Origin of the sequence: Arthrobacter sp. efr-133-TYG-120 (assembly GCF_030209785.1) — a bacterium.
Classification (GTDB): domain Bacteria; phylum Actinomycetota; class Actinomycetes; order Actinomycetales; family Micrococcaceae; genus Arthrobacter.
The window spans coordinates 1-57,129 of sequence record NZ_JARVRI010000001.1 but is presented as its reverse complement, the minus strand read 5'-3'; the positions used below and the strand labels follow the sequence as shown (position 1 = coordinate 57,129).

The window sequence follows — 57,129 nt, the reverse complement described above, 5'->3', positions numbered from 1 at the left end:
TACGAGGCCTACTCGGAAGTCACACCACTTCAGGTGTTCGACGACGATGAAGAAGATGACGACGAGGACAACAATGAACTCCTCGACGAAGACGAGCTGGAGATCCTCGACCAGTAAGCCCGATCAGTAATGCCCGAGTTTCAGTTGAGTCAGATCGCTGAAACGTCTTCCAGTGCCCTCGAAATTTCGGCGGGAAGAGGCGAAAGCTGCGCATCGAGCAGTTCCTTGAGCTGGACCGCATTGCGTGCGCCCACTATGGCGGTGGATACCCCAGGGCGCGAGAGCAGCCAGCTCAGGGAAACATCGACGGCGGACCGTCCCAAGCCGCGCGCAGCCATGGCTGCCGCTTCGACGATCCGTGCTCCCCGCGCATCGAGGTACTTCTCGACGTAGCCGCTGAGGCGGCCTTCAGCCGCCCGTGATTCGGACGGAATCTGTCCGCGGTATTTGCCGCTGAGCACTCCGCGGCCCAGGGGCCCCCACGCCATGAGGCCGAGGCCGGCGTCCTCGATGGCGGGCACCAGTTCGTCTTCGGGCTTCCTGTGCAGGAGCGAGTATTCGGATTGGTTGGCCACCAGGGTGAATCCCGCGATCGCCGCAGCCTTGGCGGTCTGCCAGCCGTTGTAGTTGGAGATGCCGACGTACCGTGCGCGGCCCGAGCGCAACGCGAGGTCCAGCGCGGAAAGGGTTTCCTCGAGCGGTACGTTTCCGTCCCAAGCGTGCGCGAACCAGATGTCCACGTAGTCGGTTCCCAAGCGGGCGAGGCTGGCGTCGAGAGCGGACAGCATGGATCCGCGGGACGCATCGACGCTGCGCCGGCCGTCCGACGTCGAGACGCCCGCTTTCGTGGAGAGGACAACCTCCGAACGCGCCACAACGTCCCCCAGCATGGAACCCAGCAGGGCTTCGGCCCGTCCACCGGCGTAGGAAGCGGCGGTATCGATCATGCTGCCGCCGGCAGCGATGAACGTATGGAGCAGTTCCCGTGCATCCTGTTCGTCCGTTTCTTCCGCCCAGGACATAGTGCCCAGGGAAAGGGTGGACACCCGAAACCCGCTGTTGCCGACGTAACGCTGCTGCATAGCTGATAGCTTACGGGGAGATCGGGTAGATCATGACGTAGGGTCTATTCACGTGAACTGGATAGAAGCAGCCTTCCTTGGCCTCGTGCAGGGCCTGACAGAATTCCTTCCGATTTCTTCAAGCGCACACCTGCGAATTGTCGGCTCGTTCCTGCCCAATGCGGCGGATCCCGGAGCTGCTTTCACGGCCATTACCCAGCTAGGCACCGAGACGGCCGTCATCGTTTTCTTTTGGCGCGACATCGTCAGGATTGTCGGCGCCTGGCTCGGATCGCTGCGGGGCAAGGTTTCCAGGGACGATCCCGACGCGCGGATGGGCTGGTTGGTCATCCTCGGCAGCGTGCCTATCATCGTGCTCGGCCTGCTCTTCCAGGACCAGATCGAATCCGTCCTGCGCAGCCTGTGGATCGTCGCCACGATGCTCATCGTCTTTGGCATGATCCTCGCGGTGGCCGACGCCGTGGGCAAGCAGGAACGCGAGCTGAGCCAATTGACCTTCAAGCACGGCATCCTTTACGGGCTGGCCCAGGCCATGGCTCTCATCCCGGGCGTCTCCCGCTCCGGCGGAACCATCACGGCCGGCCTCTTGATGGGGTACACGCGTGAAGCCGCCGCACGGTATTCGTTCCTGCTTGCCATACCCGCTGTCTTCGGCAGCGGCCTGTACCAGCTGTACAAGGTGGTCTCGAAGGAAGGAATCACCGGACCCTTCGGCCTTCCGGAAACAGCCTTGGCCACCGTCATCGCCTTCGTGGTGGGCTTCATCATCATTGGCTGGTTCCTGAAATTCATTTCCACCCACAGCTACCGTGCCTTTGTGTGGTACCGCATTCTCCTGGGACTAGCCCTCTATGTATTGCTCGGTTTCAATGTCATCAGCGCCTAGCACTATGGTTGAGGCTGTGAAATCGTGGATCTCCCGCCCTGTGCCTGAACTACCCGGCAGCATGCCCCCGTTGAGGCTGTTCGACACCGCCCTCGGGTCCCTCGTGGAGGTCGAGCCACGTGCGGAGCAATCCATGTACGTCTGCGGCATCACGCCGTACGACGCCACCCACATGGGCCACGCCGCCAGCTACGTCGCCTTCGACCTGCTCAACCGGGCATGGCGGGACAGCGGCCAGCGCGTTGCGTACGTCCAGAACGTCACCGACGTCGACGATCCGCTCCTGGAGCGGGCCACCGCCACCGGCGTTGACTGGCGGGAGTTGGCGGCGAGCCAGATTGAGCTTTTCCAGACCGACATGGACGCCCTCAATGTGCTGGCCCCGAATTACTACATCGGAGCCGTCGAAGCGATCCCGATGATCGTTCCGGCTATCGAGAAATTGATCGCGGACGAGCTCGCCTACCGTGTGCACGGCACGGGTGGCGAACCCGACGGCGACGTCTACTACGACGTCGAGGCAGCCGGCAAGGCGTCGGATAGCCCGGACGCGTGGACCCTCGGGGACATTTCGGGGCTCGGCGAAGTGGAAATGCTCGAGCTTTTCGCCGAGCGCGGCGGCGATCCCGGCCGCTCCGGCAAGCGGAATCCCCTTGATCCCCTGCTATGGCGCGTTGCCCGCGACGGCGAGCCGAGCTGGCCGGGCGCAAGCCTCGGTGACGGACGTCCCGGCTGGCACATCGAATGTACGGTCATCGCGCAGAAGTACCTGCCGGAACCGTTCACCGTGCAGGGCGGCGGATCTGACCTCGTTTTCCCGCATCACGAAATGGGCGCCGGACACGCGTATTCGCTAAGCGGCATTCCCCTGGCACGCCACTACGCCCATGCTGGAATGGTGGGCCTGGACGGTGAAAAGATGAGCAAGTCCAAGGGCAACCTGGTGCTGGTGTCCAAGCTCCGTGCAGCAGGCGAAGAGCCCGCCGCAATCCGCCTGGCGATCCTGGCCAACCACTACCGCTCGGATTGGTCCTGGACCGATGAAGGCTTCGCCCAGGCCAAGGAACGCCTCAACACGTGGCGGGCCGCCCGGGACATCGCTCCCGAGGGAACAGCGGCGGAATTGCTGACGCGGATGCGTGCCGAGCTGGCCAACGACCTGAATGCTCCCGGCGCGGTCGCCGCCGTCGATGCCTGGGCCGCGGCGGCTCTCAGTAATCCGTCCACCGCTAATCCGAGTGCACTGGATTCCGCCCTGGTGAGCGACGCGATCAACGGATTGCTCGGCGTCGAGCTTTAAGCAACGCGGGGTCACTTACGGCCCATAATGTCCCCTTGGACGGGCCGTAAGTGACCCCGCGTTGGGTTAGGGCTTGTCCTTGCCCCTGCGCTTGAGATAGCGCTCGAACTCGCGGGCGATGGATTCGCCACTGGCCTCCGGCAGGTCGGCCGTGTCCTTGGCCTCCTCGAGCTGCCGCACGTAGGCGGCGATTTCGGGGTCTTCGGTGGCCAGTTCGTCCACGCCCCGCTCCCAGGCCTCGGATTCCTCGTTGAGGGCGTGGGTGTCCAGCGGCACCTGGAGCAGGTCCTCGATCCTGTTCAAGATGGCCAGTTGCGCCTTGGGGGAGGGCGGTTGGGCGACATAGTGCGGCACGGCCGCCCACAGCGACACCGTGGGCAAGCCCGCGAGCAGCGCGAATTCCGCCAGCACGCCCACAATGCCTACCGGACCCTCGTACTGCGAAGCCTCCAGGTTCAACCGCTGCCGCAATCCGCTGTCGTCCGAGGTGGTGCTCACGGGGATTGGGCGGCTGTGCGGGACATCGGCCAGAAGGGCGCCGATCAACACCACATAGTCGACCTTGAGCGTTTCAGCGTGGACCAGAAGCTCGGCCGTGTAGGCACGCCAGCGGTAGGACGGCTCGGTGCCGAGTACGAACACCACATCGACGTTGCTGTCCGGGACGCTGGCCTTGTACAAGCGCGTGGAAGGCCACTTCACTTTGCGCGTCCCGGCGGCCGTGCGTCGCACAGTCGGCCTGGTGAACTGGAAGTCGTAATAGTCGTCGGCATCAACGGATGCCACTTTCTTTCCTTGCCACAACTTGTTCAAGTAGTGCAGGGAATCGCTGGCCGCCTCACCGGCGTCGTTCCAACCTTCGAAAGCCGCGAGCATCACGGTGATGCGCTGACCTTCGGCTACAGGCTGGAGAAGGCGCTCAGGCTCCGGTGAAGTGGCCTGTCCGTCAGGGGCTCCGTCCAAACTGTTCATTCACTCACCCTACGTCCAACACCGCCACCGATGCATGGCGTGCGGGGACCGGCGTGGCCATACTTCGCCCCGGGCGTAGAGCGGCAATCGCCCTGCCTCCTTCCACGTAGACTTTAGGCATGCTTGCTTCAGCCACCCAGCCCTTTGTAAAAGCCGAGCTCAAAGCCGCGCTATGGGACATGGATGGCACCCTGGTGGACACCGAGCCGTATTGGATTGCCGCAGAGCGCACCCTCGTGGAGTCCTACGGAGGCGCCTGGAGCCATGAACAAGCCATGCAGCTCGTAGGGCAATCGCTCATGCACTCGGCCGGCATTCTCCAAAAGGCTGGAGTGAACCTGGAGAAGCGGGAGATCGTTGACTCCTTGAGCGCCCAGGTCATCGACCGCCTCCGCGTCGAGGTGCCGTGGCGGCCCGGTGCCAAGGAGCTGCTGGACGAGCTGTATCAATCGGGCGTCCGGTGCGCCCTCGTGACGATGTCCGAAGGCCCGATGGTGCGGGAGGTCGTCGCCAACCTCCCCAAGCCCTACTTCGAGTTCCTCATCACGGGGGACACCGTCAGCCAAGGAAAACCCCACCCCGAGGCGTACCTCGCCGCCGTCGAGCGGCTCCGGGACACGGATCCTGCGCTGACCGTGGATCACTGCGTCGCTCTAGAGGATTCCGTGCCGGGCGTTGCGTCCGCGATCGCCTCGGGGGTGGTCACGGTGGGAATTCCGCACCAAATGGCTTTGCCCGAGGATGCCCGCCGGGCAACCTGGGACACCCTCCAGGGACGGAGGGTCTCCGACCTTGAGGCGCTTGTCTCCGCCCGCGCTTCCGCCACCATGCCCGCTGCGGCATTCCTTGGACAGGCAAACTAAGTGAGCACTCCCCGGAACGGTGGCCACAGCACACGCAGCAGAAGGAAGGACGGGATTCCACTCGGCCGCATCGCGGGAATCCCCGTGTACCTTGCGTACTCCTGGTTCATCATCGCCGCGTTCACGGTGATCGTCTTCGGCCCGGCGCTGCTCATCCGAGACCACAGGTTGGGTATCGCCGCGTACTTCGTTGCCTTTGCTTACGCGCTGCTCCTTGCGTTCTCGGTCCTTGTCCACGAACTCGCCCATGCCTTGAGCGCCAAGGCCTTCAACTGGCCCACCGAGAAGATCGTGTTGAATCTCTGGGGCGGGCACACGCAATTCGAAAGCTTCATCGCGTCCCCGGGCCGTTCGGTGGTTGTCGCCTTGGCGGGGCCCGCCGCGAACTTTGTCCTTGCGGGGGCCACATGGCTGCTGCGAGCGGCAAATGACTTCACTGGGGTAGCGGACACGCTGACGAACATCCTCATGGCCGCCAATGTGCTCATCGGCATCTTCAATGTGCTCCCGGGTCTTCCCCTTGACGGAGGTCGCCTGGTGGAGTCCGCGGTATGGAAAGCCACGGGTAGCCAGGAAAAGGGAACGGTGGCGGCTGGCTGGGCGGGGCGGGTGATCGTGATCGTCTTGATCGTGTGGTTTATCGTGCTGCCCTTGCTGAGCGGAAATACCCCGGATCTCAGCTACACGCTCATCACCGTCCTTGTCTGCAGCTTCCTTTGGATGGGCGCCTCGGGCGCGATCAAGCAAGCGACGCTCCGTGGACGCCTCCCCTCGGTGAGTGCCGCCGCCTTGGCTGAACCCGCCGTCGGAATTCCGAACTCGGCCACGGTCGCCGAAGTCCTGCGCGTGGCACCGTACGGCACGCCCGCCGTCGTGATCTGCGGACCGGATGGCCGGCCACAGGGCCTCGTCGATCCGCATGCCGCCGCAGCCGTGCCGCCCTCCGAGGTATCCACGACCTTCGTGACCGCGGTTTCCACCCCGCTCGCCGACGGTGCCTACGTGCCCTGGACGTCCAGCGGCCAGGAACTGATCCAGTATTTGGCGCAGCTCAGCGGCGCTGAATACGCGGTCGTGGACGAACGCGGCACGGTCATGGGCCTGCTGCGTCAGCAGGCGGTAGTGACGGCCATTACAGGTAAAGTAGCCCGACGGAGCGGACGCCCGTAGGACCTTCCCGGTAGAGTTACCTGCCGGTCGTGAAATAACCCGGCCGGCAGTGTGCATCACTAAGCAGTAACTGCGGCAACAAATGACGGCCCAGCCGTACAGGAGCGAGGAAACACCCATGAGCAGCGAAACCGCCGCCAACTACACGGCCACCGGCGCCGCCGACACCGCCATTCAGCCGACTGGTGCGGCCCGGCGCCGAGGGCCCTTCCGTGTGGGCGAACGGGTTCAACTCACGGACGAACGCGGCCGGATGAACACCATCACCCTGGAGGAAGGCGGCGCTTTCCATACGCACCGCGGCTTCCTGAACCACGACGAAATCATCGGCCAGGTTGACGGTTCAGTGGTGGCCAACAACATCGGCCAGCAGTACCAGACCCTCCGTCCCTTGCTCTCGGACTTCGTGTTGTCCATGCCCCGCGGTGCCGCAGTGGTGTACCCCAAGGATGCCGGCCAGATCGTCACCATGGCCGATATCTTCCCGGGGGCCCGCGTTGTGGAGGCCGGCGTTGGTTCCGGCGCCCTTTCGATCTCCCTGCTTCGAGCAGTCGGCGACAACGGGTACCTCCACTCCTTCGAGCGTCGCGAAGAATTCGCCGACATTGCCCGCGGCAACGTGGAAACCATTTTCGGCGGTCCGCACCCGGCCTGGAAGATCTCGCTCGGCGACTTCCAGGAGGAAGTCGTCCGCTCCGAAGGGCCCGGATCCGTGGACCGCGTGGTGCTGGACATGCTCGCTCCGTGGGAATGCCTCGACGCCGTAGCCACCGTTTTGGCCCCGGGCGGCGTATGGATCAACTACGTGGCCACCGTGACCCAGCTCTCCCGTACCGCTGAAGCGATCCGCGCCGACGGCCGTTTCACGGAACCGGACGCCTGGGAGTCCATGGTGCGCGGCTGGCACCTTGAGGGCCTCGCGGTCCGTCCCGACCACCGCATGGTGGCCCACACCGGCTTCCTTTTGGTGACGCGTCGCCTCGCCGACGGCGTGACCGGGATCTCCGTCAAACGGCGACCGTCCAAGACCGAGTTCAGCGAAGAGGACCTGAATGCCTGGACTCCGGGGGCGGTAGGAGAGCGTGCGGTTTCCGACAAGAAACTGCGCCGGGCCGCGCGGGATGCGATTGCCGGCACCAACGTCAAGGACGACCCCACACCCGCTCCCTAGGGAAAGATCACAAACTGGTCCGCATTCCGGATGTCACAGGTTACCCAACGCTTTTGAGGGCTAAGGTCTATTTATAGAAAGCGGGAAGGAGCTGATGCTTCGTGGATACGTCGAACAATGACTTCGGGCGAACAACGCCGGAGGAGCCATCGAACAAGGCTGTGACTGAAGGAAAAGCGGGACACGGGGGTGGGGCAATCCAACCGGTGGACGACTCCGCGGAACTCACTGTCGCGGAACGCCAGATAAACATCCTTCGAGACAAACTGCGCCATATCGACCGTCAGCTTGCCGCCGCCACCCAGAACAACACCAAGCTCGTGACCATGCTGGAGACGGCTAAGGCCGAAATACTGCGACTCAAAGGCGCCCTCGAGCAGGACGGCCAACCGCCGTACAGCTTCGGGACCATCCTGCAGATCAATCCAAGGCGCCAGCCGACGGCAGGCAGCACCGGCCAGGCGGCCACCGAGGAATCGGTCGACATCTTCAATGCCGGCCGCAAGATGCGCGTGGGCGTCAGCCCGCTCGTTAACATCAACCAGCTGGCCGTTGGGCAGGAAGTCCTCCTCAATGAGGCCCTCCTCGTGGTGACAGGCCTGGGCTACGAACGGGCAGGCGAACTTGTCACGCTCAAGGAAATGCTGGGCACGGACCGCGCCCTCGTCGTGGGCAGGGCCGATGAAGAGCGGGTAGTCAGGCTCTCAGGCGCATTGCAGAAGGTGCACCTGCGCGTCGGCGATGCTTTGTCGCTCGATTCCCGCACGGGCTACGCACTGGAGAAGGTGCCCCGGGCAGAGGTCGAAAACCTGGTCCTCGAGGAAGTCCCGGATATTACGTACGAGGACATCGGCGGCCTGGGCCCGCAAATCGAACAGATCCGCGACGCGGTGGAACTGCCGTTCCTGCACCCGGACCTGTACCGCGAACACGGTCTCAAAGCCCCGAAGGGCATCCTGCTTTACGGTCCTCCGGGTTGCGGCAAGACGCTGATCGCGAAGGCCGTTGCCAACTCGCTCGCCGCCCGCGCCTCCGAACGGGCCGGCAACGTAGACCTGAAGAGCTATTTCCTGAACATCAAGGGGCCTGAACTCCTTGACAAATACGTCGGTGAAACAGAGCGGCACATCCGCCTGATCTTTGCGCGTGCCCGGGAGAAAGCCTCCGATGGCAGCCCCGTGGTGGTGTTCTTCGACGAAATGGACTCGCTGTTCCGCACCCGCGGCACCGGGGTGTCCTCCGACGTCGAAACAACCATCGTCCCGCAGCTCCTGAGCGAGATCGACGGCGTCGAACGCCTGGACAACGTCATCGTGATCGGTGCCTCGAACCGTGAAGACATGATCGATCCGGCTATTCTTCGTCCAGGGCGGCTTGACGTGAAGGTCAAGATCCAGCGGCCCGACGCCGAGGCGGCCGCCGACATTTTCGCCAAGTACATCACCACCGACCTTCCATTCCACGCGACGGATCTGGCAGAGCACGGCGGCGACGTCCAGGCCACGGTCGACGCCATTATCCAGCGCACCGTTGAAGCCATGTATTCGACGGAGAAGTCCAACGAGTATCTCGAAGTCACCTACGCCAACGGCGATACCGAGATGCTCTACTTCAAGGACTTCAACTCCGGCGCGGTTGTCCAGAACGTCGTGGACCGGGCCAAGAAGTACGCCATCAAGGACCTCCTGCTAACCCAGCAGAAAGGCCTGCGGATCGACCACTTCCTGCGCGCCGTCGTCGACGAATTCCGCGAACACGAGGACATGCCCAACACCACCAACCCGGACGACTGGGCACGCATCTCGGGCAAGAAGGGCGAACGCATCACCTACATCCGCACCATCGTCCAGGGCAAGGCCGGCCAGGAGCCCGGGAAGTCGATCGAAACGACTCCCAACACCGGCCAGTACCTGTGACGGCCCGGCCGGAAGGCCTGCCTTCGGACAAGCTTCCCGTGGGCGGGGCCATGCGGGTCATGGGTTCGGAAACTGAATACGGTATCCATGCGCCCTCCGCTCCGGGGGCGAACGCCACGATGATGTCCGCGCGGATCATCCAGGCCTACGCCAACCTCACGCGACAGCGGGCGGCCGGCGGGGCCGAGACCCGCTGGGACTATACGGACGAAGAGCCCCTGCATGACGCACGCGGTTGGACGGTGGAGCGCAGTGCCGCCGACCCCAGCCAGCTGACGGACAGGCCCCCCGTGCTCGACGCCGAGGCAGTCGCCTTGGCGTACGGGCGCCAGGAGCTCGAAGCCGACGGCGGCGACGAGTCAGGCTCGTTGCTGATGAACATGGTCCTCGGCAACGGGGCGCGCCTGTACGTGGACCATGCCCATCCGGAATATTCGAGTCCGGAGGTCACGAATCCCCGGGACATCGTCGCGTGGGACGCGGCCGGCGACCTCGTCGCCCTGGCCACGGTTCGGAAGGTCGCCGCGGATCCGGATCTGCCGGCCATCAACCTGTACAAGAACAACACCGACAACAAATCTGTGTCCTACGGTTCCCACGAAAACTACCTCATGCCACGGTCGGTACCTTTCGGGGACATCGTCCGCGGCCTGACGCCTTTCTTCGTCACGCGCCAGGTCATCTGTGGTGCCGGACGGCTCGGCAAGGGCCAGGACGGTTCAACCGCCGGATTCCAGATCAGTCAGCGTGCGGATTTCTTTGAGGCCGAGGTGGGACTGGAAACCACCATCAGGCGCCCGATCATCAATACCCGGGATGAACCGCACGCGACGGCGGACAAATACCGGCGCCTGCATGTCATCATCGGCGACGCCAACCTGAGCCAGGTGTCGAACTACTTGAAGTTCGGCACCACGGCTTTGGTCCTGAGCCTCATCGAAGCCGGCCAAGCTCCGAAGATCGAGGTGCATGAGCCGGTGGCCGGCCTCCAGGCAATCAGCCACGACACCTCCCTGACTGCCACGGTCAGGCTCCTTGACGGACGGCGCGTCACAGCGCTCGATATCCAGTGGATGTACTACGAGGCAGCGGCCAAACTTGGACAGGAAACCGGGGTTTCTGACTCCTTCAGCGGAGACGGCCACACCCGGGATGTCCTGGAACGGTGGGAGTCGACGCTGGGGCTCTTGGGGACCAACCCCGCCGGTGCCGCGTCATCGGTCGAATGGCTCGCCAAAATGTCCTTGCTGGATGGTTATCGGAACCGTGACGGCCTGGAATGGAACGATGCCCGCCTGGGCCTCGTCGATTTGCAATGGTCCGACGTGAGGCCGGAAAAGGGCCTCTATTACCGGATGCTTTCCCGCGACCGCATGCAGACAATCGTGGACGAAGCCACCATCAGCCGCGCTGTCGTCGAACCGCCGCCGGACACGCGCGCGTTTTTCCGCGGGAAGTGTGTTTCCAGCTTCGGCAAGGACGTGGTCGGTGCCAGTTGGGATTCGGTCATCTTCGACGTTCCCGGCATTGGAAAACTGCAGCGCGTGCCCACCCGGGAACCCCTCCGCGGCACGGAAGCACTCACCGGACAACTGTTTCGGAAACACGACACGGCGGGCGCATTCCTCCGTGAATTGCTCGGCCTGGACCCGGCCCCGCCTGCCTGAACAAGCAGCCGGCTAAAGGGCGTCAAACGGGCCCTTAAAACCGCAGCGTGGCGGCCCGCCCCGTGGCAGTATGGCATTACAGGAAGTCCCCGTTGCCGGGGATGGACAGAATGGAGAAGGAAATGGCAGCTCAGGAGCAGCAGCAACCGCAGTCGCGGGACGTCGAGGTAGAGACCGACGCCCCCGAGGCGCCGCCCGCAGCGCCGGAGGCCCAGGCCTCGGTAGCGACGCAGGGCGTGGACGATCTCCTCGACGAAATCGATGGCGTGCTTGAATCGAACGCCGAAGAGTTCGTCAGGGCATTTGTGCAAAAGGGCGGCCAATAGCCAGCCGCCAGCTAAGCCAAGGGCCCGGCCGGCGCGAGGCCGCCGGGCATCGGATGTCAGAGTCGAAGGAGCGCAGCAATGCAGGATCCATCAACCGGCCACCTGGCCACCCAAGCAACGTCTTCGTTCATAGAGCATCTGCAACGCTCCAGGCCTGAACTCCTCCCCTTTAATCAAGCGCTGCCTGCGGGACAGATTCCCCCCGTGCCCCATGCCACAACGATCGTCGCCCTCAGTTACCCCGGTGGCGTCCTGATGGCGGGGGACCGGCGTGCCACGATGGGCAATGTGATCGCCAGCAGGCACATCGAGAAGGTCTTCCCGGCCGACGAATACTCCGTCCTGGGAATTGCCGGGACCGCGGGGCTGGCCATCGACATCACGCGGTTGTTCCAAGTGGAACTGGAACACTACGAAAAGATCGAGGGCACTCTGCTGAGCCTGGACGGCAAAGCCAACAGGCTTGGCGCCATGATCCGGGGAAACCTGCCGATGGCCATGCAAGGCCTCGCGGTGATCCCGCTCTTCGCGGGCTTCGACCAGGCAGCCGGCGTGGGACGGCTTTTCTCCTACGATGTCACCGGGGGACGGTACGAGGAATTGGAGCACCATTCGGTCGGCTCGGGTTCGGTCTTCGCACGCGGCGCCCTGAAGAAGCTGTGGCGGCCGAACCTCACCGAAGACGAGGCTGTCGCCGTCGCGGTTGAGGCCCTCTATGACGCTGCCGACGACGACTCCGCCACGGGCGGTCCGGACCCGGTCCGGCAGCTCTGGCCGGTGGTCTACACCGTCAACCGCGCCGGTGCCCGACGGGTGCCGGAACGGGAGTTGGCGGCGATCGCTGGATCTATTGTTGAATCGCGCGCAGTTGCCGGACGGGAGGCCTGAGATGACCCAGCAGTTTTATGTTTCGCCCGAACAACTGATGAAGGACCGTGCGGACTTCGCGCGGAAGGGTATCGCCCGCGGCCGGTCCGTCGTCGTGATCAGTTGCGCTGACGGCATCGCGCTGGTGGCTGAAAACCCTTCGCCGTCGCTCCACAAGATCGGTGAGATCTACGACAAGATCGCGTTCGCAGCCGTGGGGAAGTACAACGAGTTTGAGAGTCTTCGGCAAGCCGGTGTCCGCTACGCCGACGTCCGCGGCTATTCATACGATCGCGAGGACGTCACCGCACGCGGTCTGGCCAGCGTCTACGCGCAGAGCCTTGGCGCCGTCTTCACTGCGGAACAAAAACCTTTCGAAGTCGAGCTGGCGGTGGCAGAGGTCGGGCACACGCAGGCCGAGGACCACCTCTATCGGCTGACTTTCGACGGCTCGATTGCCGACGAGAACGGTTTTGTGGTGATGGGCGGCTTGGCCGAGCAAGTTGCCGAGACGGTGGGCCGCGGTTGGAAGGCTGACCTCAGCCTGGCCGGGGCGCTTCGATTGGCCGTCAAGGCGCTGGCCACGGACAAGGAAGTGGACGCGCTTCCCGGGACGGCAGTCGAAGCCGCGGTGTTGGACCGGAGTCCGGAAAGCGGGCGCGGATCCCGGAGGGCATTCCGGCGGCTCAGGGCTGACGAAATCACGCAACTGCTGGCAGGGGAGGCCTGAGATGGACAAGAGGATATTCGGGATCGAAACGGAGTTCGGTATTTCGTACTCGAGCCCCGACTCACGGCCGTTGGCTCCCGAGGAAGTGGCCAGGTACCTCTTTCGCAAAGTAGTGAGCTGGGGACGCTCCTCAAACGTCTTCCTCACGAATGGCTCGCGCCTGTACTTGGATGTCGGCTCGCACCCGGAGTACGCCACCGCGGAATGCGACGACCTCGCGCAGCTGATCGCCCACGACAGGGCGGGGGAGCTCATCCTCGATGACCTCGTTGATGAAGCACAGGCCCGGCTTGCGGCGGAGGGATTCAACGGAACGGTCTACCTGTTCAAGAACAACACCGATTCCGCCGGCAATTCCTACGGCAGCCACGAAAACTACCTGATTCCGCGGCGGGGCGAGTTCTCGCGGCTCGCGGAGATCCTCATTCCCTTCCTCGTCACGCGTCAGCTGATCGCAGGTGCGGGCAAGGTCCTGAAGACGCCCCACGGGGCCACGTTCGCGTTCTCCCAGCGTGCCGACCACATTTGGGAAGGCGTGTCTTCGGCGACGACGAGATCCCGCCCCATCATCAACACCCGTGACGAGCCGCACGCCGATGCCGAGTTCTTCCGTCGTCTGCACGTGATCGTCGGCGATTCCAACATGTCCGAGACCACCGCGCTCTTGAAGGTGGGAACGGTGGATCTGCTCCTGCGCATGATTGAGGCCGGAGTGATCATGCGGGACATGCGGATGGAGAACCCCATCCGAAGCATCCGGGAAATCTCCCATGATCTCAGCGGTAAGGCTTTGGTTCGCCTGGCCAACGGCAGGCAACTGACGGCCCTGGACATCCAGCGGGAGTACCTTGCAAAGGTCACCGCTTTTGTCGCATCGAATGGAGCCCACAATCCGCACGTGCCGCTCATCCTGGATCTTTGGGAGCGGACGCTGGACGCGATCGATAGCGGCGATACCAGCGGAATAGACACGGAAGTGGACTGGGCCATCAAGAAGAAGCTGATGGATGGGTACATGCGCCGCCATGGAATCGGCCTGGACTCCCCGCGGATCGCGCAATTGGACCTGACGTATCACGACATCTCACGCAAGCGCGGGCTCTTCTTCCTGCTCCAGTCCCGCGGCGCGGCGCGGCGTCTGGTTGCCGACACGGACATCAAGGATGCAGTGGATGCGCCGCCGCAGACCACCCGGGCAAAACTCCGCGGCGACTTCGTCCGGCGCGCCCAGGAACTCGGCCGTGACTACACCGTGGATTGGGTCCATCTGAAGTTGAACGACCGCGCGCACCAGACGATTTTGTGCAAGGATCCCTTCCGCAGCGTCGACGAAAGAGTAGATGCCCTCCTGGACTCGATGAGCTGACTCCCAGCTTCACCCGCTACTCTGGAGGTTGGCCTTTTAACAGGCCTCTACGCGCATGGCCGAGCCTGGCCCGTCCATGCCCTCCTTTTGCCCCGACGAAAGTTCAATTTGTGCGACGTCTACTAGCAATTCTTATCCCCGGCCTCTTGCTGATGACCGCATGCGGCGGAAGCCCGGCACCAACAGCAACCCCGGAGCCCACCAGTCAGTCCGCCGGCGAAGTCGCCAAGCTGGATTCCCTTAAGGTCTCCGACAATGGAGACAAGAAGGCACCCGGCCTGGAATTCAACAAGCCGGTGGACGTAACGCAGCCGACCATCAAAATGGTCAGCGACGGCACCGGCGACAAGGTGAAGGCCGGACAGGTGGCGCAGATCACCTACATTGCCGTCGACGGCAAGGACGGCAAGACCCTCGAAGACACTTTCCCGACAGGGTCCCAGCCCGTCGAACTGAACGACCAGCTCAAGACCGGCAGCGCTGTGCTCTACAACGCTCTGGTCGGTGCGAAGGTCGGCGCCGACATCGCTTTCGCCGTCCCGGGAACTCCTGCTTCGGCTGAAGCAGCGGCAACGTCATCCCAGCTGGTGGTCTTCAAGGTCACCGGCGTCAAGGACGCTGTCAAGCCCCTGGACAAGCCCGAGGGCGATACCGTTAACCCGCCCGCCGGCCTCCCCACGGTCAAGGTCGACGACAAGGGAATTCCGCAGATTTCCGTTGACGGCGCGAAGGCGCCGTCGGCCCTCGTCGCCCAGGACCTCATCAAGGGCAAGGGCGCGGTCGTCAAGGAAACGGACACCCTGACGGTCAACTACGTCGGCGTCACCTTGGCTGATGGCAAGAAGTTCGACTCCAGCTACGACAAGGGCCAAACCGCCAGCTTCGCGCTCAACGGCGTCATCAAGGGCTGGACGCAAGGCCTTGCCGGCAAGACGGTCGGCTCCCGCGTCCTCTTGGTCATTCCCAAGAGCCTCGCGTATGGCGACGGCGCCGCGGCCCAGGGCCAGCCCACAGGCGACCTCGTCTTCGTCGTGGACATCCTGGGCGCCCAGTAAGCATCCGCAAACCTCCATAACACCGTCCCTATCAAATTGAGGAGTACCCATGTCATTTGGTCAGCGCGATTACGACCGCACTAAGCCGGAGATCGACTTCCCGGAGGGCGACGTCCCGACGGAACTCGTTATCAAGGACATCATCGTTGGTGACGGCGCCGAGGCTCAGGCCGGCGACACCGTCTCCACCCACTACGTTGGCGTTGCTTGGTCCACCGGCGAGGAATTCGACGCGTCCTGGGGCCGCGGCGCACCGCTGGACTTCCGCGTGGGAGTCGGCCAGGTCATCCAGGGGTGGGACCAAGGCCTGCTTGGCATGAAGGTCGGCGGCCGCCGTCGCCTTGAAATCCCGTCCGAGCTTGCCTACGGCTCCCGTGGAGCGGGCGGGGCCATCAAGCCCAACGAAGCCCTCATCTTCGTGGTGGACCTCGTAGCAGTCCGCTAGGTTTCGCAGCATGGGAAGGCGCGTCTGCAGCCGGAGAAATCCGGCTGCAGACGCGCCTTCCGCCTTTGCCGGAGGAATTTAGTAACGTAGCAGGCGTGTCCGCATCACGTACCGAACGACTCCTGAACCTGCTGATCGCCCTTCTGAACACGAAATACGGGCTGTCACGGGCCGTTCTCAGGCAGCAGGTCTATCACGATTCCGGCGAGAGCGACGTCGCGTTCGGACGCATGTTTGAGCGGGACAAGGCGGAGCTGAAGCGGTTTGGCTTCGACATCGAAACGCTCCTTGACCACGGTTTCGGCTCGGACGATCCCGCTTCGACCCGATACCGGATCGGCAAGGAGTCCAATCGATTGCCGTACGTGCACCTGACGCCGGCCGAGGGCACGGTTTTGCTTCTGGCCGCGCAGCTGTGGGAACGCGCGGCGCTTGGCTCTGCCGCCGCAAGCGCGCTACGTAAGCTGCAGGCTTCCGGCGACCTTGCCGACGTCGAACTCCCCGCCGGAGTCCAGCCGCGCATCAAGCCCGCCGGCCAGGCTTTTGACGACATCATCGTGGCCATGAACGGCCGGCACCCTGTGAGTTTTGGCTACCGTGCCGCGAGTACCGGCAAAGACGAAAGCCGGATGGTAGAGCCCTGGGGCCTCGGGAGCCGGTTCGGCCAGTGGTACCTGGTGGGCTACGACAGGGGCCGGAAAGCGAAACGGTTTTTCAGGCTGTCCCGGATGACGAGCGATGTTCACGTTGAGACGGCGTATCACTGCGAAATCCCCCCAGGGTTTGATACCCGTGCCGAACTGGACGGCCTCAATGAACTTCCCTTGCAGGAGGCCCAGCTCGACGTCGCCGAAGGCCGTCTGCTGGGTCTTCGCAAGCGCGCGGTGGGTGTCGGCGGAGCCGGAGGCGTCAGTGGCTCCCGGATGGGAAGGGACCGCCTCTCCGTGCCGTACCGGGACAGCGAACTGCTCGCCGAAGAACTGGCCTCCTACGGTCCCCACGTGCTCGTGGAGGGACCTCCCGAGCTGCGCGACGCCGTGATCCGTCGCCTTGAGGCTGCCGCCGCGTTCGCCTCGAGCCCCGCCGTCGAGGTCCGCTTCGAAGACGCCGGACCGGCACCGCGGGCGCGTAAGCGGACCTCGGAAGACCAGCTCAACCGCATGCTCCAGCTGGTCCCCTTCCTTGTCCATAACCAGGGCCTGCCCATCCAGGAAGTGGCGGACCGTTTCGGTGTCACCCGCGAGGAACTAGTCGAGGACCTGAAGATCCTGATTTGCTCCGGCCGCCCCGAAGGCTATCCGGATGACTTGTTCGATATCGATTGGGAAAACGAGCACGTCTACATCCGCGAGCACCTCGACCTCAACCGGCCCATCGGCTTCAGTGTTGACGAGGCTTCCGCCCTGCTGACGGGCTTGGCGACCCTGGGCGGGCTTCCCGCCCAGGCCGGAATGTCGGAGGACGAGCAAAGCGGAGCCCTGCAGTCAGTAACACTGAAGCTCACCGGCGCGGCAGGGGAGGCCGGCCGTTTGGCGGCGGCAGTCGCCGGCCCGCCCGTCGCCCCGGCCGACGCCGGGGCGTTCGACACCATCACCCGCGCGATCCAGGCGGGCCGCCAATTGCGGCTTCGCTACCTGTCGCAGCAGCACGACTCCGTGTCCGAACGGGACGTCGACCCTTTCCGGCTTTATTCCTTGGACAACACCTGGTACTTCGAGGCGTACTGCCACAGCAAAGCCGGGCTGCGGAACTTCCGCCTGGACCGCATCGAGGAGATCGAGCCCAACGGCCGTTCCGTTTCCAAGAGCGCAAGCACCGAGGAGGGCGTCCCGGTGAAGCTGTACACACCGAACGACGACGACGTGGTGGTCGTGCTCCAGCTGACCCGGCAAGGCGCGGGGCTGGCGGATGACTATTATGCGGAACGGACGGCCGTGCTTCCCGACGGCGGCTTGCTTGCCGAGGTCCGGTTCGGAAATGCGGACTGGTTGCCGATGTTTGTCGCACAGCACGGCGGTGCGGCCCGCATACTGGCGCCAGAGGGGCTTGCCGACGCCTCGGTCGCCTGGCTGGCTGCCGCACTTGCGCAGTACAAGCAATGAAGGCTGGTTAGACTACTCAGATGCCTTGGTGGTCCTGGATCCTTTTATGGCTCGCGCTGATCGCGGTGTCGCTGCTTTGCTACGTCCTGTTGGGCGTCCGGCTTTTCCGGAAGTTCATGGCCACGGTGCGTGAATTGAGTGCCGCAGGGGAGCGGCTGGGGCACCGCACGCACCTTCCCGAACGCCCCGACGACGACGGCGAGTCTCCAGTGAAAGAGTTCGGTGCGGCCGTTTTTGCCTCACCGGAACAGATGCGTCATGATTACGTGACGGCCAAGGCCTCCCGCCAGGAAGCGCGTCGCCAGAAGCGCGTTAAGCGCAAAGCGGAACGGGGCCAACCCCAGTCTCTGCACGACATCGATTTCAGTTAGACGTAGGATGTATTCCAACGAAAGGACTTCCCGTGGGACGACTATTTGATGGCCCTTGGCCAATTGTCATTATCATCATCGTGGCCCTGCTGCTCTTCGCGGCACCCAAGCTGCCTGCCATGGCCCGCAGCCTCGGCCAATCGATGCGCATCATCAGATCCGAAGTCAAGGAAATGAAGAACGACGGCAAGCCGGCGGCCAAGGACGACACGGACCCCGTTGAAGGCAAAGTGGTCAACCACCCCGAAGCGAACAAGAGCGGCAACGACACCGACGTTCCGCCTGCAAGCCGTAGCTAAGCAGTAGTGGCAACGAAGACGGGCCGCAAAGCCAACCCCGAAGGGCGGATGGCGCTCCTAGACCACCTGAGGGAGCTTAAGAACCGGCTGATCAAGTCTGCCATCGGCATTCTCCTAGGCGCCGTGGCAGGGTGGTTCCTCTATGAGCCGGTAGTCAACAGCCTGTCGGATCCATTGGTCAAGATCGCGCAGGAGACCAAACGCACCGCGGTCCTGAACTTCGCTAGCGTGGCCGATCCCTTCGACTTCAAGCTCCGCATTGCTATCCAGATCGGCCTGGTACTCTCAAGCCCTATCTGGATCTACCAGGTCTGGGCATTCATCACTCCCGGCCTGACCAAGAAGGAACGCCGGTACACGCTCGGGTACATGGCCGCCGCTGTGCCATTGTTCCTGGTTGGCGTGTACGTCGCCTGGCTGGTGATTCCGAACGTCGTGCGGGCACTGCTGCAGTTCACTCCACAAAACGGTGCCAACAACATCGACGCTGCCCAGTACTTGACGTTCGCTACGCACATGCTTCTTTTCCTGGGTATCGCCTTCCTGGTACCGGTGGTGCTGGTGGGCGTCAACATGGCGGGCGTCTTGAGCGGCAGGACCATCCTCAAGGCCTGGCGCATCACGGTCTTTCTCGTGTTTGTCCTGGCAGCGGTTGCCGCGCCCGGTGCTGACGCGCTGTCAATGTTCATGCTTGCCGGCCCGCTCCTGGTGCTGTTCTTCGCCGCGATTGGTCTCTGCATGCTGAACGACAAACGTCGCGCCCGCCAGCAGTCGAAGATTGCCGCCGAGACGGAAGCCACGGCCGACCTCGCCACACCCGCCTCCGATCTGGAGAACCTGTAGTCCCACGGCCACTAGGCTTGAAGCATGTCCTCCAATTCAGGGGCCCTTTCGCCCTCAGAAGCCTTTCAAGCAGCAGCGCAACGGAGTGCCGAGTCGAAAACCTATCTTGGCACCTTTGCCCAGTCGCTGGAGTTCGAGCTTGACCCTTTCCAGCGTGACGCGTGCCGTTCGCTCCAGGAAGGCAACGGAGTACTCGTGGCGGCGCCCACGGGGGCCGGGAAGACAATCGTCGGCGAGTTCGCCATCTACTTGGCCCTCGAACGCGGGCTCAAGGCGTTCTACACGACGCCGATCAAAGCGCTGAGCAACCAGAAGTTCTCCGAGCTATCGGCGAAGTACGGTGCCTCAAGCGTGGGACTGCTGACCGGCGACACCACCATCAACGGCGAGGCTCCGATCGTGGTGATGACCACTGAAGTCCTGAGGAACATGCTGTATGCCGATTCGGACACCTTGGGGGACCTTGGCTACGTCGTGATGGATGAGGTGCACTACCTGGCAGACCGCTTCCGCGGCGCAGTCTGGGAAGAAGTGATCATCCACCTGCCCAGCGAAGTGCAAGTGGTTTCCTTGAGCGCCACGGTGTCCAACGCGGAAGAGTTCGGCGCGTGGCTGGACACGGTGCGTGGACACACCGACGTGATTGTCTCCGAACACCGTCCCGTCCCCTTGTGGCAGCACGTCATGGTGGGGCGTGAAATTGTTGATCTCTTCGCGGGGGATACCACCTTTGACGAGATCGCTCCGGAGGCAGCAGACGGCGAAGGATCCGTGCCGGAGCCAGTCCGGGAGCCCGACAGGAACCCCCCGCAAAGGGAATTCGAGGTCAACCCGGAGTTGCTTTCCATGGCACGGGCGGAAAGCCAGATGAACTTCCGCGGCCGCTTTGGCCATGGCGGACGCAGCCGCCGGCGGCAGGACCGCCAGCGTGACAACACAGCCAGTGAGCAGCGCAGCCCGGTGCGCAAGGCCAGCCGGCCCCAGATCATTGCGAGCCTGGACCGTCAAGGACTGCTTCCGGCCATTACCTTCATCTTCTCCCGCGCCGGTTGCGACGGAGCTGTTGCGCAGTGTGCCGCGGCCGGGCTGTGGCTCACGACCGAGCGCGAACAGCAGATCATTGCGTCCCGGGTGGACGAGGCGAGCCGGGAGATTCCCGCCGACGACCTCGATGTCCTGGGCTTTTGGAGTTGGCGCGACGGGCTGCTCCGCGGGCTCGCGGCGCACCACGCCGGTTTGCTGCCGACCTTCAAGGAAGTCGTCGAGAAACTCTTCGCCGATGGCCTGGTCAAAGCCGTTTTCGCCACGGAGACCCTCGCCCTGGGCGTCAACATGCCCGCACGCTGTGTCGTCCTGGAGAAGCTCGACAAGTTCAACGGCGAAGCCCACGTCAACATCACCGCGGGGGAGTACACCCAGTTGACCGGCCGGGCGGGACGGCGCGGAATCGACGTCGAAGGCCACGCAGTGGTGCTTTGGCAACCGGGTACGGATCCTGCTGCCGTCGCCGGCCTCGCTTCGCGGCGCACCTATCCGCTCAACTCAAGCTTCCGCCCTACCTACAACATGAGCATCAACCTGATTGCCCAGTTCGGGCGGCCCCGGGCACGGCAGATCCTCGAATCGTCGTTCGCCCAGTTCCAGGCGGACCGTTCAGTCGTCGGGCTGGCCCGGCAGGTGCGAAGCCGTGAAGAGTCCCTGGCCGGCTATGCCGAATCCATGAAGTGCCACCTCGGCGATTTCACTGAGTACGCCAAGCTCAGGCGGGATCTCAGCGAGGCAGAACAATTCGCCTCGAGGAGCACCTCGCGGGCCCGCAAGTCGCTGACCGTTGACTCCCTGAGCCGGCTCATGCCCGGCGACATCGTCAAGGTTCCGGGCGGACGCACGCCGGGTTACGCCGTCGTGCTCAATGCCGATCCGAACTCGCGCGAACCTCGGCCCGCGGTCCTGACGGAAGACAACCAGCTTCACAGGATCGGTGCCCACGAAGTCGAAGGGCCGGTTGATCCCGTGTCCTGGATCCGGATTCCCAAGGCGTTCAACGCCAAGCTGCCCAAATCCCGCCGTGATCTGGCATCCGCCATGCGGAATGCCGTGCGGGAGGGGCGTCCGCCGGCCCGCGGCACGAACCGGAGCGAGGACTTCGGGCGCGCCCGCTACATGCCGGACCAGGAAAAGAAGATCGCAGACCTTCGCCGGGCGCTGCGGGCCCATCCGTGCCACGGCTGCAGCGAGCGTGAGGACCATGCCCGTTGGGCCGAACGCTGGTGGAAACTGCGGCATGAAACCGATGGGCTCATCCGGCAGATCCAGGGCCGTACCAATACGATCGCGAAGACATTTGACCGGGTCTGCGATGTCCTCGCCGTTTACGGTTACCTCCAGACGTCCGACGCCGGCCATGTCACCATCAGCGCGGACGGCCAGCGCCTGCGCCGCATCTACGGCGAAAAAGACCTACTGATCTCCCAATCCATCCGCCAAGGGGCCATCAAGGACCTCGATGGCGCCGAACTGGCTGCGCTGGCCAGCACGATGGTCTACCAAGCCAAGCGCGACGATCGCGGCCTGCGACCCAAAATGCCGTCCGTATCCCTCGAAACGTCCGTGGACATCGTGGTCCGGGAGTGGTCTGCGTTGGAGGACGTCGAGGACAAGAACAGGCTCCCGCTCACCGCCGAACCGGAGCTGGGACTTGTCTGGCCCATCTTCAAGTGGGCGAAGGGCCGCCATCTCCAGGAGGTCCTCAGCGGCACCGACCTCGCTGCAGGCGACTTTGTGCGCTGGGCGAAGCAGGTCATCGACCTGCTGGACCAGATGGCGAAGATTCCAGGGCTCGAACGGCGCCAAACCAAGATGTGCCGCGAAGCGATCGATCTGGTCCGGCGCGGCGTCGTCGCCTACTCCAACGTCTCCTGACACACCACAGATTCCCAGCAAGGAGCATATCCATGACTCATCCAGGCGTGCCCGCCGAAACCCGGCCCCGCAAGGTCACGATGTACCGGAACGGCTCCGTCTACACAGCCGCTGATCCCTTCGCGACGGCAATGCTGGTTGACGGTGACACTGTTGCCTGGGTTGGCTCTGAGCAGGCTGCAACATCGATTGCCGACTCATCGATGGAGGTGATCGATCTCCGGGGAGCCTTGCTGGCGCCCGGTTTCGTAGACTCCCACATGCACCTCACGGAGACCGGAATTGCTTCCGATTCCCTCCACCTGGCCGGGGTCCGCTCGGCGCGGGAGCTGCTCGACGCCGTCGCCCTGGCCGCCAAGGCACTCGGTACCAGCGGCGTCGTGCTTGGCCACGGTTGGGACGAGTCGGTGTGGTACGAAAAGACGCTGCCCACGCCCGAGGAGCTCGACCGCGCCGCAGGCGGGCGCAAGGTGTACCTGGCGCGCGTAGATGCGCACTCGGCTCTTGCCTCATCCGCCTTGGCATCCGCGGCCGGGCTGGACGGCCTCGATGGCTACGACGGTTCGGCGCACGTCCTGAGGGCCGCCCACGCCGCGGCCCGGCTGGTCGCCAGGCAGTTCCCCGACTCCGAGCGCCGCCGATACCAGGAACTGGCCCTGCGCGAGGCTGCGGCCCACGGCTATGTCGCCTTGGCCGAGATGGCGGCCCCGCACATTTGCAGCGTCGACGACCTTCGGATGTCTGCGTCGTGGAACTCTGCGTCGTGGAAGGAGGGCAGCGCGGGCGTGCCCGGGATCCTTCCCTATTGGGGCGAACTCGCCACATCGGCCGAGCACGCCTCTGCCATCCTGGAAGGCTTGGGCGTGCCCGTCCTTGGCCTGGCGGGGGACTTGAACATCGACGGTTCCATCGGTTCGAGAACGGCTGCCCTCAGCGCAGACTACGCCGACGCTCCAGGCCACCGTGGAAGCCTCTACGTCTCCGTCGACGAAGCCGCCGGCCACATTGCGGCCTGTTCAGCGCTCGGTATCCAGGCAGGCTTCCACGTCATTGGCGACGCAGGACTGAAGACGGCGCTGGACGCTTTTGACGTTGCCGCATCGGAGGTGGGGGAGCAGCGGGTCCGTGCCGCCGCGCACCGTCTTGAGCATGTGGAAATGGCCGATGCCGGCGATCTCGCCCGGCTTGCGAAATATTCGATCACAGTGAGCGCACAGCCCGCCTTCGATGCCACCTGGGGCGGGGCGGGAAAACTATACGAGCAGCGCCTGGGGGCGCGAAGCGTGGCCATGAACCCCTTCGCTTCGTATTACTCCACGGGCGTGCCGGTGTGCTTCGGAAGCGATAGCCCGGTCACCCCGTTGCGCCCATGGTCCAGCGTCAGGGCATGCTTGGAACACAGCAATCCGGATCAGCGCATTTCGGCGCGGGCAGCGTTCCTCGGACACACCCGGGCCGGTTGGCGGGCCGGCAAAGAGCGCAATCCGCTGATGGGACAGTTGGTTCCCGGGGCACCTGCGAGTTTTGCGGTGTGGGAAGTCGAAGAGCTGATGGTGCAGGTGGCCGACGACCGCGTCCAGTCCTGGTCTACCGATCCACGTGCACGGACGCCCCTCCTCCCCGCGCTGGACAGCGGTAGCGATCCCGCTTGCCTGCAGACCGTACGCGAAGGCCAGGAGATCTTCGCGAGCGAAATTTTGCGGTCATAGTTGCAGATAGCTTTGCTGGTCCTGGGGGCCCTGACCTGCATGTATGGATAAAGCCCCAGCTCAGGCGGCGCTTGACAGGATTTGTGAAGTCCGTAGCATTTAGGGTCAACAGGCTTCCACAGGAAATACCTGGTTGTCTGGCCGCGGTGGGGTCCGCTGCCAAAAACAGTCAACGGACCCGTTTTCCAAGACCGTGGCACTCGTAGTGGGCAGGTCCACTGCGCCGCAGAAAACGGTTCGGCCTCGAGTTCAACACGCGTGCCGGCACTGGACCTGCGCTAGTGGGCCTGCCCGCGGCCAAGTGAGACCCATGTGGCGGACGCCACAGGTGTCCCCAGGTACGTCAAGTTGTCGTTCTATAATGGAGAGTTGCGCCTGAATGCCAGCCACGCTGCTGCTCCGGCCCACTGACCGCTCCATCAAGGAAAGGCCTCTTCTTGCGTGTCCTGACGATCATCCCCACGTACAACGAGCTGGAATCGCTACCCAAGACCCTCGGACGGCTGCGCGCGGCTGTGCCCGCCTCAGACGTCCTGGTTGTCGACGACAACAGCCCTGACGGCACGGGACAGCTAGCCGACAGCATCGCCGCCGAGGACGGCCAGGTCCATGTCCTGCACCGCAAGGGCAAGGAAGGCCTCGGAGCCGCGTATATCGCCGGATTCAAATGGGGCATGGCCGCCGGCTACGACGTCCTTGTCGAGATGGACGCCGATGGTTCGCACCAGCCCGAGCAGCTCCCGTTGCTGCTTGACGCGATCAACGACGGCGCCGACCTTGCGATGGGCTCACGCTGGGTTCCCGGTGGCGGCACGGTGAACTGGCCGTTCTACCGTCAAGCGATTTCACGCACGGGGAGCACCTACGCCCGGCTCATGCTTGGCTTGAAGATCAAGGACATCACCGGCGGCTACCGCGCGTTCCGGCGCAGCACGCTAGAGGCGCTCAAGCTGGACCAGGTCGAATCGGTTGGCTACGGTTTCCAGGTGGATCTGGCGTGGCGGGTCGCCAAGCTCGGCCTGAAGATCGTCGAATGCCCCATCACATTTGTTGAGCGCGAGCTTGGTGCCTCCAAGATGAGCGGCAATATAGTTGTTGAGGCCATGATCAACGTCACCAAGTGGGGGCTCGCCTCCCGGTGGGCCGCGCTGACCCGGAAGAAGACCCCGGTCTCAAAGTAGGCTTAACAGACAAGGCCGGTTCCGCACTCTCTGAAGAGTGCGGAACCGGCCTTTTCCGCAGTCCGGCGCTATTTGACCAGGTTCGGCCACCGCTTGGACGTCAGTGCTTTGTTGCCGCGCTTGCGAGCGATGGAGGTTCGGCCCAGCCAACTCCGGCCCCGGGGCGGCCTCGCCTCTGGAAGGGCTTGCGCGGAGATTCCGGATGCCGGTCCGGGTGCTGCCGGCTGGCCCGGGCACAGGTCCGTGATCAGTCCCATTCCCGCGCATGCCCGCACTTCGCGGATTCCCACCACTGCGGCGCGTTTTGTCTCAAAATCCTTCGAGACCGCCATGACGGTCCCGTCCGCTGCCTTAAGCCGGAACCTGTAGCGTTCCCGGGCATCGACAAATAGTTCAAACTTTCCTGCCACGCTGACCTCCCCAATAGAGACATATCGTCCTTCTAACGACCGTACCCGGCGGTCACCTCAAAGCAAAGCACCCTTAGCGTTTAGCCCCTTGCGCCGCACAGATCCCGGATTCCGCAGGGATGTGGTTGCCGGATGGGGCGTCGACGTGTAGTTTTGGCGATGCAAAGTAAGCTTAGTAATACCCGCCACCGCCGGGTCCGCGGTTCAGCAGGAGGTACACCAGTGGGTATCGGATCATCCATCTTCCTTATTGCGATAGGCGCCATTCTGGCCTTCGCGATCCCCGGAGATGTCGTGTCATTCATCGACCTCCATATGGTCGGCTACATCCTCATGGTCGTCGGCGTCATCGGCTTGATCGTTTCCCTCTTCGTGTTCGGCCCGCGCCGGACCCGTCGAATCAGCGAAAGCCGCGCCACAGTAGACCCCGTCACGGGGGACCGCATCGTGACCAGGGACACCCGCGACGGCGGAATCTAGCAACAATAGGAACGAAGGGGAGGGTCGGCGTGCCGGCCCTCCCCTTTTCCATGTGCCCGGACGGCGATCAAACGCATTGTTGCCCGTCCTCAGACCAAGCGCCGGTTCCTAACCGCCGTTTCCCTTGCCGTTGCCCTTGTGGCGCCCCGGCGGCACCGGTGCTACAGGAGCCGGAGCAACCGGCGTCGATATCTCAACGCTCGGTGAAGGCGTCGGCGTGGGGGTGCTGGGCGTGGGCGTTGCCGAGACGGACGGGTCCGGTGCGGCGGGCGCAGGCGGCTGGAAGGCACTCACACCAACAATCACCAGTGCGGTGGTAAGAAGTGCCGCACCGACGGCCCACGCCTTTCGGCGCGCTCGGATTACGGGCTTCCCCCGCCCCGCCATTGCCGCGGGCTGCACCCCCATCTGGGCGGTGGCCTTCGCTGTGCGGGGCGGGCGATCGGGCATGCGGGGAAGGCTCTGCGTGGCTCCATTCGGGGCAACCGGCGTTGGCGCGGGAACGCCGGAACTGAAGGCATCCCGCAGTGCTTGCTCAACCTCCAGTGCGCCGGGCCGGGCGGAGGGCTCAGCCGATGTCATGGCGGTGAGGAGGTCAACCCACCGCGTCCCGAGGGCCGCCGGCACACGGGGCGGCCGGTGGAGCCGCGCAACGGCCGACTCCACGCTGGTTCCCGGGTACTCGAGCTTTCCGGTCAGGCATTCGAGGAGGAGAAGGCCGAGGGAGTAGATATCGCTGGCCGGTCCGAGGGCAGAGCCGGTGGCCTGTTCCGGACTCAAGTACGCGGCGGTTCCCACCATGGTGCCCGTTGCCGTCAGGCGCGTTCCCTCGATGATGCGGGCGATTCCGAAGTCGGTGAGCTTGGGCCGGATGGGAGACCCTACCGGGGCTTCAGGCAGGAGGACATTCGCAGGTTTGATATCGCGGTGGATGATCCCGCGCCCATGGACGTATTCCAGGGCCGACGCCAGATCCGCTCCTATGTGGGCTACGTCTTGGGTCGTCAGCGGCCGGTCCCGCAATCTGGAATACAGATCCGGACCATGAATCAGTTCCATAGTGAGGAATGTCCGGGCATGCTCCGGGTCCCGATCGTCGGTACCGGCATCGAAGAGAGTCACGAGTGACGGATGGTTGAATGTCGCCAGGAGCCGCATCTCGTTTTCATGCCGGGCAAGCTCGTCCGGCCCTCCGAGCTGGGGAGCAAAGAGCTTTAGCGCCACGTCGCGGCCTAGCCTCTCGTCCTGTGCCCGGTACACCGACGCAGTCGCGCCGCGGCCGATCAGGGTTCCCAGCCTGTACCGACCCGCAATAAGAGCATCGCTGTCTCCAGTGATAGGGCCATCCGGCACGGGTTTACCTCGCATTCTTCGAACCGACGGAGCCCGTACAGTCTAGGCCCCCTTTGCCGGGGACATGGACATTCGTCCCCTGTGGGGTAATCGTCCCGAATGGAGGGAAGGTTACGGTTCGGCGCGGCGGGCCAGATCGAGCTTCCCATCGCTTCAAGCTTGGTGCTGCCGCGTAGGCCCCTACCGCGTAGGCCCTACCGCGTAGGCCCCTACCGCGTAGGCCCTACAAAGAAGGTGCTCATCGACTGACCGGTTCAGGGTTGCCGAGGAGTCGCAGTTCATCGCGCCGGGGGAGCCCCTCCCAGTCGCCGGGCACGAGACACGCAAATGCACCGGTTCTGACGGCTGTCTGAAGACGCTCCCGAGCCCCCAAGCCTTCGACGAATTCGGCGAGGTATCCGGCCACGAACGCGTCGCCGGCGCCCACGGTATCGAGGACGTCGATTTCCATGGCTTCCTGTCGGAAGAGTTGGCCGTCGATGAATGCCAACGCGCCATCTGCGCCCAACTTGATAATCACTTGGCCCGGACCCATGGCGGCGATGCGTCTGGCGGCCTCTTCGGCGTCGCGGACTGTCCCGACTGCGAGTTCGGCCTCCTCAAGGCCCGCGAAGACGATGTCCACGTGCGGGATGATCTCGCGGTAGGCGCTTCCGGCGGTCTCGGCGTCCCAGAGCTTGCTGCGGTAATTCAGGTCGAAAGATACCGGAACACCGGCTGCTTTGGCTGCGGCGACAGCGTAGTGAAGGGTGGAAGCGGCCTGCGGAGAGAGTGCCGGGGTGATCCCGCTGACATGGAGCAACGCCGCCCCCGCAATCAGCCGTTCGTCGACGTCGTCGGGCGCAATCCGGGAACCCGCACTGCCGGAGCGATAGTACGCAACTTTCTGGGCTGTGGGGGTCCGGCGTTCCTTGACCATCAGGCCGGTCGGCGCGTCGTCGTCCACCGTCACGTGGACGACGACGCCCTCTGCGCGGATCTCCCGCTCTACAAGCTGGCCGAGGGAATCCGCGCCGATGCGGCTGCACCAGACAGCTTGGACACCCAGGCGTTGCAGGCCGATGGCGACATTGGACTCAGACCCTCCGATGCCGAGGCTCATGGTGGCCGCATGGGCCAGCGGGCCGGCCTTGTCCGAAGCCATGAGCGCCATGGTTTCGCCAAGGGTGACGACATATGTTCCGTGACTCATCGGGATTCACGCGCCCCATCAACGAGGTTCCGGACCCGTCGCGCCCGCGTGGTCAACTCAGGCAGACTCCCGCCCTTGAAGGCATCGCCGAGGAGCGGCCCTCCGAGGCTCACCGCCAATGCGCCTGCGCGGATCCATGCAGGTACGTCTTCGATAGTGAGGCCGCCTGACGGGACCACTTGGATGTCAGGGAAGGGGCCGCGGAGTTGCGATATGTAGCCGGGCCCGACCGTGGATGCGGGGAAGAGTTTGACGGCGGTGGCGCCTAGCTTCCAGCCGGTGTGGAGCTCGGTGGGAGTGAGCCCACCGGGAAAGACGGGCACGCCGCGTCGAGTGCAGGCAGTGATGACGTCCGGTTCGGTGATGGGCGTAACGATGTACGCGGCGCCCAGGTCGAGTGCCGTTTCGGCCTCAGCAGGAGTGGTCACCGTGCCGACGCCGATTTCCACGGCATCGCCGAAGCGATCGAGCAACAGGGGAAGCTCCTCAAACACTCCGGGCGTGCTCAAGGTCAACTCGATACTGAGCACGCCGCCGACCCGAAGGGCTTCGATGACGGGGCTGTAGTCCTTGGCATGCTTGGCCCGCAACACTGCCACGACCCTGGTGTCGAGGAGGATGGCGGATGGCGCCGGACTGGAGACGGTGTCCGGGGTTTCGAGATGGAACATGGATGCCCTTCGTATCTTGGTTGGCTGGCGGGCCTTCCCGACGGCGGCACTTGCCGCCGTCGGTTGCCCTTCGGGTGCTATTGGACGGGCTGCGCTTCGGAGGTCACCGCGATAATCCCGCTTTTGCCGTGTGCCGCGTCCTCGGGGTCCGTGAGGTCGCGGTTCAGGGTTTCCGGTGACATGCGGGTGGCGATGAAGCTGATCAGCATGGTCGCCGAGATATAGATCGCCACGGGAATCCAGGAGTTGCTGAACATCCCCAGCAGTGCCGCGCAGATCATGGGAGCGATGCCTCCGCCGATGATGGAAGAGAACTCGCGGCCCAAGGTGACGCCTGCGTAGCGGTAGCGGCTGCCGAAGATCTCCGGGAAGTAGCTCATGTGCACGCCCACCACGCCTTGGCATGCCAGGACGAAGCCGACCACGATCACCAACACGATGGCTACCGGCGAGCCGGTGGTCAGCATCAGGAACGCTGGGGCCGGGAACAGGATGAGTGCGCCGGTGATAAGTGATACGACGCGCCGGCGCCCGATCTTGTCGGACAGGATTCCGAAGGAGACCGCCGCGACCCCGCCGCAGAGCGAACCGATGAGCAGCACAGGGGGAATGAACTTCGGGTCCGTTCCGATCACGGTGATGAGGTACGAGGCCATGAACACCTGGATCGTGTATGACTGGGTGCTGACGCCGAGGTTCATCAGGATGACGCGCAGGACGTTGGCCTTGCCGTATTTGGCAACTTCCCGCAGGGGTGCCGGGGGTTCCGTGCGGGCCTGCTTGATCTCTTCGAAGACCGGTGATTCGTCCAGCTTGCGCCGGATGACCAGCGCTGCGATGGTCACGAAGATGCTGGAGAGGAAGACGAGCCTCCAACCCCACGTGAGCATGTCGTTGGGCGCAAGGGACTGCGCCGCGATCCACACGAGTGCGCCGAGCGCCGTTCCTGCGGCCGCGCCAACCATGATGAGGGACGCCAGCTTGCCCCGGGTTCCAGGGGCGGCGGATTCGGTAAGGAGCGTTGCTCCGCCTGACTGCTCCGCTCCGGCGCCAAAGCCCTGGGCAGCGCGGCAGACACACAGCAGGATCGGGGCAAGGAGCCCTACCTGGCCGAAGGTCGGCAGGAGCCCGATGGCCAGGGTCGCCCCACCCATGAGCAGCAGGGTGACCACCAGGACCCACTTGCGGCCAAGCCGATCGCCGAAGTGGGAGAAGAAGATCCCGCCGAGGGGCCGGAACAGGAATCCAACAGCGAAGGTGCTGAAACTGGCCAGCAGCGCCGCCGCGGGGGAAATGTTGGGGAAGAAGAGCTTGCTGAACACGAGTGCCGACGCGGTGCCGTAGATGACGAAATCGTACAGTTCAAGCGTGGTGCCGATGAGTCCGGCGACGGCGGCTTTCCGGACCTTGCTTTGGTCCACTGGCGTGGGCGGGAGGTTCGCTGCTGTGGTCATTTCCATACTCCTTTGAATGGATGTCCGCTGGCCCGTACGTGGGCCGAGTCAGTAGGTGATGAGGACTTTGAGGTTGGTGGGGTCGCTCACGGGCGCCGTGAGTGCGGCCGTGGCGTTCGCGAGGTCAAACGTGGAGGTGATGATGGACCGGAGGTCCACAGCCCCCGATGAAGCGAGCTGAATCGCCGTCGGGAACGCGTTGGAGTACCGGAACGCGGTCACCAAGTCGATTTCGAAGCGTTGGAGGAAGCCGAGCGGGATCCCGTCGACGGTGGGGCGGGCCTGGCCGACGACGGTTGCCCGGGCGGCAGGGGCAAGTGTCAGGATTCCGTCAGCCAGCGCCCTGGTGTTGCCTGAGCATTCGATCAGGCGATCCATGTCTTTCAGGTCCAAGGCCGTCACCGACGTGTTGATGGTCCGGGTGGCGCCGAACCGGGCAGCAACAGCCAGACGGTCGTCGTTGACGTCGGTCACGACGATCTCCGACGCGCCGCGGCAGGCCGCCACTTGCGCCACGAGCAGGCCGATCGGCCCGGCGCCTGTGATGAGCACCCGGTTCCCGGCCCGCACCTGGGCGCGTTCAACCGCCCAAACGGCGACGGCGAGGGGCTCGATCGCTGCCCCGATCTCGGCCGGGATGTTGGCCGGGAGTTCGTGGAGGGCGGCGTCGGGCACCACCACGTGGCGGGCGAAGAGACCGTCCGTGGGCGGGGAGCCGAAGCAGGTCCCCGCCGGGCAGAGGTTGTAGCGTCCGGAGAGGCAGGTTGGGCAATTCCGGCACGGGAGCGCCGGTTCAATCACGACGGCGGTGCCCGCGGCAATGCTTGCAGCTTCACCGGCCGCAATGACGACGCCGGCTCCCTCATGGCCGAGGACAGTGGGCTGCCGGAGGACATTGGTGCCGTTGCGGCCGTCGGCGAAGTAGTGCATGTCCGAGCCGCAGATGCCGCCCGAACGCATTTCAACGATGACATCTTTCGGCCCCATGGCTTTGAGGGGTTTCTCTTCGATCCGGAGTTCGCCTGCGCCGTGGAGCACTGCGGCTTCCGTGGTCAGCGGCAGGGAGGTTCCGTCAGCGCGGCGGACTGTTTGGGTGGTCATCGGATGCTCCGGGTCTGTGCGGGAAGTAGTGACGTTGACTCGGCGGCAGCGTTTGCGGCGGCGAGGGGACCTTGCCGGTGGATGATGTCGATCAGCTCGCCTGTGCGCCGGACGAAGCTTTCGCGGGTCGCGAGTTCGTCACCTAGGAGATGGTGTTCGCCGAGTACCTTCGCCGCGAGGTCCCGCCCGGAGCTGGATCGCTCTGCGAGGTCCTGGAGTGTCCCGCGGGCGGGGTCCTGCATCGCGTTGGCGTGGTTGCCGGGGTCGAATCCTCGAAGAGGTGCGATGCATGAGAGATACGCGGCGACGGTGAGGGCGAGGTAGTGGGGCATAGCGCCGGCGTCGAGCATTTCCAAGGCGGGAATCGGGATCCGCTGGCGGAGTTTGACGGAGCCATCGCTGCCTACCTGGCTGGTCCGGTGCCCCAATGCCGAATTGCGCCAACGCAGGAAGAGTTGCTCCTCGTAGGCGTCGACGTCGACGGCCCCTGGCACAGTGACGCTTGGCAGGTACTCGTCGCGGAGGACCCGGCGGGCGGCGGCTTCGATGTAGTCGATGCCAGCAGCATCGGGAATGGTGGCCGCTCCGGACAGCGCTCCGAGGTACGCGATCAGGGAATGGGTGCCGTTCAAGAGCCTGACCTTGAGTTGCTCATAGCCTGCGACGTCGTCCGTGAAGATCGCACCTCCGGCCTCCCAAGCAGGGCGGCCGGCTATGAAGTCGTCCTCCAGGATCCACATCGTGAATGGCTCTGCCGGCACGGGGATCTGGTCCGCATAGCCGAGTTGTTCGGCGACGAGGCTACGGTAGCGGTCCGTCGTGGCGGGCACGATCCGGTCCACCATGGATGACGGAAAGGTGACGTTCGCATCGATCCATTGCAGCGCCTCGGCGGCCTCGCCGGCCGGGAGCAATGAGGCAAATTCGCGGACGAGCCGTTGGGTGTGGTGCCCGTTGTCCGCCAGGTTGTCGCAACTGAGGACCGTCACTGGTTTACCGTGGGTTCGTGCCCGCTGCTGAAGTCCGCGGACGATCTGCCCGATCGGGGTGCGGGGGGCAGCGCCTTTGGCGAGATCGTGCTGCACGTCAGGGTCGGAAACGTTCAGCGAGCCTGTTGCCGGGCTGTAGGTGTAGCCGTTTTCCGTGACCGTCAGGGACACGATGCGCGTGGTCTCGGCACCGATGACGGCCACCACGCGCTGCGGTTCCTGGGCCGCGACGAAGGCATCTGTGTGCACGCGAGGGGTCGAGAACTTCGATCCCTCGGGTGAGATTTCCACCACGGTGTAGAGCATGTCCTGGGCGTGCATGGCGTCGGTAATGGCTGAGGAACGGCTGGAAACTCCGATGATTCCCCAGTCACCGCCGCGGGAGGCTATGGCGGCTTCCGTGTACACGGCCTGGTGGGCGCGGTGGAAGTTTCCGAAGCCGAGGTGCACGATGCCGGGAGCAGGGGCGACGCTTCGGCGAAGGATTCCGGGCGTTTCCGCGCTCAGCGGCGGCAGGATTGGCGTGGCCATGGGTCACCAGTCCTTCATGGAGCCGTCGAGCTCCCGCGCGATGGGCAGGAAAGCCTGCGTGTAGGGGAAGCGGGCTGCGGCTGCTTCGTCTACCCGGACGCCCAAGCCGGGCTCGTCACCCGGGTGCAGGTAGCCGTCCTCGAAGCGGAAGCTCGATTGGAACACCTCCGAGACCAAGGGGTCGTAGCCCATGTACTCCTGGATGGCGAAGTTGCTTGTGGCCAGGCCCAGGTGCAGCGAAGCGGACAGGTTGATGGGGGAGACATCAGACGGGCCGTGGGGTGCGCCCTTGATCTGGTAGACCTCGGCGAGAGCCAGGATCTTGCGTACGTGGGAGATGCCTCCGGCATGGACGACGGCGGTGCGGATGTAGTCGATGAGCCGTTCAGTGATGAGCAACTCGGTGTCCCAGACGGTGTTGAAGACTTCGCCGATCGCCAGCGGAATGGTGGTCTGCTGGCGCAGCGTGCGCAACAGCCGCTGGTTCTCGGCGGGGGTGGCGTCCTCGAGCCAGAACAGGTCCACGTCTTCCAAAGAGCGGGCCAAGCGGGCGGCTTCGGTGGGGTTGAGCCGGTGGTGGACGTCGTGGAGGAGCTTCAGCTCGGGACCGACGTGCTCACGGACTGCGGAGAGGATCTTCGGGGCGTGGCGCAGGTAGGCAGAGGTGTCCCAGTCTTCTTCGACTGGACCGGCACCGCGTCCGGCCGGTTCATAACTCGCGGCACCCTTGGTGACGCCATAAACCTTGTCGAGGCCGGGGACGCCGGACTGGGCACGGACGGCGCGGAAGCCCTGCTCGCGGCGTTGGTCTATCGAGTCCAGCAACTCCGGAAGGTCCCAGCCGGTGGCGTGCGTGTACGTGAGGATCTTGTCGCGGGCCGCGCCGCCCAGGAGTTGGTAGACCGGAACCCCGAGGGCCTTGCCTTTGATGTCCCAGAGGGCGAGGTCGATGGCGCCGATCGCGGCCATGGTCACCGGCCCGCGGCGCCAGTATGCACCTTTGTAAAAGTATTGCCAGGTGTCTTCGATGCGGTCCGCGTCCCTGCCCAGCAGGGCTGGGGCAAGGTGATCGCGCAGGTAGCTCGCGACAGAGAGTTCGCGGCCGTTCAGCGTGGCGTCACCCCAACCGACGATGCCGTCGTCGGTGGTGATCTTGAGGGTGACGAAGTTGCGGCTGGGGCTGGTTACCAGGACGTCGACGTCGACGATTTTTCGGGTCATCGGGAAATCACTACATTCTTCAGCGGCTGGTTCGTGGAAAGGCGGGTGATGTTTTCGGCGATCTCAAGCGCACGGCTGCGGAAGGTCTCTGCAGTGACGCCGGAGGAGTGCGGGGTCATGATGATGTTGTCCAGCCGGCCGAACGGCAGGGTGGAAGGATCGCCGCGGCCGTCAGTGCCCGGGTATTGGTACCAGACATCGATCGCAGCACCCGCGATCCGCCGGTCTTTCAGGGCTTCATAGAGGGCGGTTTCGTCGACGACCGGTCCGCGGGCAATGTTGACGAGCAACCCGTCCGGGCCGAGATCGTCGAGTTCGGCCGCGCCCACTATGCCGGTGGTTTGCTCCGTGAGCGGGATGCTGACCACGAGGATGTCCGATTCGCTCAGTGCCTCGCCGAGGCGTTCAGTGGTGCCTGCCCACCGCAAGGCGTTGGCGTGTGCGTCGACGCTTCCGCTGCGGGTGATGGCGATGCCTTCGGCGCCGAAGGCCTTGAGGAGCGACCATGCCGCTCCGCCGATGTGCCCGAACCCGAGGAATGTCACCACAGCGCCGCGCAGTGTTTCCGGCTGGCGGATTTCGGAGGAGTAAACGGACGAAGACCAGACACCGCTCCGAAGCGCCGCGTCTTGACCGATCAGGTTGCGACGGAGGGCCACCAAAACCGTGGCGATGTGTTCGGCAATGGAGCTTTCGTGGTGGAAGGTGTTCGCGCACACCGCCCCTGCGGGCAGTGCGGACGCGTCGATACCGTCGTATCCGGCACCGCCCACGTGGACCAGGCGCAAGTTGCCCGCGGCCGAGCCCATGGCTTCGGTGAAACGTGGCCCGACGTAGACGTCGGCATCTTTGAGGTCGGTGAGCACCGCATGCTCGCTCCAGCTGTCGTGCCAGGAGGCAAGGGCGCCCTCGGGGAGCGCGGTTTCGAAAGTGGAGCGGTGGGGCATCAGGTTGGGGTCTGCGATGACGATTCTCATGGTTACTTTCCCTGGAGGGCTTGCTCTGCGGTGCGCGCGGCAAAAGTGGAGCCACGCACGATGAGTTGTGAACTGAGGTGCACGGCTTCAGTTGCTGTCGGCTTTCCTGCCATCTGCTCCAGGAGGAGCTCAAGGCTGAGGGCGCCGCTTCGGTCAATGGGTACGCGGATGGAGGTGAGCCCCGGCTCTGCCGCGGCGGCAATGTCGAGGTCGTCGATGCCGACAACGCTGATGTCCTCCGGGCAGTGGTAGCCAAGGGTACGGGCGCCGGCGAGCATGCCGATGGCGACCAGGTCGTTGTAGGCAATAACAGCGGTGGCACCGCTGGCGACCACGGAAGCCGCCGCGGCCAGTCCGCCGTCGACCGTTGCATTCTGGTTCCCCACGGTCACGAGTTCGATGCCCCAGTCGGCGCAGAAGCGGGTGATCGCTGCACGGCGTTGGCCGTTGGCCCACGACGACGCGGGTCCGGGGATATAGGCGAGCTTGCGGTGGCCGAGTGCATAGAGATGCTCGACGGCTTGGCGGATTCCCTCGCCGGCTTCCATGAGCACCCGCGCGGCGTGCTCGGCCTCGCCATTGATGACCACCAGCGGCGCGCTACCGGCGAGATTGTGAATCTGCTCGGAAGGCAGGCGGGGCGAGCAAAGGATGATCCCATCCACGCCCGTCGCGAAGGATTCGAGATGTGCCTGTTCCCGCGAGGAGGACTCGGAGGTGTCGGCGAGGACCATCCGGTGGCGGCCGTGCCATGCCTGGTCCTGGATGGCTTTGATGAGGGCGGCGAACACCGCATTTGAAATGTCGGGGACGATGACGCCGAACGTCCGGCTGCCCGTCACTCCGGGCACGTCGTAACCCAACTGCTCGGCAGCGGCCATGACCTTCTGCCGCGTTTCGGCTGCCAGCCGGCCGGGGTCTCCGAATGCCCTCGATGCCGTTGCCAGGGAGACCCCCGCCAGCTTTGCGACATCCGTGAGTTTTGCCGACATCTGTCCTCCAGTTGCTTCGTTGAAACCTTGTCCTGCAAGTATGGAAAGACTTGTACAAGTTTGTCAATGGTTTGCACAAGGTTGTTGGGACTGCCGGCTTGCCTGGATCCGTTGAGCGTCGCGTAGCTGCGGAGTAGGGTGGCCCCACCCACCTCGCACCACCAATTGAGGAGCGACCATGTCACATCTCAAACTTCGACTTGCCACCATGACGGCAGTACTCGCGCTAAGCGTGACGAGCGGGGCCGTCACCAACCCTGCCTTTGCCGATCCGCGCCAGACTGAAAAGACCGCCACCGCCACCGGATACGGCGGCGCGGTCAGCACCGTAGACCCAGAAGCGTCCGCTGCCGCCATCGAGGTCCTCCGCAAAGGCGGCAACGCAGCCGACGCCGCCGTCGCCGCCGCCGCGACGCTGGGCGTGACCGAACCGTACAGTGCCGGGATCGGTGGTGGCGGCTACTTCGTGTTCTACAACGCGAAGACCGGCAAGATCGGCACCATCGACGGGCGCGAGACCGCGCCGGCGGCGATGCCGCACGACGCGTTCATCGATCCCGCCACGGGGAAGCCGTACAACTTCACGCCCGAGCTCGTTACCAGTGGCGTTTCAGTCGGTGTCCCCGGAACAGCGGCAACCTGGGAGCGCGCCCTGGAACGTTGGGGTACTTTGAGCCTTGGAGATGCCCTCCAGCCGGCCATCAAGGTTGCGAGCCGCGGCTTCGTCGTCGACCCAACTTTCCGCCAACAGACTCTCGACAACAAGCTCCGCTTCGCGGCGTTCAGCTCCACCAGCAAGCTGTACCTCCCAGGAGGCGACGCACCCGCCGTCGGCAGCGTCTTCCAGAACCACGACCTCGCCGCGACCTACCGGCTCCTCGCGAAGGAGGGCATCAGCGCCTTCTACGACGGCCCGCTGGCAGCCGAGATCGCGGCAACAGTCCAGGCCCCGCCGAAGACTGCCACCACCACGCTGCCCATCCCCGTGGGGCACATGACCACAGCCGACCTCGCCGCCTACAAGCCCCTGGACCAAGCGCCCACCCACGTCGACTACCGCGGCCTCGATGTCTACGGCATGGCGCCGTCGAGCAGCGGGGGCACGACGGTAGGCGAGGCGCTCAACATCCTGGACACGGTCAACCTCTCGGAGATGTCCAAACCCGCCGCACTGCATCACTACCTCGAGGCGAGCGCGCTCGCGTTCGCGGACCGTGGAAAGTACGTTGGGGACCCTGCCTTCGTCGATGTTCCTACGGAAGCGCTCACCGACCCGATCTTCGGCAAGGAACGCGCCTGCCAGATCGACCCCCTGCACGCGGCTACGAAGCCCGTCGCGCCGGGGGATGTGACCGGGTACGACGGCGTGTGCCCGGCTTCCGCTGCCGCGCTCGCTGATGAGAAGGACACAGAGAACATCTCGACGACCAACATGACGGTCGCGGACAAGTGGGGGAACGTGGTCGAATACACGCTCACCATCGAGCAGACCGGCGGATCAGGCATCGTGGTACCGGGACGCGGGTTCCTGCTCAACAACGAGATGACCGATTTCTCGGCCGTCTACAGCGCGAGCGACCCCAACCGAATCGATCCCGGCAAGCGCCCACGCTCGTCGATGTCCCCGACCATCATCCTCAAGGATGGCAAGCCGTTACTCGCTCTCGGCTCGCCCGGTGGATCGACGATCATTACAACCGTGCTGCAGACCATCTTGAACAGGGTGGACCTGGGCATGAGCATTTCCGACGCGATCGCCGCACCGCGTGCCTCCCAACGGAACACGGCAAAGGTCACGGCCGAACCGGAGTTCATCACGGCGTACGGTAGCCAACTCACACCATATGGCCACCAGTTCACGCCATCCGGCGACGCATTCACCTCGGCGGCGGAGATCGGTGCCGCAACCGCGATCGAGTTCAGGCCCGGCGGGCTCATGATCGCTGCCGCCGAGCCGGTCAGACGAGGCGGCGGCTCGGCGATGGTGCTGAAACCATCGCCGTGAGACGAATGCGGAATCCATTCAGGCTGCTGACACCGGGGGTGGGGCCGGGGTAGCTTGTCCCCATGGCTACCGAAGCAACCACCCTCACCGTTGACGGGCCGAACGGTCCTCGCGACATACGGATCTCCAGTCCTAGCAGGGTCCTTTGGCCCGAGATCGGCCTGACCAAGCTGGATCTGGCGCGCTACATCGTTGAGGTCGGGGAAGCATTCATCTCCGCAAACGGCGGCCGGCCGGTCTCGCTGCAGCGCTTTTCGGACAACATCGACGGCGATCAGTTCTTCTCCAAGAATCCGCCGAAAGGAACACCGGAGTTTATCCGGTCCGTGAAGGTTGTTTATCCGAGTGCGCGCTCGCATCCCCAATTGGTGCTCGATGAGCCGGCAGCTGCAGTGTGGGCCGTCCAAATGAACACAGTGGTCTTTCACCCTTGGCCCTCGCGGGTCGAAAACACGGACAACCCTGACCAGCTGCGGATCGACCTGGACCCGCAGCCTGGAACGGATTTCGACGACGCGATTCCCGCAGCCCTTGCGCTGAAAGACGTACTCGCGGAGGCCGGATTGACCACTTTCATCAAGACCTCCGGAAACCGTGGGCTCCACGTCTATGCCCCGATCGAGCCTTCGCATGAGTTCTTGGACGTACGGCATGCCGTGATTGCAGCCGCCCGGGAGCTCGAGCGCCGAATGCCGGACAAGGTGACCACGGCCTGGTGGAAGGAAGAACGTGGTGAAAGGGTGTTCGTCGATTTCAACCAAGCCAATCGTGACCGGACCATAGCAGGCGCGTACAGTCCGAGGGCGCTCGCCCACGCTCCGGTCTCTTGTCCAATCACGTGGGACGAACTTGAATCGGCGGACCCGAAAGGCTTCACCATCCTCACGGTGCCTGGCAGGTTGAAATCGGTGGGGGACCCTTGGGGTGACATGAACTCCAAAGCCGGCAAAATCGACGTCCTGCTTCAATGGTGGGAACGCGATCTCGGTGCAGGGCTTGGGGAAATGCCGTTCCCGCCTGACTACCCGAAGATGCCGGGCGAACCGCCGCGTGTGCAGCCGAGCCGAGCGCGCAAGCACGACTGACAGACAGCCCGGGAAGGTGGCCCCGGCAGGCAATGAGTGGAAGAATGAGGGCTGGACCAAAACGGCCGGCGGCGCATCTTGCCTGCTGAGACCCAGGTGAGTCCCCCAGTGCGCCGTCGGTCTTGACCTTGTCGAGCTCTTACGCCGCGCCGGTCCATCTTGGCGCGCTTGCCGCGTGCCGGAGTTCCTTGGCGCGGGTGCGGAATCCGTCGGACGCCGTGCGCGGTTCGTCGCATGCCGGGGGAGCCGCACGGTGGGGGACCGCGCTCGGACGCACGGTCACGGCCGGTTCACGCACGCTTGCCACGGGGCAAAGGTCGGTGACCAGCCCCATGCCGGCACACTCCCGCGCAGCGGCGATGCCGGCAACAACCGCGGGCTTGTCCTCGAACGGCGTCGAAACAGCGATGACCGCCCCGTCAGGTGATTTGAGGCGGAACCTGAAGAAGGACTCCCCGTCAAGAAACACTTCGAATATGCCAGCCACTGCTACCTCCCGGTCTGCGGACCCTGCTCGGTAGCGACTTCACTACGAGCGGGTCGGAGCATCGCTGCATTCCCGTCCGCTGCTCTGGTTGAACAACCACCGTGAATCGTCTTTCACGTGATATTCAGTCTGTTCTGACTGCGTTGAGGCTAACAAGACCGCGTGAGTAAATCCTGTGTAAAACGTGTGCAACCCCGGGGCGGGTCAGCTGCCACTTGCCCGGTTCATCAGGTGCTCGAGCAGCGCCAGTTCCGGAAATCCGGGGTGGCGCGCAATGCTGGACCTCAGTTTTGCACGGAGGTGTTCGCCACTCGGTTCGGTTCCGCCGAGGACTTCGTCGATGATTTCCTGCGCCTGCTCACGCAGGGCGGCCAGGGTGTCGCGGTCGTCACCGGGAACCAGAACCGGTTCCGGCTCGACGAGCGGGTCTTCAGACTCCAAAGGTTCCGACACTGCCAGCTCCTGATATTTCATCCCGGCAACTCCCAGTTAGGTCCGGAATTCGCCCCCATCCACTAGATAGTAATGAGGGCGCCCGGGTTGTTCACCGCTAAATGCTCAGAACGACGAATATGGCTTGGAAACGGTGGTTTGTGACGCGGACCCGACGGCGGCGCCGTTCCGCCGTCGGGCCGTTGCTTTTCAGTCCATGACGAGGTCGCGGGCGGCGGCGGCAATGTGGCGTGCCGAAATGCCCGCTGCGTTGAGCAAGTCCTTGGGCTCACCGGAACCAGGAAGTTCCCTCACGGCGAGAAGCGCGATATGGAGTTTGGGCGTGTTGGCGCTCGCAAGCGCTTCGAGGACAGCCGAGCCGAGGCCGCCTTGGGCGTAGTGGTCTTCGGCGACAACAATCCGGCCATCGGTTTCGAGGCACGTCCGGCGCAAGGTGTCGACGTCGATCGGCTTGACGGAGTAGAGGTCGATGACGCGCGCTCTGATCCCCGACTCGGCCAGCTGCTCGGCGGCGGCGAGACATTCGTGGAGTGTGACGCCGGCGCCGATGAGCGCCACTTGGTCATCGGCGCCGGCACCGTGGACCTTGCTTCCGCCAAGGGGGAACTGTTCGTCCGGACCGTAAATCACGGGATAGGCGCCCCGGGTGGCTCGCAGGTAGGAGATTCCGGGTGTGTCCGCCATGGCGCTCACGAGTTGCGCTGTGGACGGAGCGTCAGCCGGATAGAGCACCGTGGAAGTGTGCACCGCCCGCATGGCGGCAATGTCCTCCAGGGCCATCTGCGAGGGACCGTCTTGCCCGATTTCAACGCCGGCATGCGTGCCGACGAGTCGGATGTCCACCTCCGAGACTCCGGCCATGCGGATAAAGTCGAATGGCCGCGAAACCAGGAAAGCCGCGAAACTTGAGGCGAAGGCCACGTAGCCGCGGACCGAGAGGCCGATGGCGGCGGCCACGAGTTGCTGCTCGGCAATGAAAACTTCAAAATACCGCTCAGGGGCCACTTCCTCGAAGTCCCGTGCATGGGTCGAATTCCCCACTTCGCCGTCGAGGACCACCACTTCGGGGCGGGCCGCCAGCGCGGACACGGCGGCCCCAAAGGCGGCCCTGGTCGCCACTTTGTCGCCGACCTTCCAATCCGGGAGCGTGACGGAAACGTGAGTGCCCGGCGTGATTGCTGGAGTGCCGGGTTCCGGAGGACGGGTGGTCACGCGGACGCTGCTTGGCCCTCCAAGGGCCGCTATGGCTTTCTCGGCCATGTCTGCCGGGAGCGCCTTGCCGTGCCAGCCGTTCTGGTCTTCGATCTCAGGTACCCCTTTGCCCTTGATCGTCTTGGCCAGAATGACCGTCGGCTTATCGGGATCGCTCGTGGCCCTGCTCAGTGCATCGTCTATCTGGGAGATGTCATGGCCGTCGATGATGAGGGCCTGGGCTCCGAACGCTTCGACCCGCCGGGCGTAGGCGTCCATGTTCCACTGAAGTTCTGTGGGGCCGTCCTGGCCAAGCCGGTTGACGTCCACGACGGCGGTGAGGTTGCCGAGCTTGTAGTACGCCGCCTTGTCCACTGCCTCCCACATGGACCCTTCAGCTAGTTCGCTATCGCCGCACAACACCCATGTATGGAAGGGAAGCTTGTCCAGGTACCGTCCTGCGAGGCCCACCCCGACGGCGACCGGCAGCCCTTGTCCCAGCGAGCCGGTCGCCACATCCACCCAAGGCAGCACCGGCGTCGGGTGTCCTTGAAGCCGGGCACCGAACTGACGGTAGGTATTCAGCAGCTCATCTTCCTCGACGACGCCCACAGCCCGATACATGGAATACAGCAGGGGTGAAGCATGTCCTTTGGAGAAAATGAGATGGTCGTTGTTCGGCAACGCCGGCTGTTCCCAGTCGTAGCGAAGGTGCCGCGTGAGGAGGACCGCCATGAGGTCCGCGGCCGACAGCGACGACGTGGGATGACCCGAACCGGCGTTGGTGCTGCACCTGATGGAGTCCACACGCAATTGCGTAGCCAGGGCCCGAAGGGAGTCCATGTCTTCCGTTTGCATCGGTGCCGGCCGCAATTCTGGATCTTTTGACATCTCTCAGTTGCCTTTCATACGCTCCGAGCGGGTGGCCTGTCCTACGTGTCCGGCCTACAAGATCGTCAGGGGCGGCTCTCCCAAGGGCCGCGAGGGCGGGAAGGGAAGGTCCGGGCCCGGCTCGGGGACAGGGGAAGGCCCCGGCTCGGGCAGCGGAACCGGCTCGGGGGTTCCCGGGCGGGGTCCGGGTCCGGGGTCCGGACCCGGGGCCGGTACGGGCGTCGGCCCTGGTTCAGGCAACGGCACCGGCTCCGGCGTCGGGCTTGGGCCGGGCTCCCGGGTAGGGTCAGCGTTAGGGTCGCGCGTCGGGTCGGGAGGGAACTCGCTCATTGTTTGCTTCTCGAATCGTCAATGAAGTTCGGGCGGACGTCCGTGGGGCCGGCCTGCTCGTGGCCGACCCCACGGGGCTCAGCGGTCCGACGGACGAGGACCTGTTTCTGTGCCCGGACCGGCTTCCGTGGCAGGCCACGCTTCGGCGCCGCGTTCCACGGAAGGGTCACGAGGCGTTTCTTCCGTGGTGTAGTCGCCTTCGATCCGCTCGGCGGGCAGATCCGCGACCCGCTCCGTGCCGTAGTCGCCCTCGGTGTATTGTCCGACGCGAGTCGCGTCACCGCCGTCGGCCGCTTCCATAGCGGCAGGGGCCGTCAAATCAGGGTCGACGGCGGGCAGCTCCGACGTGGCCTCAACAGGGGTGGCTGCTGAGCCGGAGTCGTCGACGTCGCCGGCGGCCACGGAACCGCGCCAAGCGCCAGTCTCGTAGCCTCGCTCCTCGATGAATTTCTTGAACTTGTCGAGGTCGGCTGAAACCCGCATATCGTCGATGCCCACCATCGAGCCGGCCTTTTCGGCAAAGCCCTCCGGCTCCCATTCGATCTCCACGCTCACGCGGGTACGGTCCGCGCCAAGTGGTTCGAAGCTTACGGTGCCGGCGTTCCTTGGTCCGTCGACGCTGGCCCAGCTGACCAGGGAATCCGGGACCTGCTCAAGGATTTGGGCGTTAAAGCCGCGCTTGACGCCGCCGACGTTGGTGGAAAAATGCAGGGCTGTCTCGTCGATTTGTTCGACCGCTTCGACGCCCTTCATGAATTCCGGGAACGACTCGAACTGGGTCCATTGGTTGTAAGCCACTGAAACGGGAACTTCCACGTCGATTGTTCGGTTGACCGTAGCCATGTTCATTCTCCTTGCTAGCGCTTGTTGCTGCGGATGTAGCTGGGCTTTGGCGATCTAGCCGGCGTCGAATGTTTCGCCGTCGTCGTCTTTCGGGGACTTATCCTCGGGCAGTCCTGTCGCATCGCCCTTCGGTTCGGATGAGAAGGAAGTCCCTGCCTTGCTTCCCTCGGAGTTCGACTCATCCAGCTCGGCGTCGGCCGATGGCACCGCGGCTGATCCGTTGTGCCCGCCCTGATTCGCCTGCCGGGCCCCCCGTCCTGCTGTTTCTTGTTCCGGCGTCGGAGTTCCGTAGCCTCCGGCTGCCTCTTCCTCGGCTCCATGCTGCTCGTCCATTTCCATGCCGTCCTTCCGTATTGGTTGAACTTGTTGGTGGAAAATCATGACCCGCTACCCAGGACGGCTTCCGTCGGTGACCGGAAGCCGGCCTTGGATGCAGGCCCATGGCCCCGGACAGAAGGCCTCCGGCCCTCTGTCGACGCCCGTTCAAGCCTGTTACCACATCGAAACTAGTAGGCCGGGAGGTCACTTGTCCATGGATTCGGGAAAATTGATCAGCAAACTTACTATGTCGATCGAGAAGGCCTAGACTAGGCCGGCGTCAGGGCCTCGAACTATCGTTTCTGCCCGGCCTTCCGGCGCCGGGGAGACCAGGAAAGCAGCGGGTACAGCAGCACGAGCGCCGCGAGGGCGACAAGGATGCTGCCGCCCGCGGCGAGGCCGGCCTCAGGCCCCACGGCAACGCTGAAGATCAGTCCGGCGCACCCGGCGATCAGCAGGGACACACACGCCACGACGGCCTTGACGATCTTGTCGCCTGCAGCCACCAGCCGGTACTTGACGTGATGCTGGAAGAGCCGCCGGTGCAGGCTTACCGGAACGAGCATGAGCCCGGTGGTCATGGTCGCCAGGACAACCAGCAGGAGAAACCACCATTTTTGCATCTCTGTGAGCGTGCCGAATCGCTGCTGGAACGGCAGGGTCAGCAGGAAGCCGCCGATAATCTGCACGCCCGTCTGGAGGACGCGCATCTCCTGGAGCAGCTCATTCCAGTTTCGGTCCATCCGTTGGTCCTCGGACTCGTGCCTGGTGTCGGGAGCCGGCCCGGGGAACAGGGGATCTTCCGGTCCGCTCACGACGGCCGCGGCAGTTCGCAGCCTGCCACGGGATTCAGTCCCATGTAGTTCAAGGGACCGGCAACAATATTCAGGCTAATCGTTGCGAACTGGGAGCACTGCGCCGGGACGGCGCTGAAGTAGCCTCGCTGTCCGGCCGCTACTGCTCCTATGACGAGCCAGATCACCACGATCAGCCCGAAAATCGACCCGAATCGCATGGCCATCGACCAACCTCTCATCGATTCCGAATATCAATCAGCTTACTTATTCGGCGACTTCGACCATAGGCTGGCCGGATGGCAACCCACGTAGGGACGTCGGGGTGGAGTTACGACCACTGGGACCACGTGCTCTATCCCGCCGGCACCCCCTCCCGCAACCGGCTCGATTACTACGTGCAGCAATTCGAGACCGTCGAACTCAACGCGAGTTTCTATCGTTGGCCGCGCGATTCATCGTTCGCCAGTTGGCGACGCCGCCTACCTGAAGGGTTCGTGTTTTCGGTCAAGGCGCCCCGTGGGCTCACCCATGGCAAGCGCCTTTACGCACCCGAAGCCTGGATCGGCAGGATCACCTCGGCGTGGCATGAGCTCGGGGACAGGCGTGGGGTCCTGCTGGTCCAGTTGCCGCCGGGAATGGAGCGCGACGACGGCCGGCTGGCCTATTTCCTTGGCCTCCTCCCCGAGTGGATCAAGGTCGCCGTCGAATTCCGCCATGACAGCTGGCATGACGAGGCTGTCTACGAGTTGCTTGAAAAGCACCGGACGGCCTATTGCATCATGAGCGGGGCGGAGCTCCCGTGCGTCCTCCGAGCGACGGCGCCGTTTGTCTACATCAGGATGCATGGGCCGGATCACCACCACCTTTATGGAGGTTCATACTCCGATCAGGACCTGCGCTGGTGGACCGACCGAATTGCGGAATGGGAGACGGCGGGCAAGGAGGTTTTCGTCTATTTCAATAACGACGGCGGCGGTAACGCGGTCCGTAATGCCCGCACCCTCCGTTCCTTCCTCGGCAACCACTAGGCGTGGACTCCATGGTTGTTGGGTACGGTAGTTTCCATGGTTGAAACCAAGAAGGTCAGGATGCCAGCTTCATCCCTCATGACCGTGATCTTGGCTTTTGCGGCAAACCTTCTTGTTGCGGTCGCAAAGACTGTCGCCGCCGTGCTTACCGGCTCCGCTTCGATGATCGCTGAGTCCGCCCACTCCTGGGCGGACACGGGAAACCAGGTCTTCCTGCTGGTGGCCGAGAGGAGATCCTCGAAGAAGCGGGACGTGGCCCATCCGATGGGCTACGGCAGGGAAGCATACGTGTGGTCGATGTTTGCCGCCTTTGGCTTGTTCACCGCAGGCGCCGTTGTTTCCGTGATGCACGGCATCCAACAGCTTTTCGCGCCGGAGCCCGCCGGTGATTTCGCGGTCGCCTATATTGTCTTGGCGGTATCGTTCGTCCTGGAAGGGGGTTCGTTCGTCCAGGCATTCCGGCAGGCCCGCAAGTCCGCACGGGAGCTCGAACGCCGGACCTTGGAGCAAGTGCTCAAGAGTTCAGATCCCACCATGCGTGCAGTCTTCGCGGAGGATAGCGCCGCGCTCATAGGCCTGCTCATTGCCTTCTTGGGAATCTTCCTGCACCAGCTCACTGGATCACCACTTCCGGATGCGCTCGGATCCATATTTGTCGGCATTCTTCTCGGTGTCATCGCCGTAGCGCTGATAGATCGCAATCGTCGCTTCCTTGTCGGCCAGGGCGTCACTCCGGAACTCGAGAAGTCGATGGCGATCAGGGTCATGGAACACCGGGAAATCGAGCGCCTGACATATCTTCACCTGGAGTTTGTCGGTCCGCGCAAGTTGTACCTCGTGGCCGCAGTGGATATCACCGGCGACCTCCGGGAGCACGAAGTGGCCATCGCGCTGCGCCGCGTGGAACGGGAACTCGAGGACGAGGAGACCGTCGAGGAGGCCGTCCTGACCCTCGCTACCCCCGACGAGCCCTCGCTGTCCTTCGGCGTTCGGCGTCCGTCGCCGGCCGTGGAGTAAACCAGGACCGTCAGTCCGCTTGAACCTCCGGGAAAACAAGTACAAGCTACTCGCGTCATGGTTCACACAAAGTTGTTGACTCAAGGGACCAGCATCCGCGCGCTGTCCGAGGACTCCGATCCCGGCTGGCCAACGGCAGGGTCGGCCGATCGATAACACCGGCGTTGCGGAGGCACAGTCAATTTTCGAGGGGAGTTCCAATGGACGGTCAACTTTGGATTTGGATCGTGGTGGCGGTCGTGATCATCGCGGTGATCGTCGCCGTCGTCGTTTATGGGCGCCGCGCGAAGAACGCCGCTAACCGCAAGCGCGCTGCGGACCTCCGCGAGAAAGCCCGTGCCGACGCCCTCGGAGCTCATGAGCGCAGCGCCGAGGCCGCTCGGGCGGCCGCAGACGCCGCGCGCGCCGAGAGCGAGGCGGAACGCTTGCACCGGGAGGCCGCGGACAAGCAGAAAGCCGCCGAGCGCGCCAACGAAGTCTCGCAGGACAGGTTGCGGCGGGCAGAAGAGTTGGACCCGGATGCCGGCAACCGCTCGGATCCGGATAGTGCGGGAAGCCGCCGGGACCGGGACGACGACGAAATCCGACGGGAACGCGACGACGACCGAGGCGACGGGGAGGGACGCCGGGACCCGAGACCATAGGCTAACCGGTTGCGATCACGCCCCACCTGCCGTAGGTGCGGCTTGAGGTTGCTCCGCCACTTCCTGGGTGGCTGCCCAGCTCGCGAGGAGGCGCAGGGCGTCTGCAGAGGGGGAGCCAGGTTCTGCAGGGTAGATGAACAGCGAGAGGCCGGTGTCCGCCGACAATTCCATTGCCTCGAAAAGTAGGCGGAGTTCACCCACCACGGGGTGGTGGAAATGCTTGAAACCGCTGTAGTGGCGGCGCACGTTGTGCGCGGCCCAGCGAGTGCGGAATTCATCGCTTCGGGTGGAAAGCTCTCCTACAAGGTCTCTCAGCCCGCGGTCGAAGGGGTCGCGGCCGGCCTCGGTGCGGAGGATGGCAACCATATTGTTGGCGGCGAGTTCCCAATCCGGGAAGAACCGCCGGGCCCGTTCTTCATCCAGGAATATGAAGCGTGCGTAGTTGGCGGGCCGGACCGGGTTGACGTACATCTCGGAATGCAAAGCAAGGCCGAGCTTGTTGGCGGCAAGGATGTCCATGCGGGCGTTGCGGACGAATGCCGGCGCGTCAGTAATGGCGTCAAGGGCGAACTGCACACTTGGCCGGACCTGCTGTGGTGCGGATCGACGCTGCCTCTTGCTTGTTCCGGCGGTACGCGCCAGATCGAACAGGTGCGCACTCTCAGCCTCGTCGAGTTGGAGGGCCCTCGCCAGTGCCTCCAAGACGCTCTCGGACACTCCCGCAAGGTTCCCGCGTTCGAGCCGGGTGTAATACTCAACGCTCACTCCGGCGAGGGTCGCGACTTCGCCGCGACGGAGCCCTGGTACTCGCCGATTGCCGCCCGACGTCGGCAGCCCTGCCTGTTCGGGGGTGATCTTCGCGCGCCGGGAAGCAAGGAAGTCGCGAGCGTCGTTGCGGTTGTCCATGCGATCAACGATAGTGACCTCGCAGCGCCCTGAGGGAGTCCCTGACAGTACCTCTATCAACGACACCTCCCGGCAGCGGTGAGGACCCCGACGTCGTCCGGGATCCGGGCGTCGTGCTAGAAAATGTGGAAATCGCCCGCATCGGCGTTCGCGGACGGATACACCACGGGTTCCCGCCCCAACTCCAGCAGGACGTCGTTGATGCTCATTTGCCCGTCGAGTTGGACGGCCGGGACGAAGGCGGTTTCGGATTCGACTTCAGCGGTCATGGATCGATCTTATGTGCGGCAGGGCCCACGGGCGCGATGAACACGCGAGCTCCAGGCTAAGTCGCCGGGCGACGTTTTGTGTTCGAGGATCACGGTTTCTGGGATGCGGCCGCGGAGGGGGAGAGATCGGCCAGCGTAAGGGGATGTGCGGGAGCCTCCGGGAAGGGGTGGCTGATGGTCACAGCCAGATCCGGACTGACGTGGACCAGGGCACCACCGGGAAGCGCTCTCCACTCGGGGTTGTCATCCATCGGCTCGGTGGCGATGAGGACGTGTCCTGCACGCGAGGCCTCCCTACTGTGGGCGCGGATCCGGGAGCTCCGTGCGTCCAGGGGAGCCGCCTCGGCCGAGCGGGCAGGAAGCCTCTCCAGAATGTGAAGCTCATGCGTGTCCGGATACCTGACTGCCCAAACGTCGCTCGCCGTCGTCAGGATGAGGTTCAAGCTGAACACCGGCAGTTCCTTGGCGATCCAGCTGATCGCTCGGATGATACCTTCGCCGACGTCGCCATCCGCTCTTCTGCTCTCCGCGGTGATCAAGGCGAAGAGGCGCTCACTGTCTGTTTGGCCCTTCACCAGATCCGCGACTCCGGACTCCGCCAGCCGCTGGTCCAACCGCTCAAGATCGCCGAAGGCGCCGTTGTGGGCGAACAACCTCCCGTCCTGCTCGAAAGGGTGCGTGTTGACCATGGTGTGCGCGCCGGTGCTGGCATATCGCACATGGGCCAGGAATGTCGTGCTCTTCAGGACCCGTGCTTCACGTGCAAAGGCGTGGTCCTCCCATGCGGCGAGCGGCTGCTTGGCGACATGGGCCTTGCCGTCACCGTCAAAGGTGCCTATGCCGGCGCCGTCGGGCTCGCGCCGGCTCTGGTCAGCGAGGCTGTCCGGGGCGTCCAAAAGCCAGAAAGTGGCCCGGACTGCTTGCGAACCGGCATGCAAGCCGAACAATCGGCACATGGCACGCATCCTTCCTTCAATCGTCTGGCGGCGAAGCTGCTGCTGGCTAGTGGTGGAACGCCTGGGTCTGCCCACCGGCGGGCATCGGTGCCGTGAGGCCGTCCAGGTAGGCGACTTCTTTCTTGAGATCGGCCAGGAAACTGGATGCGAGGTCGCGGGTGAACCCGTTGCGGACAACGATCCGTTGGACTGTGATCTCGCTCAATCCTTCCGGCATGGGGTAGGCGGGGACGAGCCACCCATTCATCCGCAGCCTTTCGGACAAGTGGTGAAGGTTCCAATTCTCCGTGTAGCCGTCGGTGAGTTGCCAGGCAAATACAGGAATGTCGGATCCGTCGCTCCACAAAGTGAACGCCTCCATTGCCCCTATTTCACTGGAGAGATAGAGCGCCACGTCCCGGGAGGTTGCCTGGACGGATTTGTATCCCTCGTATCCGAGCCGGAGGAACAGGTAGTACTGAAGGAGCACCTGGGCGCCGGGGCGTGAGAAGTTCAGGGCGAAGCTCGGCATGTTCCCGCCCAGGTAACTGACATGGAAAATCAGGTCCTCGGGGAGTGCCTGCTCGTCACGCCAGATAATCCAGCCGAGGCCGGGGTAGACCAAGCCGTACTTGTGGCCGGAGGTGTTGATCGAGGCAACCCGCGGCAGGCGGAAGTCCCAGACGGTCTCCCGTTGCAGGAAAGGTGCAACCATGGCTCCGGAGGCGCCGTCGACGTGGATCGGAATATCAAGGCCCCGCTTTGCCTGGATCTCGTCCAACGCCGCCGAGATCTTCTCGACGGGTTCATAAACCCCCGTGTAGGTCACGCCCATGATCGCGACAACGCCGATGGTGTTCTCATCGACGTACTTGTCCAGCTCGTAGCCGTCCAGCATTTGGTGTTCCTGCGACACCGGAACGAAGCGGGCCTCCACGTCCCAGTAGTTGCAGAACTTCTCCCAGCACACTTGGACGGCCGAGCTGAGGACCAGGTTGGGTTTGTACGTGGACAGGCCGGCCGCCCTCCGTGCGTGCTGCCAGCGGCGTTTCAAGGCCAGGCCGCCGAGCATGCACGCCTCGGAAGAACCGATCGTTGAGGTTCCGACTGACTTGGCGGGATCGGGTGCGTTCCACAAGTCTGCGAGCATCCGCCAGCAACGGGTTTCGATCAACGCCGTCTGCGGGTACTCGTCCTTGTCGATCATGTTCTTGTCGAACGTCTCTGCGTACAGTTTCGACGCTTCCGGTTCCATCCACGTTCCAACGAATGTGGCCAGGTTCAAGCGGGAGTTGCCGTCCAACATGGCTTCGTCGTGGACAACCTGATAGGCGGTCGACGGAAGGGACTCACCGTCCGGAATGGTGAATCGTGGAAAAATACTGGATTCTCCCGGTCGGCTGAAGACGGGGTTCAGCTCTACTGCAGTGTCGGGTTCATGGGCTGATGTTCGGTGTGACCTATTGATGGTTCGCTCCTTTGACTCGCCGCTGCGCGAGCCGCTGCGGTGGCATGGCCCGCCAAGGCCCCACGCTACCGCGTGCGTACGCCGTACCCAAGCACTTTCGGGAGCCGCCATCGTTCAGATCGTCGCAGCCTGTGGCCTTCCAGGCCATGGTGCCAAAGTGACTCCTGGTGCATAATCGCAGGGGACGGAGCTCTGTCACCCTGAGGCTAGGAGGCACCAATGTCGATGCAGGACACTCCAGAAGATCGTCGGCCGGGGGAGACGCAAAGCGTTCCGCTGCCAGGATCGGACAGGGCTCCCGCCCCGGGCCTCCGGGACATTCTCGGCCCTGTCGATCCTTCCCATCGGATCGAAGCGACAGTCATCCTGAGGCGCCAGGAAGAAATGCCCGAGGTGCCGTCCGCTGTGCTTTCGCGGGACGAACTTGCCTCCCGATACGGCGCATCGGCCGCAGACCTGGATCTTGCAGTAGGCACTTTCACCAACCTTGGTCTCGACGTCGTGGAGTCGGACGCGGCCAGCCGCAGGATTCGGCTGGCCGGAACCGTGGAGCAGATGAGCAGCATTTTCGGGACATCCCTGGACGAGCTGACCAGCCGAAGCCCGGACGGTACCGCTATCACCCACCGGCACCGCACCGGAGGCCTCCACGTCCCTGCGGCCCTCGACGGCGTCATCGTTGCCGTCCTCGGCCTTGACGACCGGCCGCAGGCCCGCGCCCAATTCCGCGCCATTCCCCTCGCTGCGGCCGCTGCGAGCTACACCCCGCCGCAGCTGGGAAGGATCTACAATTTCCCTGCGGGAACGGACGGGACGGGCCAAACCGTTGCCATCCTCGAGTTGGGTGGCGGCTACGGGCAGCAAGACCTTGACACGTACTTCCTGGGCCTTGGTATCCCCACGCCAAGCGTCACCGCGGTGGGAGTCGACGGCGGGGCGAACCAGCCGGGGCAGGATCCGTCGGGCGCCGACGGGGAAGTCCTGCTGGACATCGAGGTGGTCGGCGCCTTGGCGCCAAAGGCCAACATATTGGTCTATTTCGCCCCCAACACCGACGCCGGGTTCCTGGATGCGATTGTCGCTGCCTCGCATGCAACCCCGACGCCGGCCGCGATCAGCATCAGCTGGGGCCAGAGCGAAGACGCCTGGACCGGCCAAGCCCGGACGGCTTTCGACCAGGCCATGGCCGACGCCGCGGCCCTCGGCGTGACGGTGACAGCGGCAGCTGGGGACAACGGCAGTGCCGACGGCGCAACCGACAACAAGGATCACGCCGATTTCCCGGCGTCGAGCCCGCATGTGCTGGCCTGCGGCGGAACCAGACTTCAAGCGGACACCGCAACAGGTGTCATCAGGGCGGAAACGGTCTGGAACGACGGACCCAACTCGGCTACCGGCGGAGGATTCAGCGACGTCTTTCCGGCGCCCTCCTGGCAGTCGGGGATCCCGGGGCACGCCAAGCACAAGCCTGTGCCCAAGAAGGCCGGAAGGGGCGTCCCCGATGTCAGCGGCGTTGCCGACCCGCAGACCGGCTATCAGGTGCGCGTCGACGGGAAAGACATGGTGATCGGTGGAACAAGTGCGGTGGCGCCGCTCTGGGCGGCCCTCGTCGCCCGGCTCGCCCAGGCCACCAACAGGCGCTTCGGCCTGATCCAGCCGCTGCTTTACCAAAACGGCAAGCAACCGGCGTCGGGCTTCCATGACATCACCTCAGGCTCCAATGGAAGCTACCACGCCGGGACCGGTTGGGATCCCTGCACAGGCCTGGGCAGTCCGGACGGCAGTGCCCTCCTTGCGTTGCTCCAAGCCAAGGCTTAGTGGACCTGCCGGAGCCATTGCGGCGGTCCAAAACCCGCCACAACACGGCTTTGACTCGGTAAACTGGTTGGTGTCCTTTACAACCTCAGGTTTCAAAGGAGGCTACACAATGGCTGGATACTTTGAGCTGGTCGATGGACCCAACGATGGGTACAGGATTGCACTGCGCGACGGTGAAGGCGAGATCCTGGCGATGTCTACGACCTTTGCCACCAAACAATCGGCTGTCCGCGGGATATCCACGCTCCGGGAGATCGCCGGAACAGCCCTCATCAAGGACAGGAGCCACGGACGGTGGACGCCGTCCCTTGAGCGTCAGGCCCACCACTTGCATCTGTTCCACCAACCCGCATGGCGGAAGCACGAAGTGAGAAGCGCAGCAGGCCGCTTGTAGCCCTGCGATAGCGCGGGTTCGCAAACCGCCCCGCACTCCAGTTCCCACAGGGCACTCCGTTACGGATTGAACGGGCTGCAATGACGCATGCCGAAAATGCCGTCCCGCCAAGTCTCCTCGGGGGGGGAAACGGCACGCCTGCGCCTGCTTTGGCTGCCCCAGCCCGAGCGGATACGATGGACGATGGCTGGCTGTGGTCCCCGTACGCCACAAGCTATGAAGCCTTATCAATGAATAGGAGACACCCGTGTCAGATGCCCAGCAGATCACCCTCATCGTCGATGGCGAAGAGACCAAGGTGACGGAGGGGACCACCGGCGCGGAACTCTTCTTTGAGCGCCGCGACGTCGTTGTGGCCCGAGTCGACGGCGAACTCAAGGACCTCGACCAAGTGCTGCCCGAGGGTGCCCAGGTTGACGGCATCACCATCGACTCGCCGGACGGCCTGAACGTCCTCCGCCACTCCACCGCGCACGTGATGGCCCAGGCTGTGCAGCAGCTTCGTCCGGACGCCAAGCTCGGAATCGGTCCCTACATCACAGACGGCTTCTACTTCGATTTCGATGTCGCCGAGCCCTTCACTCCTGAAGACCTGCGGCAGCTTGAGAAGATGATGCAGAAGATCATCAACCAGAACCAGAAGTTCGTGCGCCGCGTCGTCACCGAGGACGAAGCCCGCGAGGCCATGAAGGGCGAGCCTTACAAGCTTGAACTGCTGGGCAAGAAGAACGACGCCGCCGACGCCGGAGAGGGCGTCAACGTCGAGGTGGGCGCCGGGGACATCACCATCTACGACAATGTGGATCGCAAGAGCGGCGACAGCGTCTGGTGCGATCTCTGCCGAGGCCCGCACCTGCCCAACACCAAACTGATCTCCAACGCTTTCGCCCTGACCCGCTCCTCGGCGGCGTACTGGCTGGGCAACCAGAACAACCAGCAGTTGCAGCGTATCTACGGCACCGCTTGGCCCACCAAGGATGCGCTGAAGGCGTACCAGGAGCGCATCGCCGAGGCCGAGCGCCGAGATCACCGCAAGCTCGGCGCGGAACTTGACCTGTTTTCCTTCCCGGATGAGCTGGGCTCCGGACTGCCGGTGTTCCACCCGAAGGGCGGGATCATCCGCAAGGCGATGGAGGACTATTCGCGCCAGCGCCACGTGGACGCCGGATACGAGTTCGTCTACACCCCGCACATCACCAAGGGACACCTCTACGAGGTCTCCGGCCACCTTGACTGGTACAGGGAAGGCATGTTCCCGGCGATGCACATCGACGCGGAACTGAACGACGACGGCACCGTGCGCAAGCCCGGCCAGGACTACTACCTGAAGCCGATGAACTGTCCGATGCACAACCTCATCTTCCGTTCGCGCGGCCGCTCCTACCGGGAACTGCCCCTGCGGCTCTTCGAATTCGGCTCTGTGTATCGCTACGAGAAGTCCGGTGTTGTCCATGGTCTGACCCGCGTGCGCGGCATGACACAGGACGACGCCCACATCTACTGCACCCGCGAACAGATGAAGGACGAGCTCACCACCACCTTGAACTTTGTCCTTGGCCTCCTCAAGGACTACGGACTGGACGACTTCTACCTTGAACTGTCCACCAAGAACGAAGACAAGTTCGTTGGGGAAGACGCCGCCTGGGAAGAAGCCACACGCACCTTGGCAGAAGTAGCCGAGGCCTCGGGGCTGGAACTTGTTCCGGATCCGGGTGGAGCCGCGTTCTACGGCCCCAAGATCTCCGTGCAGGCGAAGGACGCGTTGGGCCGCACCTGGCAGATGTCCACCATCCAGCTGGACTTCAACCTGCCTGAGCGTTTTGAGTTGGAGTTCCAGGCTGCCGACGGCACACGCCAGCGCCCCGTCATGATCCACCGCGCGCTGTTCGGCTCGGTAGAGCGTTTCATGGGCGTCCTCACCGAGCACTACGCGGGAGCTTTCCCCGCGTGGCTCTCGCCCGTGCAGGTGGTCGGCATTCCGGTGGCTGAGGCGTTCAACGACTACATGTTCGACGTCGTTGGCCAGCTCAAGGCTGCGGGTATCCGTGCCGAAGTGGACATTTCCTCGGACCGCTTCCCAAAGAAGATCCGCACCGCGAGCAAGGACAAGATTCCGTTCGTCCTCATTGCCGGCGGAGAGGACGCAGAGGCCGGTGCGGTGTCGTTCCGCTTCCGTGACGGCAGCCAAGACAACGGTGTGCCCGTTGCCGAGGCCGTCCGAAGGATCGTGGACGCCGTCAAGAACCGCGAGAGCTGACGAGTCGGACACCGCGGGGGCCAGGAAAAATGCAGGAGAACACGGGCGTGACAGCTGACTATCCGGGCGATGCCGAAGTGACTGACGACTTCGGCCTGGCAGGTGTTCCTGATGCCTTCCAACGCCTGTGGACTCCGCACCGCCTGGCCTACATCAAGGGTGGGCAGAACCAGTTCAAGAACGAGGACGACTGCCCGTTCTGCGTGGCTCCGAGCCGCACGGACAAGGAATCCCTCATCGTGCGCCGCGGCAAGACGTGCTACGTGGTCCTCAATTTGTTCCCGTACAACCCCGGTCACTTGCTCGTGTGCCCGTACCGGCATGTTCCGGACTACACGGACATTACCGTGCAGGAAACGGCGGAAATGGCGGAGCTCACGCAGACCGCGATGCGGGTGCTGCGCAAGGTGGCCAACCCGAGCGGCTTCAACCTGGGCATGAACCAAGGTGTGGCCGGCGGGGCGGGCATCGCAGCCCACCTGCATCAGCACGTAGTTCCGCGCTGGGGCGGGGACGGTAACTTTTTCCCCATCATCGCCCAGACGAAGGCCGTCACCCAGACCCTTGACGAGGTCCGCCAGCAAGTGGCCGACGCCTGGCCGGAAGAGTCGGATCTGTCCGGGGAGCCGGATGCTTAATCGGCACGCCCGCGGGTTCTTCACCGGGCTGTTCTCGCCCCTGGCCCGGTTCCTGCTCAAGGTGGGGGTCTCGCCCGACGCCGTTACCGTCGTCGGGACGGCGGGCGTAGTTCTCGGTGCCCTGATTCTCTACCCCCTGGGCCAGCTCTGGTGGGGTTCGCTGCTGATCGCCGTTTTCGCGCTGTCCGACGTCGTGGACGGCATCATGGCAAGGGAACAGGGACGCAGCGGCCCGTGGGGAAACTTCCTCGACTCCACGCTGGACCGGCTGGCAGACGGCGCCATTTTCGCCGGCGTCGCAATCTGGTTCTTCACGGGAGGAGGGAACAGCGCGATTGCTATCGCGTCCCTGGGCTGCCTGGTGCTCGGGATGGTGGTTTCGTACGCCCGCGCCAAGGCTGAATCATTGGGCTTCTACGCCAATGTGGGCATCGCCGAGCGCGCTGAGCGGCTTATTTCCGTGCTCCTCGTCACCGGTCTGACCGGGCTGGGGCTGCCCCCCGTCGTCTTGCTGGTGACCCTTGTCATCCTCGCCGCCGCAACGGCAGTCACCGTCGTCCAAAGGATGGCCGCCGTCCGCGAACAGGCAATGGCAGACGTCGACGGCGGGACGCCCGCTTAAGCGGTGATTAGCCCGTAGCAGGCCCTGCTTTGCGCGACGGCGGTCAACCCCCGTGTCTCATTCCGGGCGGGTTTATGTCCGGGTGGGTCTGAAGTGGTGGTTGCGGCGGGGTGTTTGGC

General features: G+C 64.1%; 55 protein-coding genes (1 of these 55 only partly in view). 32 read left to right on the top strand and 23 right to left on the bottom strand.

Annotation, left to right across the window (positions count from 1 at the left end):
• Window positions 1–117: the 3' portion of a hypothetical protein gene (locus QRN51_RS00275; protein WP_059389240.1), read on the top strand. Its footprint begins 156 nt before the window's first position; only the last 117 of its 273 coding nucleotides appear in the window; its start codon lies off the left edge, out of view; it ends in the stop codon at window positions 115–117.
• Window positions 118–149: 32 nt separating this feature from the next.
• Here QRN51_RS00275 and QRN51_RS00270 read toward each other — a convergent pair whose 3' ends face one another.
• Window positions 150–1,082, bottom strand: coding sequence for an aldo/keto reductase (locus QRN51_RS00270; protein WP_284988179.1), 933 nt, complete (start codon window positions 1,080–1,082; stop codon window positions 150–152).
• Window positions 1,083–1,134: 52 nt separating this feature from the next.
• Between QRN51_RS00270 and QRN51_RS00265 the strand changes: the two genes are divergently transcribed.
• Both QRN51_RS00265 and mshC read left to right on the top strand, forming a co-directional pair.
• The gene (locus QRN51_RS00265) at window positions 1,135–1,968 is read left to right on the top strand and encodes an undecaprenyl-diphosphate phosphatase (protein ID WP_284988178.1); all 834 of its coding nucleotides are present in this window, start codon (window positions 1,135–1,137) and stop codon (window positions 1,966–1,968) included.
• A gap of 16 nt (window positions 1,969–1,984) precedes the next feature.
• Entirely contained in the window at window positions 1,985–3,268 is a 1,284-nt protein-coding gene (gene mshC / locus QRN51_RS00260; RefSeq protein WP_284988177.1) for a cysteine--1-D-myo-inosityl 2-amino-2-deoxy-alpha-D-glucopyranoside ligase, read from the top strand.
• A 66-nt stretch (window positions 3,269–3,334) separates the two neighbouring features.
• Here the strand turns inward: mshC and QRN51_RS00255 are convergent, their stop codons facing one another.
• Window positions 3,335–4,240 carry a PAC2 family protein gene (locus tag QRN51_RS00255; RefSeq protein ID WP_284755619.1) on the bottom strand — a complete coding sequence of 302 codons (906 nt, stop codon included), beginning with the start codon at window positions 4,238–4,240 and terminating at the stop codon, window positions 3,335–3,337.
• A 119-nt stretch (window positions 4,241–4,359) separates the two neighbouring features.
• On the opposite strand from QRN51_RS00255, the gene QRN51_RS00250 reads away from it, so the two are divergent.
• The 18 genes from QRN51_RS00250 to QRN51_RS00165 all read left to right on the top strand — a co-directional run bounded on the left by QRN51_RS00250 (window position 4,360) and on the right by QRN51_RS00165 (window position 25,243).
• Window positions 4,360–5,103 (top strand): HAD family hydrolase, encoded by a 744-nt coding sequence (locus QRN51_RS00250; RefSeq protein WP_284988176.1) that lies wholly within the window; start codon window positions 4,360–4,362, stop codon window positions 5,101–5,103.
• Window positions 5,104–6,273: a site-2 protease family protein gene (locus QRN51_RS00245; protein WP_284988175.1), complete on the top strand. Its 1,170-nt coding sequence runs from the start codon at window positions 5,104–5,106 to the stop codon at window positions 6,271–6,273.
• Window positions 6,274–6,391: 118 nt separating this feature from the next.
• Complete coding sequence (locus QRN51_RS00240) at window positions 6,392–7,444, top strand: tRNA (adenine-N1)-methyltransferase (protein WP_284988174.1); 1,053 nt, start codon at window positions 6,392–6,394, stop codon at window positions 7,442–7,444.
• A 101-nt stretch (window positions 7,445–7,545) separates the two neighbouring features.
• Window positions 7,546–9,360: a proteasome ATPase gene (arc, locus tag QRN51_RS00235; RefSeq protein WP_084784542.1), complete on the top strand. Its 1,815-nt coding sequence runs from the start codon at window positions 7,546–7,548 to the stop codon at window positions 9,358–9,360.
• 50 nt (window positions 9,361–9,410) lie between these two features.
• Window positions 9,411–11,027, top strand: coding sequence for a depupylase/deamidase Dop (gene dop, locus QRN51_RS00230; protein WP_284988314.1), 1,617 nt, complete (start codon window positions 9,411–9,413; stop codon window positions 11,025–11,027).
• Between the two features lie 122 nt (window positions 11,028–11,149).
• Window positions 11,150–11,353, top strand: coding sequence for a ubiquitin-like protein Pup (locus tag QRN51_RS00225; RefSeq protein WP_059389233.1), 204 nt, complete (start codon window positions 11,150–11,152; stop codon window positions 11,351–11,353).
• 78 nt (window positions 11,354–11,431) lie between these two features.
• Window positions 11,432–12,241, top strand: a complete 810-nt coding sequence (prcB, locus tag QRN51_RS00220) for a proteasome subunit beta (RefSeq protein ID WP_284988173.1) — start codon at window positions 11,432–11,434, stop codon at window positions 12,239–12,241.
• A gap of 1 nt (window position 12,242) precedes the next feature.
• Entirely contained in the window at window positions 12,243–12,950 is a 708-nt protein-coding gene (gene prcA, locus QRN51_RS00215) for a proteasome subunit alpha (RefSeq protein ID WP_284988172.1), read from the top strand.
• A gap of 1 nt (window position 12,951) precedes the next feature.
• Window positions 12,952–14,316, top strand: coding sequence for a Pup--protein ligase (gene pafA / locus QRN51_RS00210; RefSeq protein ID WP_284988171.1), 1,365 nt, complete (start codon window positions 12,952–12,954; stop codon window positions 14,314–14,316).
• A 110-nt stretch (window positions 14,317–14,426) separates the two neighbouring features.
• A complete protein-coding gene (locus tag QRN51_RS00205; RefSeq protein WP_284988170.1) occupies window positions 14,427–15,371 on the top strand; it encodes an FKBP-type peptidyl-prolyl cis-trans isomerase in 945 nt (314 codons plus the stop codon).
• Window positions 15,372–15,420: 49 nt separating this feature from the next.
• On the top strand, window positions 15,421–15,816 hold the full coding sequence (locus tag QRN51_RS00200; RefSeq protein ID WP_059389230.1) for an FKBP-type peptidyl-prolyl cis-trans isomerase: 396 nt from the start codon (window positions 15,421–15,423) through the stop codon (window positions 15,814–15,816).
• 95 nt (window positions 15,817–15,911) lie between these two features.
• Window positions 15,912–17,918: a helix-turn-helix transcriptional regulator gene (locus QRN51_RS00195; protein ID WP_284988169.1), complete on the top strand. Its 2,007-nt coding sequence runs from the start codon at window positions 15,912–15,914 to the stop codon at window positions 17,916–17,918.
• Window positions 17,919–17,938: 20 nt separating this feature from the next.
• Window positions 17,939–18,289, top strand: a complete 351-nt coding sequence (locus QRN51_RS00190; RefSeq protein WP_284988168.1) for a hypothetical protein — start codon at window positions 17,939–17,941, stop codon at window positions 18,287–18,289.
• A gap of 32 nt (window positions 18,290–18,321) precedes the next feature.
• The gene (gene tatA / locus QRN51_RS00185; RefSeq protein WP_059389227.1) at window positions 18,322–18,588 is read left to right on the top strand and encodes a Sec-independent protein translocase subunit TatA; all 267 of its coding nucleotides are present in this window, start codon (window positions 18,322–18,324) and stop codon (window positions 18,586–18,588) included.
• A gap of 48 nt (window positions 18,589–18,636) precedes the next feature.
• Complete coding sequence (tatC, locus tag QRN51_RS00180; protein ID WP_284988313.1) at window positions 18,637–19,431, top strand: twin-arginine translocase subunit TatC; 795 nt, start codon at window positions 18,637–18,639, stop codon at window positions 19,429–19,431.
• 24 nt (window positions 19,432–19,455) lie between these two features.
• The gene (locus QRN51_RS00175) at window positions 19,456–22,353 is read left to right on the top strand and encodes a DEAD/DEAH box helicase (protein WP_284988167.1); all 2,898 of its coding nucleotides are present in this window, start codon (window positions 19,456–19,458) and stop codon (window positions 22,351–22,353) included.
• Between the two features lie 32 nt (window positions 22,354–22,385).
• The gene (locus QRN51_RS00170; protein ID WP_284988166.1) at window positions 22,386–24,062 is read left to right on the top strand and encodes an amidohydrolase; all 1,677 of its coding nucleotides are present in this window, start codon (window positions 22,386–22,388) and stop codon (window positions 24,060–24,062) included.
• Between the two features lie 437 nt (window positions 24,063–24,499).
• Window positions 24,500–25,243 carry a polyprenol monophosphomannose synthase gene (locus QRN51_RS00165; protein ID WP_059389224.1) on the top strand — a complete coding sequence of 248 codons (744 nt, stop codon included), beginning with the start codon at window positions 24,500–24,502 and terminating at the stop codon, window positions 25,241–25,243.
• Window positions 25,244–25,311: 68 nt separating this feature from the next.
• Here the strand turns inward: QRN51_RS00165 and QRN51_RS00160 are convergent, their stop codons facing one another.
• A complete protein-coding gene (locus QRN51_RS00160; protein ID WP_284988165.1) occupies window positions 25,312–25,653 on the bottom strand; it encodes a YegP family protein in 342 nt (113 codons plus the stop codon).
• 222 nt (window positions 25,654–25,875) lie between these two features.
• Between QRN51_RS00160 and QRN51_RS00155 the strand changes: the two genes are divergently transcribed.
• The gene (locus tag QRN51_RS00155; RefSeq protein WP_078107972.1) at window positions 25,876–26,133 is read left to right on the top strand and encodes a DUF6458 family protein; all 258 of its coding nucleotides are present in this window, start codon (window positions 25,876–25,878) and stop codon (window positions 26,131–26,133) included.
• A gap of 108 nt (window positions 26,134–26,241) precedes the next feature.
• Here the strand turns inward: QRN51_RS00155 and QRN51_RS00150 are convergent, their stop codons facing one another.
• The 9 genes from QRN51_RS00150 to QRN51_RS00110 form a co-directional block, all read right to left on the bottom strand.
• Window positions 26,242–27,486: a serine/threonine-protein kinase gene (locus QRN51_RS00150; RefSeq protein ID WP_284988164.1), complete on the bottom strand. Its 1,245-nt coding sequence runs from the start codon at window positions 27,484–27,486 to the stop codon at window positions 26,242–26,244.
• Window positions 27,487–27,724: 238 nt separating this feature from the next.
• On the bottom strand, window positions 27,725–28,678 hold the full coding sequence (locus QRN51_RS00145; protein WP_284988163.1) for a sugar kinase: 954 nt from the start codon (window positions 28,676–28,678) through the stop codon (window positions 27,725–27,727).
• Window positions 28,675–29,349 carry a bifunctional 4-hydroxy-2-oxoglutarate aldolase/2-dehydro-3-deoxy-phosphogluconate aldolase gene (locus QRN51_RS00140; protein ID WP_284988162.1) on the bottom strand — a complete coding sequence of 225 codons (675 nt, stop codon included), beginning with the start codon at window positions 29,347–29,349 and terminating at the stop codon, window positions 28,675–28,677. Before QRN51_RS00140 ends, QRN51_RS00145 begins: the two co-directional genes overlap by 4 nt.
• Window positions 29,350–29,426: 77 nt before the next feature.
• On the bottom strand, window positions 29,427–30,803 hold the full coding sequence (locus tag QRN51_RS00135) for an MFS transporter (protein ID WP_284988161.1): 1,377 nt from the start codon (window positions 30,801–30,803) through the stop codon (window positions 29,427–29,429).
• A gap of 48 nt (window positions 30,804–30,851) precedes the next feature.
• The gene (locus QRN51_RS00130; RefSeq protein ID WP_284988160.1) at window positions 30,852–31,904 is read right to left on the bottom strand and encodes an alcohol dehydrogenase catalytic domain-containing protein; all 1,053 of its coding nucleotides are present in this window, start codon (window positions 31,902–31,904) and stop codon (window positions 30,852–30,854) included.
• The gene (locus tag QRN51_RS00125; protein ID WP_284988159.1) at window positions 31,901–33,424 is read right to left on the bottom strand and encodes a mannitol dehydrogenase family protein; all 1,524 of its coding nucleotides are present in this window, start codon (window positions 33,422–33,424) and stop codon (window positions 31,901–31,903) included. Before QRN51_RS00125 ends, QRN51_RS00130 begins: the two co-directional genes overlap by 4 nt.
• A 3-nt stretch (window positions 33,425–33,427) precedes the next feature.
• On the bottom strand, window positions 33,428–34,645 hold the full coding sequence (manD, locus tag QRN51_RS00120; protein WP_284988158.1) for a D-mannonate dehydratase ManD: 1,218 nt from the start codon (window positions 34,643–34,645) through the stop codon (window positions 33,428–33,430).
• Window positions 34,642–35,622, bottom strand: coding sequence for a 2-hydroxyacid dehydrogenase (locus QRN51_RS00115; RefSeq protein WP_284988157.1), 981 nt, complete (start codon window positions 35,620–35,622; stop codon window positions 34,642–34,644). The genes manD and QRN51_RS00115 overlap by 4 nt, the downstream gene beginning before the upstream one ends.
• A 2-nt stretch (window positions 35,623–35,624) precedes the next feature.
• Window positions 35,625–36,614, bottom strand: coding sequence for a LacI family DNA-binding transcriptional regulator (locus QRN51_RS00110; protein ID WP_284755587.1), 990 nt, complete (start codon window positions 36,612–36,614; stop codon window positions 35,625–35,627).
• Between the two features lie 178 nt (window positions 36,615–36,792).
• On the opposite strand from QRN51_RS00110, the gene ggt reads away from it, so the two are divergent.
• Together ggt and ligD are read left to right on the top strand one after the other, a co-directional pair.
• Entirely contained in the window at window positions 36,793–38,619 is a 1,827-nt protein-coding gene (gene ggt / locus QRN51_RS00105) for a gamma-glutamyltransferase (protein ID WP_284988156.1), read from the top strand.
• A gap of 62 nt (window positions 38,620–38,681) precedes the next feature.
• Entirely contained in the window at window positions 38,682–39,704 is a 1,023-nt protein-coding gene (ligD, locus tag QRN51_RS00100; protein WP_059389221.1) for a non-homologous end-joining DNA ligase, read from the top strand.
• A 139-nt stretch (window positions 39,705–39,843) separates the two neighbouring features.
• On the opposite strand, the gene QRN51_RS00095 is transcribed toward ligD, so the two are convergent.
• From QRN51_RS00095 to QRN51_RS00065, 7 genes are all read right to left on the bottom strand, one after another.
• Window positions 39,844–40,191 carry a YegP family protein gene (locus QRN51_RS00095; RefSeq protein ID WP_284988155.1) on the bottom strand — a complete coding sequence of 116 codons (348 nt, stop codon included), beginning with the start codon at window positions 40,189–40,191 and terminating at the stop codon, window positions 39,844–39,846.
• A 204-nt stretch (window positions 40,192–40,395) separates the two neighbouring features.
• The gene (locus tag QRN51_RS00090) at window positions 40,396–40,644 is read right to left on the bottom strand and encodes a hypothetical protein (RefSeq protein WP_148667615.1); all 249 of its coding nucleotides are present in this window, start codon (window positions 40,642–40,644) and stop codon (window positions 40,396–40,398) included.
• A gap of 189 nt (window positions 40,645–40,833) precedes the next feature.
• Window positions 40,834–42,726 (bottom strand): transketolase, encoded by a 1,893-nt coding sequence (locus QRN51_RS00085; RefSeq protein WP_284988154.1) that lies wholly within the window; start codon window positions 42,724–42,726, stop codon window positions 40,834–40,836.
• Between the two features lie 408 nt (window positions 42,727–43,134).
• Window positions 43,135–43,899 carry an SRPBCC family protein gene (locus QRN51_RS00080; protein ID WP_284988153.1) on the bottom strand — a complete coding sequence of 255 codons (765 nt, stop codon included), beginning with the start codon at window positions 43,897–43,899 and terminating at the stop codon, window positions 43,135–43,137.
• A 54-nt stretch (window positions 43,900–43,953) separates the two neighbouring features.
• Window positions 43,954–44,232: a hypothetical protein gene (locus tag QRN51_RS00075; RefSeq protein ID WP_284988152.1), complete on the bottom strand. Its 279-nt coding sequence runs from the start codon at window positions 44,230–44,232 to the stop codon at window positions 43,954–43,956.
• Between the two features lie 278 nt (window positions 44,233–44,510).
• Window positions 44,511–45,032, bottom strand: coding sequence for a DUF6328 family protein (locus QRN51_RS00070; protein ID WP_307053972.1), 522 nt, complete (start codon window positions 45,030–45,032; stop codon window positions 44,511–44,513).
• Window positions 45,029–45,238 (bottom strand): hypothetical protein, encoded by a 210-nt coding sequence (locus QRN51_RS00065; protein WP_284755563.1) that lies wholly within the window; start codon window positions 45,236–45,238, stop codon window positions 45,029–45,031. The genes QRN51_RS00070 and QRN51_RS00065 overlap by 4 nt, the downstream gene beginning before the upstream one ends.
• 72 nt (window positions 45,239–45,310) lie before the next feature.
• Here QRN51_RS00065 and QRN51_RS00060 point away from each other — a divergent pair, with 72 nt between their 5' ends.
• The 3 genes from QRN51_RS00060 to QRN51_RS00050 all read left to right on the top strand — a co-directional run bounded on the left by QRN51_RS00060 (window position 45,311) and on the right by QRN51_RS00050 (window position 47,703).
• A complete protein-coding gene (locus QRN51_RS00060; RefSeq protein WP_059389215.1) occupies window positions 45,311–46,042 on the top strand; it encodes a DUF72 domain-containing protein in 732 nt (243 codons plus the stop codon).
• 36 nt (window positions 46,043–46,078) lie between these two features.
• On the top strand, window positions 46,079–47,059 hold the full coding sequence (locus QRN51_RS00055; RefSeq protein WP_284988151.1) for a cation diffusion facilitator family transporter: 981 nt from the start codon (window positions 46,079–46,081) through the stop codon (window positions 47,057–47,059).
• A gap of 200 nt (window positions 47,060–47,259) precedes the next feature.
• On the top strand, window positions 47,260–47,703 hold the full coding sequence (locus QRN51_RS00050) for a hypothetical protein (RefSeq protein ID WP_284988150.1): 444 nt from the start codon (window positions 47,260–47,262) through the stop codon (window positions 47,701–47,703).
• A 15-nt stretch (window positions 47,704–47,718) separates the two neighbouring features.
• On the opposite strand, the gene QRN51_RS00045 is transcribed toward QRN51_RS00050, so the two are convergent.
• The 4 genes from QRN51_RS00045 to gad form a co-directional block, all read right to left on the bottom strand.
• Window positions 47,719–48,609, bottom strand: coding sequence for a helix-turn-helix transcriptional regulator (locus tag QRN51_RS00045; RefSeq protein ID WP_284988149.1), 891 nt, complete (start codon window positions 48,607–48,609; stop codon window positions 47,719–47,721).
• Window positions 48,610–48,725: 116 nt separating this feature from the next.
• Window positions 48,726–48,878: a hypothetical protein gene (locus QRN51_RS00040; protein ID WP_172465612.1), complete on the bottom strand. Its 153-nt coding sequence runs from the start codon at window positions 48,876–48,878 to the stop codon at window positions 48,726–48,728.
• A gap of 89 nt (window positions 48,879–48,967) precedes the next feature.
• Window positions 48,968–49,834 carry a class II glutamine amidotransferase gene (locus QRN51_RS00035; RefSeq protein ID WP_284988148.1) on the bottom strand — a complete coding sequence of 289 codons (867 nt, stop codon included), beginning with the start codon at window positions 49,832–49,834 and terminating at the stop codon, window positions 48,968–48,970.
• A gap of 46 nt (window positions 49,835–49,880) precedes the next feature.
• Entirely contained in the window at window positions 49,881–51,281 is a 1,401-nt protein-coding gene (gene gad / locus QRN51_RS00030) for a glutamate decarboxylase (protein ID WP_284988311.1), read from the bottom strand.
• A 219-nt stretch (window positions 51,282–51,500) separates the two neighbouring features.
• Here gad and QRN51_RS00025 point away from each other — a divergent pair, with 219 nt between their 5' ends.
• The 5 genes from QRN51_RS00025 to pgsA all read left to right on the top strand — a co-directional run bounded on the left by QRN51_RS00025 (window position 51,501) and on the right by pgsA (window position 57,010).
• On the top strand, window positions 51,501–53,099 hold the full coding sequence (locus QRN51_RS00025) for a S53 family peptidase (RefSeq protein WP_284988147.1): 1,599 nt from the start codon (window positions 51,501–51,503) through the stop codon (window positions 53,097–53,099).
• A gap of 109 nt (window positions 53,100–53,208) precedes the next feature.
• Window positions 53,209–53,493 carry a YegP family protein gene (locus QRN51_RS00020; protein WP_059389211.1) on the top strand — a complete coding sequence of 95 codons (285 nt, stop codon included), beginning with the start codon at window positions 53,209–53,211 and terminating at the stop codon, window positions 53,491–53,493.
• A 247-nt stretch (window positions 53,494–53,740) separates the two neighbouring features.
• Window positions 53,741–55,750 carry a threonine--tRNA ligase gene (gene thrS, locus QRN51_RS00015; protein ID WP_284988146.1) on the top strand — a complete coding sequence of 670 codons (2,010 nt, stop codon included), beginning with the start codon at window positions 53,741–53,743 and terminating at the stop codon, window positions 55,748–55,750.
• Between the two features lie 29 nt (window positions 55,751–55,779).
• Window positions 55,780–56,388 carry an HIT family protein gene (locus tag QRN51_RS00010; protein WP_059389209.1) on the top strand — a complete coding sequence of 203 codons (609 nt, stop codon included), beginning with the start codon at window positions 55,780–55,782 and terminating at the stop codon, window positions 56,386–56,388.
• Entirely contained in the window at window positions 56,381–57,010 is a 630-nt protein-coding gene (pgsA, locus tag QRN51_RS00005; protein ID WP_284988145.1) for a phosphatidylinositol phosphate synthase, read from the top strand. The genes QRN51_RS00010 and pgsA overlap by 8 nt, the downstream gene beginning before the upstream one ends.
• Window positions 57,011–57,129 lie beyond the last annotated feature (119 nt).

Excerpts from the sequence above, each read along its gene's own strand:
- QRN51_RS00130 (WP_284988160.1), bottom strand. The coding sequence starts at position 31,904 with ATGACCACCCAAACAGTCCGCCGCGCTGACGGAACCTCCCTGCCGCTG.
- QRN51_RS00045 (WP_284988149.1), bottom strand. The coding sequence starts at position 48,609 with ATGGACAACCGCAACGACGCTCGCGACTTCCTTGCTTCCCGGCGCGCG.
- QRN51_RS00250 (WP_284988176.1), top strand. The coding sequence starts at position 4,360 with ATGCTTGCTTCAGCCACCCAGCCCTTTGTAAAAGCCGAGCTCAAAGCC.
- dop (WP_284988314.1), top strand. The coding sequence starts at position 9,411 with ATGCGGGTCATGGGTTCGGAAACTGAATACGGTATCCATGCGCCCTCC.
- ligD (WP_059389221.1), top strand. The coding sequence starts at position 38,682 with ATGGCTACCGAAGCAACCACCCTCACCGTTGACGGGCCGAACGGTCCT.
- prcB (WP_284988173.1), top strand. The coding sequence starts at position 11,432 with ATGCAGGATCCATCAACCGGCCACCTGGCCACCCAAGCAACGTCTTCG.
- QRN51_RS00010 (WP_059389209.1), top strand. The coding sequence starts at position 55,780 with ATGCAGGAGAACACGGGCGTGACAGCTGACTATCCGGGCGATGCCGAA.
- QRN51_RS00190 (WP_284988168.1), top strand. The coding sequence starts at position 17,939 with ATGCCTTGGTGGTCCTGGATCCTTTTATGGCTCGCGCTGATCGCGGTG.
- QRN51_RS00065 (WP_284755563.1), bottom strand. The coding sequence starts at position 45,238 with ATGGCCATGCGATTCGGGTCGATTTTCGGGCTGATCGTGGTGATCTGG.
- QRN51_RS00240 (WP_284988174.1), top strand. The coding sequence starts at position 6,392 with ATGAGCAGCGAAACCGCCGCCAACTACACGGCCACCGGCGCCGCCGAC.
- QRN51_RS00135 (WP_284988161.1), bottom strand. The coding sequence starts at position 30,803 with ATGACCACAGCAGCGAACCTCCCGCCCACGCCAGTGGACCAAAGCAAG.
- QRN51_RS00270 (WP_284988179.1), bottom strand. The coding sequence starts at position 1,082 with ATGCAGCAGCGTTACGTCGGCAACAGCGGGTTTCGGGTGTCCACCCTT.
- QRN51_RS00175 (WP_284988167.1), top strand. The coding sequence starts at position 19,456 with ATGTCCTCCAATTCAGGGGCCCTTTCGCCCTCAGAAGCCTTTCAAGCA.
- QRN51_RS00055 (WP_284988151.1), top strand. The coding sequence starts at position 46,079 with ATGGTTGAAACCAAGAAGGTCAGGATGCCAGCTTCATCCCTCATGACC.
- manD (WP_284988158.1), bottom strand. The coding sequence starts at position 34,645 with ATGACCCGAAAAATCGTCGACGTCGACGTCCTGGTAACCAGCCCCAGC.
- QRN51_RS00035 (WP_284988148.1), bottom strand. The coding sequence starts at position 49,834 with ATGTGCCGATTGTTCGGCTTGCATGCCGGTTCGCAAGCAGTCCGGGCC.
- QRN51_RS00085 (WP_284988154.1), bottom strand. The coding sequence starts at position 42,726 with ATGTCAAAAGATCCAGAATTGCGGCCGGCACCGATGCAAACGGAAGAC.
- QRN51_RS00200 (WP_059389230.1), top strand. The coding sequence starts at position 15,421 with ATGTCATTTGGTCAGCGCGATTACGACCGCACTAAGCCGGAGATCGAC.
- QRN51_RS00125 (WP_284988159.1), bottom strand. The coding sequence starts at position 33,424 with ATGGCCACGCCAATCCTGCCGCCGCTGAGCGCGGAAACGCCCGGAATC.
- QRN51_RS00040 (WP_172465612.1), bottom strand. The coding sequence starts at position 48,878 with ATGACCGCTGAAGTCGAATCCGAAACCGCCTTCGTCCCGGCCGTCCAA.
- pgsA (WP_284988145.1), top strand. The coding sequence starts at position 56,381 with ATGCTTAATCGGCACGCCCGCGGGTTCTTCACCGGGCTGTTCTCGCCC.
- QRN51_RS00140 (WP_284988162.1), bottom strand. The coding sequence starts at position 29,349 with ATGTTCCATCTCGAAACCCCGGACACCGTCTCCAGTCCGGCGCCATCC.
- QRN51_RS00170 (WP_284988166.1), top strand. The coding sequence starts at position 22,386 with ATGACTCATCCAGGCGTGCCCGCCGAAACCCGGCCCCGCAAGGTCACG.
- pafA (WP_284988171.1), top strand. The coding sequence starts at position 12,952 with ATGGACAAGAGGATATTCGGGATCGAAACGGAGTTCGGTATTTCGTAC.
- QRN51_RS00145 (WP_284988163.1), bottom strand. The coding sequence starts at position 28,678 with ATGAGTCACGGAACATATGTCGTCACCCTTGGCGAAACCATGGCGCTC.
- QRN51_RS00060 (WP_059389215.1), top strand. The coding sequence starts at position 45,311 with ATGGCAACCCACGTAGGGACGTCGGGGTGGAGTTACGACCACTGGGAC.
- QRN51_RS00025 (WP_284988147.1), top strand. The coding sequence starts at position 51,501 with ATGTCGATGCAGGACACTCCAGAAGATCGTCGGCCGGGGGAGACGCAA.
- tatC (WP_284988313.1), top strand. The coding sequence starts at position 18,637 with ATGGCGCTCCTAGACCACCTGAGGGAGCTTAAGAACCGGCTGATCAAG.
- QRN51_RS00255 (WP_284755619.1), bottom strand. The coding sequence starts at position 4,240 with ATGAACAGTTTGGACGGAGCCCCTGACGGACAGGCCACTTCACCGGAG.
- QRN51_RS00110 (WP_284755587.1), bottom strand. The coding sequence starts at position 36,614 with ATGTCGGCAAAACTCACGGATGTCGCAAAGCTGGCGGGGGTCTCCCTG.
- QRN51_RS00115 (WP_284988157.1), bottom strand. The coding sequence starts at position 35,622 with ATGAGAATCGTCATCGCAGACCCCAACCTGATGCCCCACCGCTCCACT.
- QRN51_RS00075 (WP_284988152.1), bottom strand. The coding sequence starts at position 44,232 with ATGGACGAGCAGCATGGAGCCGAGGAAGAGGCAGCCGGAGGCTACGGA.
- QRN51_RS00080 (WP_284988153.1), bottom strand. The coding sequence starts at position 43,899 with ATGGCTACGGTCAACCGAACAATCGACGTGGAAGTTCCCGTTTCAGTG.
- QRN51_RS00050 (WP_284988150.1), top strand. The coding sequence starts at position 47,260 with ATGGACGGTCAACTTTGGATTTGGATCGTGGTGGCGGTCGTGATCATC.
- prcA (WP_284988172.1), top strand. The coding sequence starts at position 12,243 with ATGACCCAGCAGTTTTATGTTTCGCCCGAACAACTGATGAAGGACCGT.
- ggt (WP_284988156.1), top strand. The coding sequence starts at position 36,793 with ATGTCACATCTCAAACTTCGACTTGCCACCATGACGGCAGTACTCGCG.
- QRN51_RS00020 (WP_059389211.1), top strand. The coding sequence starts at position 53,209 with ATGGCTGGATACTTTGAGCTGGTCGATGGACCCAACGATGGGTACAGG.
- QRN51_RS00225 (WP_059389233.1), top strand. The coding sequence starts at position 11,150 with ATGGCAGCTCAGGAGCAGCAGCAACCGCAGTCGCGGGACGTCGAGGTA.